The 57,671-nt window shown below is 71.7% G+C and carries 37 protein-coding genes; 30 read left to right on the top strand and 7 right to left on the bottom strand.

The window, feature by feature from the left end; translation table 11 throughout:
• Nucleotides 1-40: 40 nt before the first annotated feature.
• Both typA and EW117_RS30340 read left to right on the top strand, forming a co-directional pair.
• The gene (typA, locus tag EW117_RS24400) at nucleotides 41-1,984 is read left to right on the top strand and encodes a translational GTPase TypA (RefSeq protein WP_422891552.1); all 1,944 of its coding nucleotides are present in this window, start codon (nucleotides 41-43) and stop codon (nucleotides 1,982-1,984) included.
• Nucleotides 1,985-2,029: 45 nt separating this feature from the next.
• Nucleotides 2,030-3,241, top strand: a complete 1,212-nt coding sequence (locus tag EW117_RS30340; RefSeq protein WP_242504514.1) for a PIG-L family deacetylase — start codon at nucleotides 2,030-2,032, stop codon at nucleotides 3,239-3,241.
• Between the two features lie 127 nt (nucleotides 3,242-3,368).
• Here the strand turns inward: EW117_RS30340 and EW117_RS24390 are convergent, their stop codons facing one another.
• Nucleotides 3,369-3,938, bottom strand: a complete 570-nt coding sequence (locus EW117_RS24390) for an LURP-one-related family protein (RefSeq protein ID WP_207212026.1) — start codon at nucleotides 3,936-3,938, stop codon at nucleotides 3,369-3,371.
• 58 nt (nucleotides 3,939-3,996) lie between these two features.
• Here EW117_RS24390 and EW117_RS24385 point away from each other — a divergent pair, with 58 nt between their 5' ends.
• The 5 genes from EW117_RS24385 to EW117_RS24365 all read left to right on the top strand — a co-directional run bounded on the left by EW117_RS24385 (nucleotide 3,997) and on the right by EW117_RS24365 (nucleotide 10,678).
• Nucleotides 3,997-4,395 (top strand): hypothetical protein, encoded by a 399-nt coding sequence (locus EW117_RS24385; RefSeq protein ID WP_129789329.1) that lies wholly within the window; start codon nucleotides 3,997-3,999, stop codon nucleotides 4,393-4,395.
• A gap of 449 nt (nucleotides 4,396-4,844) precedes the next feature.
• On the top strand, nucleotides 4,845-7,745 hold the full coding sequence (locus EW117_RS24380; RefSeq protein ID WP_129789328.1) for a VanW family protein: 2,901 nt from the start codon (nucleotides 4,845-4,847) through the stop codon (nucleotides 7,743-7,745).
• A gap of 34 nt (nucleotides 7,746-7,779) precedes the next feature.
• Nucleotides 7,780-8,619 carry a hypothetical protein gene (locus EW117_RS24375; RefSeq protein WP_165362850.1) on the top strand — a complete coding sequence of 280 codons (840 nt, stop codon included), beginning with the start codon at nucleotides 7,780-7,782 and terminating at the stop codon, nucleotides 8,617-8,619.
• Nucleotides 8,610-9,602 carry a prephenate dehydratase gene (locus EW117_RS24370; protein WP_129789327.1) on the top strand — a complete coding sequence of 331 codons (993 nt, stop codon included), beginning with the start codon at nucleotides 8,610-8,612 and terminating at the stop codon, nucleotides 9,600-9,602. The genes EW117_RS24375 and EW117_RS24370 overlap by 10 nt, the downstream gene beginning before the upstream one ends.
• Nucleotides 9,599-10,678 carry a prephenate dehydrogenase gene (locus tag EW117_RS24365; RefSeq protein WP_129789326.1) on the top strand — a complete coding sequence of 360 codons (1,080 nt, stop codon included), beginning with the start codon at nucleotides 9,599-9,601 and terminating at the stop codon, nucleotides 10,676-10,678. The genes EW117_RS24370 and EW117_RS24365 overlap by 4 nt, the downstream gene beginning before the upstream one ends.
• Before the next feature lie 195 nt (nucleotides 10,679-10,873).
• Here the strand turns inward: EW117_RS24365 and EW117_RS24360 are convergent, their stop codons facing one another.
• Together EW117_RS24360 and glgX are read right to left on the bottom strand one after the other, a co-directional pair.
• Nucleotides 10,874-12,589, bottom strand: coding sequence for an FAD-binding dehydrogenase (locus EW117_RS24360; RefSeq protein WP_129789325.1), 1,716 nt, complete (start codon nucleotides 12,587-12,589; stop codon nucleotides 10,874-10,876).
• Nucleotides 12,590-12,653: 64 nt separating this feature from the next.
• Complete coding sequence (glgX, locus tag EW117_RS24355; protein WP_242504513.1) at nucleotides 12,654-14,966, bottom strand: glycogen debranching protein GlgX; 2,313 nt, start codon at nucleotides 14,964-14,966, stop codon at nucleotides 12,654-12,656.
• A 74-nt stretch (nucleotides 14,967-15,040) separates the two neighbouring features.
• Here glgX and EW117_RS24350 point away from each other — a divergent pair, with 74 nt between their 5' ends.
• From EW117_RS24350 to EW117_RS24320, 7 genes are all read left to right on the top strand, one after another.
• On the top strand, nucleotides 15,041-15,868 hold the full coding sequence (locus EW117_RS24350) for an electron transfer flavoprotein subunit beta/FixA family protein (RefSeq protein ID WP_129789324.1): 828 nt from the start codon (nucleotides 15,041-15,043) through the stop codon (nucleotides 15,866-15,868).
• A gap of 4 nt (nucleotides 15,869-15,872) precedes the next feature.
• Nucleotides 15,873-16,850, top strand: coding sequence for an electron transfer flavoprotein subunit alpha/FixB family protein (locus tag EW117_RS24345; RefSeq protein WP_129789323.1), 978 nt, complete (start codon nucleotides 15,873-15,875; stop codon nucleotides 16,848-16,850).
• A gap of 97 nt (nucleotides 16,851-16,947) precedes the next feature.
• A complete protein-coding gene (locus tag EW117_RS24340) occupies nucleotides 16,948-18,135 on the top strand; it encodes a ThiF family adenylyltransferase (protein ID WP_340641112.1) in 1,188 nt (395 codons plus the stop codon).
• A gap of 121 nt (nucleotides 18,136-18,256) precedes the next feature.
• Nucleotides 18,257-20,422, top strand: coding sequence for a PhoX family protein (locus EW117_RS24335; protein ID WP_129789322.1), 2,166 nt, complete (start codon nucleotides 18,257-18,259; stop codon nucleotides 20,420-20,422).
• 257 nt (nucleotides 20,423-20,679) lie between these two features.
• Complete coding sequence (locus tag EW117_RS24330) at nucleotides 20,680-21,846, top strand: cysteine desulfurase family protein (protein ID WP_242504521.1); 1,167 nt, start codon at nucleotides 20,680-20,682, stop codon at nucleotides 21,844-21,846.
• Nucleotides 21,843-23,195 (top strand): tRNA 2-thiouridine(34) synthase MnmA, encoded by a 1,353-nt coding sequence (mnmA, locus tag EW117_RS24325; RefSeq protein ID WP_129789320.1) that lies wholly within the window; start codon nucleotides 21,843-21,845, stop codon nucleotides 23,193-23,195. Before EW117_RS24330 ends, mnmA begins: the two co-directional genes overlap by 4 nt.
• 246 nt (nucleotides 23,196-23,441) lie before the next feature.
• Nucleotides 23,442-24,479, top strand: a complete 1,038-nt coding sequence (locus EW117_RS24320; RefSeq protein WP_129789319.1) for a uroporphyrinogen decarboxylase/cobalamine-independent methonine synthase family protein — start codon at nucleotides 23,442-23,444, stop codon at nucleotides 24,477-24,479.
• Nucleotides 24,480-24,497: 18 nt separating this feature from the next.
• On the opposite strand, the gene EW117_RS24315 is transcribed toward EW117_RS24320, so the two are convergent.
• Nucleotides 24,498-26,651, bottom strand: coding sequence for a prolyl oligopeptidase family serine peptidase (locus EW117_RS24315; RefSeq protein ID WP_129789318.1), 2,154 nt, complete (start codon nucleotides 26,649-26,651; stop codon nucleotides 24,498-24,500).
• A 358-nt stretch (nucleotides 26,652-27,009) separates the two neighbouring features.
• On the opposite strand from EW117_RS24315, the gene EW117_RS24310 reads away from it, so the two are divergent.
• The 5 genes from EW117_RS24310 to EW117_RS24290 all read left to right on the top strand — a co-directional run bounded on the left by EW117_RS24310 (nucleotide 27,010) and on the right by EW117_RS24290 (nucleotide 31,387).
• The gene (locus EW117_RS24310) at nucleotides 27,010-28,647 is read left to right on the top strand and encodes an ATP-binding protein (RefSeq protein ID WP_129789317.1); all 1,638 of its coding nucleotides are present in this window, start codon (nucleotides 27,010-27,012) and stop codon (nucleotides 28,645-28,647) included.
• Nucleotides 28,644-29,057 carry a roadblock/LC7 domain-containing protein gene (locus tag EW117_RS24305; protein ID WP_207212025.1) on the top strand — a complete coding sequence of 138 codons (414 nt, stop codon included), beginning with the start codon at nucleotides 28,644-28,646 and terminating at the stop codon, nucleotides 29,055-29,057. Before EW117_RS24310 ends, EW117_RS24305 begins: the two co-directional genes overlap by 4 nt.
• Nucleotides 29,058-29,182: 125 nt before the next feature.
• Nucleotides 29,183-29,536, top strand: a complete 354-nt coding sequence (locus EW117_RS24300) for a DUF742 domain-containing protein (protein ID WP_129789316.1) — start codon at nucleotides 29,183-29,185, stop codon at nucleotides 29,534-29,536.
• Nucleotides 29,517-30,128 (top strand): ATP/GTP-binding protein, encoded by a 612-nt coding sequence (locus EW117_RS24295; protein ID WP_129789315.1) that lies wholly within the window; start codon nucleotides 29,517-29,519, stop codon nucleotides 30,126-30,128. Before EW117_RS24300 ends, EW117_RS24295 begins: the two co-directional genes overlap by 20 nt.
• Nucleotides 30,125-31,387: a cytochrome P450 family protein gene (locus EW117_RS24290; RefSeq protein ID WP_129789314.1), complete on the top strand. Its 1,263-nt coding sequence runs from the start codon at nucleotides 30,125-30,127 to the stop codon at nucleotides 31,385-31,387. The genes EW117_RS24295 and EW117_RS24290 overlap by 4 nt, the downstream gene beginning before the upstream one ends.
• Nucleotides 31,388-31,500: 113 nt before the next feature.
• On the opposite strand, the gene EW117_RS24285 is transcribed toward EW117_RS24290, so the two are convergent.
• Nucleotides 31,501-33,021 (bottom strand): flavin-containing monooxygenase, encoded by a 1,521-nt coding sequence (locus tag EW117_RS24285; RefSeq protein ID WP_129789313.1) that lies wholly within the window; start codon nucleotides 33,019-33,021, stop codon nucleotides 31,501-31,503.
• A gap of 158 nt (nucleotides 33,022-33,179) precedes the next feature.
• Here EW117_RS24285 and ligA point away from each other — a divergent pair, with 158 nt between their 5' ends.
• Nucleotides 33,180-35,591 carry an NAD-dependent DNA ligase LigA gene (gene ligA, locus EW117_RS24280; RefSeq protein WP_165362849.1) on the top strand — a complete coding sequence of 804 codons (2,412 nt, stop codon included), beginning with the start codon at nucleotides 33,180-33,182 and terminating at the stop codon, nucleotides 35,589-35,591.
• Between the two features lie 227 nt (nucleotides 35,592-35,818).
• A complete protein-coding gene (locus EW117_RS24275; RefSeq protein WP_129789312.1) occupies nucleotides 35,819-38,860 on the top strand; it encodes a 3-keto-alpha-glucoside-1,2-lyase-like domain-containing protein in 3,042 nt (1,013 codons plus the stop codon).
• A gap of 97 nt (nucleotides 38,861-38,957) precedes the next feature.
• Here the strand turns inward: EW117_RS24275 and EW117_RS24270 are convergent, their stop codons facing one another.
• A complete protein-coding gene (locus tag EW117_RS24270) occupies nucleotides 38,958-40,079 on the bottom strand; it encodes an ROK family protein (RefSeq protein ID WP_129789311.1) in 1,122 nt (373 codons plus the stop codon).
• Between the two features lie 135 nt (nucleotides 40,080-40,214).
• On the opposite strand from EW117_RS24270, the gene EW117_RS24265 reads away from it, so the two are divergent.
• The 9 genes from EW117_RS24265 to EW117_RS24225 all read left to right on the top strand — a co-directional run bounded on the left by EW117_RS24265 (nucleotide 40,215) and on the right by EW117_RS24225 (nucleotide 56,419).
• Nucleotides 40,215-41,753 (top strand): sugar ABC transporter ATP-binding protein, encoded by a 1,539-nt coding sequence (locus EW117_RS24265; RefSeq protein WP_129789310.1) that lies wholly within the window; start codon nucleotides 40,215-40,217, stop codon nucleotides 41,751-41,753.
• Nucleotides 41,754-41,788: 35 nt separating this feature from the next.
• Nucleotides 41,789-42,727, top strand: a complete 939-nt coding sequence (locus tag EW117_RS24260; RefSeq protein WP_129789357.1) for an ABC transporter permease — start codon at nucleotides 41,789-41,791, stop codon at nucleotides 42,725-42,727.
• A gap of 62 nt (nucleotides 42,728-42,789) precedes the next feature.
• Nucleotides 42,790-43,845 carry a substrate-binding domain-containing protein gene (locus EW117_RS24255; RefSeq protein WP_129789309.1) on the top strand — a complete coding sequence of 352 codons (1,056 nt, stop codon included), beginning with the start codon at nucleotides 42,790-42,792 and terminating at the stop codon, nucleotides 43,843-43,845.
• A gap of 73 nt (nucleotides 43,846-43,918) precedes the next feature.
• The gene (locus EW117_RS24250) at nucleotides 43,919-45,097 is read left to right on the top strand and encodes a Gfo/Idh/MocA family protein (protein WP_242504512.1); all 1,179 of its coding nucleotides are present in this window, start codon (nucleotides 43,919-43,921) and stop codon (nucleotides 45,095-45,097) included.
• Between the two features lie 118 nt (nucleotides 45,098-45,215).
• Nucleotides 45,216-50,822, top strand: coding sequence for a ThuA domain-containing protein (locus EW117_RS24245; RefSeq protein ID WP_242504511.1), 5,607 nt, complete (start codon nucleotides 45,216-45,218; stop codon nucleotides 50,820-50,822).
• Between the two features lie 110 nt (nucleotides 50,823-50,932).
• The gene (locus EW117_RS24240) at nucleotides 50,933-51,523 is read left to right on the top strand and encodes a hypothetical protein (RefSeq protein ID WP_129789308.1); all 591 of its coding nucleotides are present in this window, start codon (nucleotides 50,933-50,935) and stop codon (nucleotides 51,521-51,523) included.
• A 58-nt stretch (nucleotides 51,524-51,581) separates the two neighbouring features.
• Entirely contained in the window at nucleotides 51,582-52,583 is a 1,002-nt protein-coding gene (locus tag EW117_RS24235) for a sugar phosphate isomerase/epimerase family protein (protein ID WP_129789307.1), read from the top strand.
• 156 nt (nucleotides 52,584-52,739) lie between these two features.
• Nucleotides 52,740-55,406: a PQQ-dependent sugar dehydrogenase gene (locus EW117_RS24230; protein WP_129789306.1), complete on the top strand. Its 2,667-nt coding sequence runs from the start codon at nucleotides 52,740-52,742 to the stop codon at nucleotides 55,404-55,406.
• A complete protein-coding gene (locus EW117_RS24225; RefSeq protein ID WP_129789305.1) occupies nucleotides 55,406-56,419 on the top strand; it encodes a sugar phosphate isomerase/epimerase family protein in 1,014 nt (337 codons plus the stop codon). Before EW117_RS24230 ends, EW117_RS24225 begins: the two co-directional genes overlap by 1 nt.
• Nucleotides 56,420-56,506: 87 nt before the next feature.
• On the opposite strand, the gene EW117_RS24220 is transcribed toward EW117_RS24225, so the two are convergent.
• Nucleotides 56,507-57,163, bottom strand: coding sequence for a GNAT family N-acetyltransferase (locus EW117_RS24220; RefSeq protein ID WP_242504510.1), 657 nt, complete (start codon nucleotides 57,161-57,163; stop codon nucleotides 56,507-56,509).
• Nucleotides 57,164-57,671: the final 508 nt, after the last annotated feature.

Genomic DNA, 57,671 nt, shown 5'->3' with positions numbered 1-57,671 from the left:
AGTCCGCGCCCCTGACCTCCCTTCTGGAAATGAGTGCTCCGTGACCGTGCCTGCAACCGCGCCGACCTCGGCCCGTGCGACCCGATCCGACCTGCGTAACGTCGCGATCGTGGCCCACGTCGACCATGGCAAGACCACGCTCGTGGACGCCATGCTCCGGCAGTCCGGCTCCTTCGGCGCCCGTCAGCACCTCGAGGACCGCGTGATGGACTCGGGCGACCTGGAGCGTGAGAAGGGCATCACGATCCTCGCCAAGAACACCGCGATCCGGTACGCCGGTCCCGCCGCCTCGGTGAACGGTGAGCCCGAGGGCATCACCATCAACGTGATCGACACCCCTGGCCACGCCGACTTCGGTGGTGAGGTCGAGCGCGGCCTGTCCATGGTCGACGGTGTCGTGCTGCTCGTCGACGCGTCCGAGGGCCCGCTGCCCCAGACGCGCTTCGTGCTGCGCAAGGCCCTGGCCGCGAAGCTGCCGGTCATCGTCGTCGTGAACAAGGTCGACCGGCCCGACGCGCGGATCACCGAGGTGGTCGCCGAGACCACCGACCTGCTGCTCGGCCTGGCCGGTGACCTGTCCGACGAGGTCGACGACCTCGACCTGGACGCCATCCTCGACGTCCCCGTCGTGTACGCGTCGGCCAAGGCCGGCCGCGCCTCCACGGACCAGCCCGCCGACGGCGGCCTGCCCGGCAACGAGGACCTCGAGCCGCTGTTCGCGACCATCCTCGAGAAGATCCCGGCCCCGACCTACGAGGAGGGCGTGCCGCTGCAGGCGCACGTCACCAACCTCGACGCGTCGCCGTTCCTCGGTCGTCTCGCGCTGCTGCGCATCCACAACGGCACCCTGTCCAAGGGGCAGAACGTCGCGTGGGCGCGCCACGACGGCACCCTGCAGAGCGTGAAGATCACCGAGCTGCTGGAGACCAAGGCGCTCGACCGCGTGCCGACCGACAAGGCCGGCCCGGGCGAGATCGTCGCCGTCGCGGGTATCGCGGACATCATGATCGGCGAGACCCTCACCGACATCGACGACCCGCGCCCGCTGCCGCTCATCACTGTGGACGACCCGGCGATCTCGATGACCATCGGTATCAACACCTCCCCGCTCGCGGGCAAGGGCGGCAAGGGCCACAAGGTCACCGCCCGTCAGGTGAAGGACCGCCTCGATGCCGAGCTCATCGGTAACGTGTCGCTCAAGGTCCTCCCGACCGAGCGCCCCGACGCATGGGAGGTGCAGGGCCGTGGCGAGCTGGCCCTGGCGATCCTCGTCGAGCAGATGCGCCGCGAGGGCTTCGAGCTGACGGTCGGTAAGCCGCAGGTCGTCACCAAGGTGATCGACGGCAAGGTCCACGAGCCGATGGAGCGGATGACTATCGACGTGCCCGAGGAGTACCTGGGCTCCGTCACGCAGCTCCTCGCGCAGCGCAAGGGCCGCATGGAGACCATGACGAACCACGGCACCGGCTGGGTCCGCATGGAGTTCATGGTCCCGGCGCGGGGCCTCATCGGCTTCCGCACGCAGTTCCTCACGGACACCCGAGGGACCGGTATCGCCGCGTCGATCTCCGAGGGCTACGAGCCGTGGCACGGCCCGATCGAGTCGCGCATGACCGGCTCGCTGGTCGCCGACCGCTCCGGCAAGGTGACGCCGTTCGCCATGATCAACCTCCAGGAGCGCGGCTCCTTCTTCGTGGACCCCACGCAGGAGGTGTACGAGGGCATGATCGTCGGCGAGAACTCCCGCAACGAGGACATGGACGTCAACATCACCAAGGAGAAGAAGCTGACGAACATGCGGTCCTCCACCGCCGACAACTTCGAGAACCTGATCCCGCCGCGCAAGCTCACGCTCGAGGAGTCTCTGGAGTTCGCGCAGGAGGACGAGTGCGTCGAGGTGACCCCCGAGGTCGTGCGGATCCGCAAGGTGCTCCTGAACGCCACGGACCGCGCCCGTGCGACGGCGCGCGCCAAGCGCTCCTGACACGTCCGTCATTCCACACCCTCCGCTGAGTGCTGCATTTCGCCCATGAACGACCGTTCTGAGGGCGAATATTCAGCACTCAGTGGTTCTGGCGGGCTGGTGGCCGTGCATGCGCATCCCGATGACGAGACGCTTTCTACCGGTGGGCTGATCGCTACGCTGGCGGCGGCCGGATGGCCCGTCTGCATCGTGACGTGCACGCGCGGAGAACGCGGCGAGGTCATCGCACTTCCGGGTACGACGTCGGAGGGCCGGGCCGGTCTCGAAGGTGACGGTCCCGCGCTGGGCGCCTACCGGGAGACGGAACTGACGGCCGCTGTGGCGCGCTTGTCCGACGGCGCGATCGAGCACTCGTTCCTGGACATCCTCCCGTTGTCAGACCCGCAGGTCACCGGCGTGACCCACGGGTCTGACAGGTCGGGCGGGGTGCGGTACGAGGACTCCGGGATGGCGTGGGTCGCGCCCGGCGTCGCCGGACCGGCGCCGGACTCCCCGCCGACGGCGTTCGCGCGGGTGCCGCTCGACGAGTCCGCCGGGCGGCTGGCGGCGTTGATCCGCGCGCGGCGGCCCGCCGTCGTCGCCACGTACGAGCCCGCCGGGGGGTACGGGCATCCCGACCACCGGCGTGCGCACGAGGTGACGGTCCGGGCGCTGGAGCTCGCGGCGGACCCGGCCTGGCGGCCCGGCGGCGCCGGTGCGCCGGTGCGCGAGGGTTCGGGTACGGCGGTGCGCGACGGCGTAGGCGCGGCGATGCACGAGCGGGAGCCCGGCGTCGCCGTCGGGCAGCGGGACGAGCCGTGGGGCGACGCCGAGCTGTGGCAGGCCGTCGCCCCGGCCGCCGAGGTGCGCCAGGCGCGCGCGACGCTCGCGGCCCACCCCGCGGCGCGCGGGCTCGCCGCGGCCCAGGGCCTGACTTTCGCGGACCCGGACGAGGCCCTCCCGCCGCTGGCGAAGGAGGGCCTGCCAGCGTGGTCGGCAGAACACCAGGAGATCGGCCCCTCGGACTACCGATCTCCTGACCAGCTGCCGATCACCCGGGCTGACGGCGTGAGCGGCGCCGACGAGGTCGTGCGGGTCGACGTGCGGCCCGTGCTGGAGCGGGTGGTGCGTGCGATGCGGGCACACGCCACGCAGGTGCAGCATGCGACGGCGCTGGAGAACGCGCAGGGCGCGCTGGCCGGGTGGTACGCCCTGTCCAACGGCGTCCTCGCCCCGATCCTGACGACCGAGACCTACTTCGTCACCCCGCCGAGGTAGAACTGTGGCGAGGTAGAACTGTGGCGAGGTAGAACGGCAGCCTGCGCTGCGGTCCTACCTCGCCAGGCTTCTACCTCGCCAAGGTTCTACCTCGCCACAGTTCTACCTCGGCGGGCCGGAGGGGTGGTCAGCGCTCCTGGAGCGCGTCCAGGCCGATCGCCATCGCGGTCACGAGCCGGCGGTCGAGCCGTGGGTCGTGGATGTTGACGACGTAGCGGTCGCGCAGGCCCCACTTCTTCTCCACGGAGAACCCGGGGCGGCCGTCGATCAGGAAGTCGAAGTGGTAGGGCAGCCACGCGATCTCGATGAGCCGGCGGAGGACGGCAACCGCCGCGTTGCGCTCGGCGCCGGTGGCGGTGCCCAGCCCGGGCTGCTCCACGTGCCAGGTGCTACGCAGCAGCGACCTGGCGAAGTCCTTGCGGAACGACCCGACGGGAGTGCCGCCCGCGTCGACGACGTCGTAGGTGGCGCCGAGGTCGACCATCTGACGGGCCTTGAACCCGAGCACCGCCTCCTGCTTGCTCTCGTCGGCGTACAGCGTCACCTGCTCGCGGAACGCCATGCGCTTCTGCTGCGCGAACGCGTAGAGCTGGCCCTCGGAACCGTCGGGCTGCGCGCCGCGCACCTCGTACTGGTTGACCATCAAGCGGACTCGCTGTCGGACGATGAGCTGCGTCTGTGCCTGAAGCGTATTCACCCGCCGGAGTGTTCCATATCTGCAGGGTCCTCCCAGGTGAATGCTGGACAATGGCTGGGTGAACTCATCCGGACGCCCCCTCGGGCGAACGATCGTGCGCACCTTGCTGGCGGTTCTGCTCGGCGTCGTGATGGGCGCCCTCGGTACGGTGGTGCACCGGTTCGGCGACGAGTCCTGGTATCTCGGGCTGGTCCTCGCGCTGGCGCTGACGGCCGCGGCGGGCGTGCTCTCGCGCGCCTGGGCCGGCTACGGAACCCTCCTGGGATTCGGTGTGGGCTGGGTGGCCATGGTGCAGGCCCTGTCGCTACCGGGCTCGGGCGGCGACGTCGTGGTCCCGGCGGGCGTGCTGGGCATGGTCTGGTCGTACGCGGGGGTCGCCGTCCTGGCCGTCGTGGCGTTCCTGCCGGCGTCGTGGTTCACAGAGGTTCCGGTGGGCCGCGATCGGCCTGCCGCATGAGGTCTGCGGTTCTTCGCAGACTGGTTCAAGATGGTGGGCAGGATTGATACACAACCTCCACCTCGGGGCGCCCAGAACGCGGCCTTCGGCAGGATTCTCGCTGGATAGGATGCCCGGCAGGGCGGTCCCGTCCAGCGGATTCGCCGCAGGTCCGGTGCGCCCTTGGGGGACGCGGAGAGCCCGCGTCTCGGGTAGTTGCACGGAGCGTGCCGATGGGCCAGCCGACCGAGCGTGACGAACCGCTCGAGCCGACGTCAGACGAGAACGCCGGGACAAGACCTGCCCCGGTGTCGCCTCCCCGCCTGTCCAGGACGCGCCCTGGCAGCGTGCCGCAACAGGCGCCGAGACCCCCGGTACGACCGACGGACCCGGGGGCCGCGCAGTCCGCAGTACCGGCCGGTCGACCGACCGCTCAGCCGGTTCCCCGATCCCCAGAGAAGGCCCAGCCCGTGACCCGTCCGGAGCAGTCCGAGGCCCCGAAGGCCCCGCGCCCGCCCGTCGTGCCGCCCGCAAGAGCGGCAGCACCCGAGAGCGCCCCCAGGGCTGGCGGAGCGGACGCCGCGGCGTCCGCCGGCCGCCCGAGCGGGCCCGGGGCCCCGACGCCGCCGGCGAACCCGAGTGCGCCCGTCGTGCCCGTCGTTGACGCTCCGGACCAGGTAGCCGTGCTGCAGACCGTCGTGGAGAAGCTCGCGACGCCGACCACCAAGGCCGCCGCGACACCCCGCAGCGGATACACCCCCCGCGTCTTTGCGTTCGACCGCCCGCCCAAGTGGACGCCCGGGTCGGGCAGCAGCGGGAATCAGGCCGCGCGGCCGCAGGACACCACCACGCCGGGCACGACGCCGGCCCTCTCGACGGCAGGACAGGCCCCACACGTGACAGACCCGAACAAGACGCCCGACGAGACGGCGGACGCGGCTACCGCCGTGTCGGCGTCCGACGGCGCGACCCCCGAGGCGCGCTCGGCCGACGCCGCGGCCGAACCGACCGCACCCAAGACCGCCCCGGAGGCGGCGGCGCCCGCGAAGGCTGCTCCTGAGTCGGCGGCGCCCAGGTCGACCGAGCCCGTGAAGGCTCCTGAGCAGGCTGAGCCCGTCAAGGCGGCTCCCAAGCCGGCCGAGCCTGCGAACGCCGCCAACGAGTCGGCGGCACCTGCCAAGGCCGAGCCGATCCCGACCGCGGCTGGGTCGGCGGCGCCGACAGGTTCCTCAGCACCCACTGGAGCAGGGGCAGCCCCCGCAGCGGGAGCAGCGGCCACAGCCGCCGCGGCAGGCACGGCAGCAGCGGCGAGTTCCGCGGCGGTCCCGGCACCGCCTGTCGCGCCTGCTCCGCCGCCCGTCGCGCCCGCACCGCCGTCCGTCCCGCCGCGCTCGCTCATCCCGCCGTCGGGCGCTGTGCCGCCCCCGGGACCGGGCACGGTGCCCGCACCGAACCCCGGCCAGAACTCGTTCCTCAAGCCGCTGACCGGTGCGATCCAGCGGGTGTCGCGTCCGTTGGCCGGCACGCGCTGGGCGCCCGTGCGCCCGGACGCGACGCCGCTGGCGGCGTCCGAGCAGGGCCCCGCCGGGCCGAACGGCCCCGGCACGCCCGGCGGTCCCGCCGGCCCCCACGGCCCCGCGGGCCCGAACGTCCCCGGCGGCCCGAACCCGGCCGACCAGGGCGGCTTCTTCGGGCTCGCCGGCGACGGCGCCCCGAGCCGCGGTCCGAAGATCGCGCTGTTCGCGGTGCTGGCCGCTGTCCTGCTGTTCGGGATCTACGTCCTGGTGGCGTGGACCCAGAGCGACACGGTGCCGACCGAGACCACGGTGGCCGGAGTCGACGTCGGTGGTATGACGCAGGCCGAGGCGGCGTCCGCGCTGACGGAGCAGCTCGCTCCGCGGGTCAAGGAGCCGATCGCGCTCACCGCGGGTGAGGGCAAGGCGCAGCTGTCGCCGGAGCCGAGCGGCCTGGCGATCGACGCCGACGCGACGGTGGCTGAGCTCACCGGGTTCTCGCTGAGCCCGATGCGCATGTGGGCGCACATGTTCGGCGGCTCCGAGCAGGAGCTGGTCCTGAACATCGACGACAAGAAGTTCGACGCCGCGGTCGCGGGCCTCGAGGACTCGCTCGCAGTGGACCCCGTGGACGGCACCGTCGCGTTCGTCGACGGCCAGGCGGTCAAGACGGACCCGAAGGAGGGCTCGCGGATCGTCGCGAGCGAGACGGCCCGCATCATCAAGGAGCGCTGGGTCAACGAGGAGAGCCCGTTCGAGCTGCCGGTCGAGCCGGTCGCTCCGACGATCTCGCAGCAGGAGACCGACGAGAACTTCGCCGTGGCGCAGAAGGTCGTCTCCGGGCCGGTCACGGTGTCCGTCGGCGATCAGACGCCGGTGCTGCCAACCGAGGTGCTGGCCGGGCTGATCCGGTTCGAGCAGCGCGACGACAAGCTGGCCATCATCGTGGACAAGGACGCGACCGTCCAGGCCATCGTCGACGGCACGACGAACCTGCTGGAGGTCCCGGACGACGCGCACTTCGAGTTCGTCGGCGGCCGGCCGACCGTCGTCGAGGGCAAGACCGGCACGACGCTCGACGCCGCCGAGGCGGCCAAGGCCGTGCGGATCGCCGCGACGAGCGACGACCGCGAGACCTCGGTCGAGCTGGTCGAGCAGGACCCGGAGGAGACCGTCCAGTCGCTGAAGAAGCTGGGCGTCAAGGAGGTCGTCTCGGAGTTCAGCACGCCGCTGACGAACGAGCCCGTGCGCACCCAGAACCTGGTGCGTGGCGCGCAGATGATCACGGGCGACCTCATCAAGCCCGGCGAGACCTTCTCCCTGCTGGAGGCCCTGGCACCGATCACGCTCGAGAACGGGTACTTCGACGCGGGCGTCGTCGAGGACGGCAAGCACGTCGAGGCGGTGGGCGGCGGGCTGTCCCAGATGGCCACGACCTCGTTCAACGCGGGCTTCTTCGCCGGTTTCGAGGACATCGAGCACCACGCGCACTCGTACTGGTTCCCGCGCTACCCACCGGGCCGCGAGGCCACGATCTACGTGGGCGCCAAGGACATGAAGTTCACCAACGACACCCCGTACGGGGCGGTCATGCAGTCCTTCGTGTCCGGCGGCGAGCTCACGGTCCGCATCTGGAGCACCAAGTACTACACCGTGCAGGAGAGCACCAGCCCCAAGCGGAACATCGTGCCGAAGACGACGATCCGCGACTCCTCGGCGGACTGCGAGCCGTACCCCGGCGGCGAGGACGGCTTCTCCGTCACCATCTCCCGCAAGGTCCTCCGCGACGGCCAGGTGGTCAAGGAGAACTCGTTCAACCACTCCTACAACCCGGACAACCCGGTGGTCTGCGAGTAGAGCCGTAAGGCTCCGACGGCGGTAAGTTGCGCACATGTTAGGACGTAGCGAGCGGGAGTCTCCCGCGCACGCGGTGCTTGCCGCGCGGATGGCGGGCTGGAACGACCCGGTCGAGCTGCTCGACCTCGGCACCACGGCGGACACGCTCGCCACGGTGGCGAGCATCGAGGCCCTGGCCGCCGTGGTGCACCTGGGACACCCGGAGCACCCGGCGCCGGGCCTCGAACGCGCCCTCCTGGAGGGCGCGTCGTCGCTCATCGTGACGGCGGCGGTGGCGGTGCCCGGCCAGTGGGTCTGGGTCGGCGCCGGTGCCACGGGCGGCCAGGTGGTGATCGACGAGGCGGGCATGCGGGACTGCGCGAACGTGCTGCGCGGCCTCGGCGCGAGCCCCCGGCTGGTGCCCACGCGGGCGACCGTCGAGGAGCGGATCGCCCTGGCGGGAGAGGGCGGGTCGCTCGTGATCGAGCGGTCCCGCGTCCCGGCGGGCTTCGTGGAGCTCCCCGACAGCGCGGCCCTCGCCGAGGGTGAGCCCGTCTGGTACGGGCTGCTGGAGTCCCGCACCGACTGGCCGGCGTTCAGCCAGCCCGCTCAGGTGTGGCTCGCGTTCGGCCCGGCCGACGACCACCTGGGCTCCCTGCAGCCCACGCTCGCGGTCATCGCGGACGCCGGACTCGACCTGGACCACCTGCGCAGCCAGCCGTCGTCCGACGGGCCGCACGTGTTCTTCACGTCGTTCTCCTGCCCGACGTCGGACACGCTGGGGAACCTGGTCGACGCGCTCACCGTGCGGGGCGTCGAGCACCGCACCCTGGCGGTGCTCCCGGGCGGGTCGTTCGTGCCCGGGCCGGACGCCCTGACGCCGCGATGGGCGTGACGATGCCGGGCGCGGCGCGCGGCATCCGGACCGCTTACCTGGGGCCGGAGGGCACGTTCACGCACCAGGCGGCCCTGGAGTGGGCGCGCCGGCACGTCACCACACGGGACACCGACGGCGAGGTGTCCGCCGAGCCGCTCGACACCGTCAAGGACGTGCACGACGTCGTGGCGGCCGGCGCGGCCGACGTCGGCGTCGTCGCCATCGAGTCGTCCGTCGAGGGTTACGTGGTGCCGTCGCTGGACGCGCTCCTGTCCAGCGCGGACGTCGTGGCCGTCGACGAGGTGGCGATCGACGTGTCGTTCGACGCGTTCGTGCGCCCCGGGCACGGCGAGCTGACCGAGGTGTCCGCGCACCCGCACGGCCTGGCGCAGTGCGCGGGCTTCGTCACGGGCACCGGGCTGGCGACCGCCCCGGCGTCGTCCAACGCGGCCGCGTGCCGCGACGCCGGGCCCGGCACGATTGCGCTGGGCCCCACGATCTGCGGCGAGCTGTACGGGCTGGACACGTATGCGAAGGCCGTGGAGGACTTCCGCGGCGGCCGTACCCGGTTCCTCGTGCTGACCAGGCGGGGCGAGGCCGAGGCGCACCTGGCGCGCTCGCGCGCCGCCGGGGCGACGGCCTGGAAGACGATGGTCGCGATCACCCCGTCCGTGACGGGGCCGGGCGTGCTGGCGCGGATCACCGCGGCGTTCGGCGACCGGGGAGTGAACATGTCCAGCCTGATCACCCGGCCGCTCAAGGCCCAGGAGAGCAAGTACGTGTTCGTGGTGACCTTCGACGAGGCCCCCTGGGACCCGGGCGCGCGCGAGGTGCTGAGCGACCTGCTCGCCGCCGGCGACTCCCTCAAGACGCTCGGCCTGTTCCCGGCCGGAGCGGGGTTCCGGTCGCTCGACGGCGTGCTCGACCCGGACCACGTCCCGGTCGGCTCCGTGTCGGCGAAGGACTCCGGGCCGGCGCGCGACCGAGGGCTGCTCTGGTGAGCGGCTCCGGTTCCCAGAGCGGGCCGGTCGGCATCGTGGGCCTCGGCCTGATCGGCGGCTCCCTGGCGCGTGCCCTGCAGGCGGCGGGCGTGCCCGTGGTGGCCACCGACCCGTCGTCGGCCGAGGAGGCACGGGCGGCGGGCCTCCCGGTGGCGGACGACGTCGCCGGGCTCGCGGTGCAGCGGCCCGAGATCGTGGTGCTCGCCGCGCCGCTGCGCGTCATGCGGGCCGTCGCGGCGGAGCTGGCCGAGGCCCTGGCCGGGGAGCCGGGCTGGGACCCGACGGTGACCGACGTCGGCTCGGTGAAGGCGCCGGTGCGCGAAGCGGTCACCGACGCCGGGCTGGGCGACCGCTACGTGGGCGCGCACCCGATGTCCGGGACGGAGCGGAGCGGGTTCGAGTCGTCGTCGGCGGAGCTCATGCAGGGCATCCCGTGGGCGGTGACCTGCCGCCCCGGCGACCCGGAGTCCGGCGTCGCCGGAACCGACCCGTGGCGGCTGGAGCGCGTGCTCCGCCTGGTCACGGGCCCGCTGGGCGGGACGGCCGCGGTGCTCACCGACAAGCTGCACGACGAGGCCGTCGCCCTCGTCTCGCACGTGCCACACGTGCTGGCCAACCAGCTGCTGGGGGTCGTCGCGAGCGCCCCGGTACGGGACCTGGCGCTGGGGCTCGCCGCCGGATCGTTCCGCGACGGGACCCGGGTGGGCCTGACCGACCCCCGCCGCACCGAGGCGATGGTGACCGAGAACGGCGCCTGGGTGGCGCCCGTGCTGCGGCTCGCGGCCCGGGATCTCGAGCGGCTCGCGGACGCGCTGGACTCCAACGCGCCGACCCACTGGTTCTTCGACCGCCCTGACCCGGTGCGCGAGCGGATCGGTCGCCCGGGCGGTACCCGCGTGACGGGTCTGCACCCGGGTGTCGGGACGGGCGGCTCCGACGTCGGCTCGGGCGGCTCGGGCGGCTCGGACGTCGAGGTGGTGCCGCTGACGGACGGCTGGCCGGCGGAGCTGGTGAGCCGCTGCGCGGTGGGCGCCGTCGTGATTGCCCTGGAGGACGGCAACGCCCTGCTGCGGTAGCGGTCGTCGGAGACTGATTCCGGCCGGACCGCCGAACCGCAACTTGGTCGCGGATCTGGGCGCCGAACCGAAACAACCGAGTCCATCCGTGCCCGGATCGACCCGTAGCTTGCGGTTCGGCGCCGGTGGGGGGCGAGATCGACTTGCAGCTTGCGGTTCGGCGCCCGTACGGCCGATGGGCCGGCTGGCCGGGACTTACAGCGACTCCGCGAGCGCCCGGCCCGTCGTCCGCCCCGTGAAGAGGCAGCCGCCCAGGAACGTGCCCTCCAGCGCGCGGTGGCCGTGCACGCCGCCGCCGCCGAAGCCCGCGGCCTCGCCCACGGCCCACAGTCCCTCCAGGACCTCCCCCGCCGGGGTCAGCGCGCGGCCCTTCTCGTCGCACCACATGCCGCCGAGCGTCTTGCGGGTCAGCACCGACAGGCGGACGGCGAGCAGCGGCCCGTCCTTCGGTTCGCTGAGGGCGCGCGGCGGCGAGACGCGGATCGCCTTGTCCACGATGAAGTGGCGCGCGGCCGACGTCGCGACGACCTGCGGGTCCTTGCCGAGCCCCGTGGCGACCTGCGCGTCGCGGGCCGTCATCAGGGCAGCCAGCGCTTCGCCGTCGATGTGTCCCGAGGACCCGGGCGTGGCGTCGGTGAGAGCGTTCATCTTCGCGGCGAGCTCGGCGGGGGTGTCGGCCCAGAGGAACTCCTCCGACTGCTCCGCGAAGGTCCGGACCGGCACCGACCGGCCGCGCACGCGCTCCAGGAGCAGCGGCACCGACTTGCCGGTCAGGTCGGGGTTCTGCTCAGAGCCTGACAGCGCGAACTCCTTCTCCATGATCGTCTTGTTCAGCACGAACCAGGAGTGGTCGTCGCCGCGGCTGGTCACGTGCTGCAGCGCGCCGAGCGCGTCGAAGCCGGGGAACAGGGGCCCGGGCAGGCGGCCGCCGTCGGCGTCGAGCCACAGCGAGGACGGGCCGGGCAGGATCCGGATGCCGTGCTTCGACCACACGGGGGAGTGGTTGGCGATGCCCTCGGGGTAGTGCCACATGCGGCCCTCGTGCACGAGCGCCGCGCCGGACGCCGCGGCGACGCCGAGCATGAGCCCGTCCGTCGAGTCCGGGACCCCGGACAGCATCCGCTCCGGCAGGCGCCCGGCGTCCGCGGACCAGTGGGCCCGCGCCAGGTCGTGGTTCGCACCGATGCCACCGCTCGCGACGACGACGGCGCGTGCGGACAGCTCGACCTCGCCGGTCACCGTGCGGTTCGAGGGCTCGCCGCGGCCTGCGGCGTCGTCGGCCAGGATCTCCGCGCGCACACCGGTGACGCGGCCGTCCGTGGTGACCAGGGACGTGACCCGGTGCCGGAAGCGCAGGTCGAGGAGCCCGGCCCGGTTCGCCTCGTGCGCGGCGGCTACGAACGGCTCGACGACGGCGGGGCCGGTGCCCCACGTGACGTGGAACCGGGGCACCGAGTTGCCGTGCCCACCCGCCGGGTAGCCGCCCCGCTCCGCCCACTGCACCAGCGGGAACCAGCCCACCCCCTTGGCGCGCATCCACGACCGCATGTCGCCGGCTGCGAACTCGACGAACGCCTTGGCCCACCGGTACCCGAAGCGGTCAGGGCCCTCGCCCCGTTCCGCGCCGGGCGCGAACTGGGCGGAGCCGAGCCAGTCGGCGAAGGCGAGGTCGAACGAGTCCTTGACGTTGAGACGGCGCTGCTCGGGGGAGTCCACCAGGAACAGCCCGCCGAACGACCACCAGGCCTGTCCGCCCAGCGACGCGGCGGGTTCCTGGTCGAGCAGGACCACCCGCTTGCCCGCCGCCGTCAGCTCGGTCGCGGCGACGAGCCCCGACAGCCCCGCGCCGATGACAATGACGTCGGTGTCGTCCGCTGCGGCAACGTCGTTGTTGGAGACGGAGTCAGTCATGTGCGCACTGTAACCAGGACATACCTCGCGCGCCGCAATTCGGCGGGACGGATTCGGGGTGAAGTCATTCGCCGGGCGACAGCAGCACCTGCAGGCTGAGCGCGTCCAGGGTCACCGAGGCCCGGGGCCCCGCCTCGTCCTCGGGCACGACCGGAAAGTCCCAGGAGGAGTCCCAGACCAGCTCCCACGGCGCGTTGCCCGGGCGGGCGCACGACGGAAGCGTCACCTCGGCATCGCACAGGCCGCCGTTGATCACCAGCAGCACGTCCGCGTCCCCCGGAGCGGGCCCCGGCCGCAGCATCTGCAGCACGCGCCGGCCGGGCTCGTTCCAGGTGGCGTGCTCCATCGGAGCGCCGGTCCGGTCGAACCAGAGCAGGTCCGGGTCGGACTCCCGCGGCCTGGGCGAGCCCAGGTAGAACGAGTCGGCGCGCAGCGCCGGGTGCTCCCGGCGCAGGCGCAGCAGGTACCGGGTGGTCTCCAGGAGGTCCGTTGCGGCGTCGTCCATCGCCCAGCGCAGCCAGGAGACCTCGTTGTCCTGGACGTACGCGTTGTTGTTGCCGCCCTGGCTCCGGCCGAACTCGTCGCCCGCGGTGAGCATGGGCGTGCCGGCCGCGAGCAGCAGCGTGCCCAGCAGGTTGCGCTGCGACCTGCGGCGGGGCGGCACGATCGCCTGCCACGGCTCCGTCGTGGCGTCGTCGCCCGACGGGGTGTGGCCCTCGATCCCGTGGTTCCACGACAGGTTGTTGTCGGACCCGTCCCGGTTGTCCTCGTGATTGGCCTCGTTGTGCTTGTAGTTGTAGGCCACCAGGTCGGCGAGGGTGAAGCCGTCGTGCGCCGTCACGTAGTTCACCGACGCCACCGGACCGCGCACCAGCGGCGGGTCGCCCGGGCCGAACAGGTCGGCGCTTCCCGCCAACCGCGTGGCCAGGTCGCGCAGACCGAGCATCTCCTGCCCGCGCGCACCCCGCTTGGGCGCGTCCAGCCAGAAGCCGCGCGCGGCGTCGCGGAACCTGTCGTTCCACTCCGCCATGGGGGGCGGGAACGAGCCGGTCTGCCAGCCGCCCGGCCCCACGTCCCAGGGCTCCGCCACGAGCTTGAGGCCGGACAGCATCGGGTCGGTCTGCAGGGCCACGAGGAACGGGTGGTCCGGGTCGAAGCCCACCGTGCCGCGGCCCAGGGTCACCGCGAGGTCGAAGCGGTACCCGTCCACGCCCACGGTCTCGGCCCAGTACCGCAGCGAGTCCAGGGCCATCTGGATCACACGGGGACGCCGGAAGTCGAGCGAGTTGCCGGTGCCGGTGACATCCGCGAGGGCGGCGGGAGACGCGCCGTCGTGCAGGTAGTAGACCGGGTTGTCGAGGCCGCGCCAGGCCAGGTGCAGCCCGTCGTCGCCGCCTTCGCAGGTGTGGTTGTAGACGACGTCCAGCAGCACCTCGATACCCGCCTCGTGCAGCAGGTGCACCATGCCGCGCACTTCGTCGAGCACCGCCTCCGCGCCCCGCTCCTGGGCGGACCGGGTCGCGTACGCGGCGTTCGGGGCGAAGAACCCCAGCGTGTTGTAGCCCCAGTAGTTCGGCAGGCCGTGAGCGGCCAGCCGCGGCTCGGCGACGCTCTTGTGGATCGGGAGCAGCTCGAGCGTGGTCACGCCCAGGCTCTTCAGGTGCTCGACGATCGCCGGGTGGGCGGCCCCCGCGTACGTGCCGCGCAGCTCGGCAGGGATGTCCTCGCGGAGCATCGTCAGGCCGCGTACGTGGGCCTCGTAGACCACGGTGTCGGCCCACGGCACGCGCGGCCGGGACAGGGGAGCGGGCGGCGGCAGCGGCGCGACGACGACGGAGTGCGGAACGTGCGCCAGCGAGTCACGCCCGTCCGGCGCGCCGTAGGGGTCACCGAGCCACCAGCCCGGCTCCCGCTCCGCGGACACCGAGCCGACCACCTCCGGGCCGTAGTGCAGCCGGCCGGCGAACCCGCGGGCGTACGGGTCGACCAGCAGCTTGGCCGGGTTGTGGCGCATGCCGGCGCGCGGGTCCCACGGCCCGTACACGCGGAACCCGTAGCGCTGGCCCGGAGCGACGTCCGGGACGTGCGTGTGCCAGACGCCGTACACCGGGCCCACCATCTCGACCCGGCGCTCGGTGTACCGGTGCGGGTCGTGCTCGTCCAGGGACGGGTCCGTGACGTCGATGAGGCACAGGTCCACCGCCGTCGCGTGGGTGGCGAGGACCGCGGCGTCGATCCCGCCGCCGGGCGTGACGTACACACCCAACGGTGGGACGTGGCTGCGGCGTGCCGAGGGCCGGATGAGCGGCCGGACGACCGGACGCGGCACCGGGTCGCCCGGCGCTCGCTGCGGTTCTGCTCGTGGAGACTGCACCATGGGCCCAATCGTTGCAGAGACGGCTCTGCGAACGAGATCCGTCCCACGCCACCCGACGTCGTACCGTTGACTTCATGCGCATAGTCGTCGCCGCCAAGTACGTCCCGGACATCGCCACGGAGCGTGGGTTCCAGGACCGCCGGGTAGTGCGCGACCCCGGCGAGGGCACCCTCAACGAGCTGGACGAGAACGCCATCGAGGCCGCGCTGCGGCTCGTCGAGGCCGAGCGCGAGTCCGGCCGCATCGGGCCGGACGACGGCGAAGTCATCGTGGTCACCATGGCCGGGCCCGACGGCGACGTCGCACTCCGCAAGGCGTTCCAGCTCGGCGTCGACCGCGGCATCCGCGTGTCCGACGACGCCCTGGCCGGCTCCGACTACTTCGGCACCGCCGCGGTGCTCGCCGCGGCCGTCCGCAGGATCGGCGAACAGGCCCCGGTAGACCTCGTGGTGACCGGCATGGCCGCCCTCGACGGTCTCGGCTCCGTGGTCCCGACGCTGCTCGGCGCCGAGCTCGGGCTGCCCGTCCTGAACCTCGCCAAGAAGGTCGAGCTGGGCTCCGGCGACGACGCGGAGCGCGTGCTCACCATCACCCGCGAGATCGACGGCGTCACCGAGCGATTGTCCGGCCCGCTGCCCGCCGTCCTGTCCGTCACGGACGCGGCGAACCAGCCCCGCTTCCCCGGTTTCAAGCTCATCATGGCGGCCCGCACCAAGGAGATCGAGGCGTGGTCCCTGGCCGACCTCGGCCTCGACCCCGCCGTCGCGGGTACCGCCGGGGCCCGCACCGAGACGCTGTCGGCGACTCCCCGCCCCGAGCGCGCCGAGCCCGAGATCGTCACCGACAAAGGCGAGGGCGGCGTGGCGCTGGCCGACTTCCTCATCCGCAACGACTTGGTCTGACACGATGACAAACCGCACAGTCCTGGTTCTGCTCGACCCCGCCACCGAGGTCCGCACCAGCGTGCTCGAGCTGCTCACCATCGCGCGCGGCCTCGGCCGGGTCGAGGCCGTCGCCCTGGAAGCGCCCACCGTCGAGGTGCTCGCGCAGCTCGGGGCGTACGGCGTCGAGACCGTGCACCAGGCCGAGCCCGCCCGCGACGGCACCCCCGTGGTCGGCGACGAGCGGCACCTGCCCGCCGTCGTCGGCGCGAGCCTGGCCGCCGCGGTACGCCTCACCGATGCCGACGTGGTGCTGCTGCCCACGTCGTTCGCCGCGAAGGAGGCCGCGGCGCTCGCGGCGCACGCGCTCGGGGCCGGTCTTGTCATCGATGCCGCCTCCCTGCGCGACGAGGACGGCCGGATCGTGGCCGGCAAGCGGGTCTTCGCCGGCTCGTGGGACACCGAGTGCGCCGTGACCACCGACGTCGCGGTGGTGACAGTCCGGGCCAACTCGGCGGTCGCGCAGCCCGCCGAGGCCGCCGTCGAGCCGGTCACCGAGGGCTTCGCCGTCGAGGTGGCGCCGTCCGCGGTGACGCTGCTGTCCCGCGAGGTGAAGGCCGACACGAGCGGCCGGCCGCCGCTCGACCAGGCCGCGATAGTCGTCGCCGGCGGGCGGGGGACCGAGGGCGACTTCGGCCCGGTGGAGGAGCTGGCCGACGCGCTCGGCGCCGCCGTCGGCGCGTCCCGCGACGCCGCGTTCGAGGGCTGGTGGGACTCCTACGTGGGGCAGACCGGCGTCACCGTGGCGCCGCGCGTCTACATCGGCGCGGGCATCTCGGGCGCGCCGCACCACCGCGGCGGCATGCAGGCCTCCCAGGTGATCGTGGCGGTGAACAGCGACCCGGAGGCGCCGATCTTCGAGATCTGCGACTTCGCGGTGGTGGGGCAGCTCGCCGACGTCCTCCCACAGGCCGCGGCGGAGATCCGCAAGCGCAAGGCCTGAGCACCTTGTTGTGGGCGCGATCGTTGCGCCTGAACCGGGCACGTAGTCGCAACGGTCGCGCTCACGACAAGGGCGGGCGACGTGGTGGAATGACGTGATGAAGCAGTTTCCGTTGGAGATGGCGCCTGACGTCTCGGCGGGCTCGGCTCCCGCGGGGAGGCTCGCGCCCGCCGAGCGGCGTCGGGCCGCGCGGCATCTCCTGCTCGACGGGTTCGGGTTGGCTGCCCAGGAGCGCCTGGCCGCCTCCCGGGTGGTGGTCGTGGGCGCCGGCGGGCTGGGCTCGCCCGCGCTGCAGTACCTCGCCGCCGCGGGCGTCGGCACGCTCGGCATCATCGACGACGACGTCGTCGACGCCTCCAACCTGCAGCGCCAGGTGCTGCACTCCGTGGCGGACGTCGGGCGCGCCAAGACCGAGTCGGCCGCCGACGTGCTGCGCGGGCTCGCGCCGTCGGTCGAGGTGGTCGCGCACCCCGAGCGGCTGACCCGCGACAACGCCGCCGCGATCCTCGGCGGCTACCACCTGGTGGTCGACGGCTCCGACACGTTCGAGACGCGCTACGCCGTCTCCGACGCCGCCGCGAGCCTCGGCCTGCCCGTCGTCTGGGGCACGGTGCTCGGCTGGGACGGCCAGGTGAGCGTCTTCTGGTCAGCCGCGCCGCACGGGCGCGCGATCACCTACCCGGACGTGTTCGGCCCGCAGCCGCCCGAGGGCGAGTCCTGCGCGACGGTCGGCGTGCTCAGCCCGGCGTGCGGCGTCGTGGGCTCGACGATGGCGGTCGAGGCCGTCAAGGTCCTCACCGGGACGGGCGACCCGGCGCTGGGGCGGCTGCTGGTCTACGACGCGCGGACCTCCGCGTGGGACACGATCGAGCTGGCGCCGGCGCCGTCGGACCCTGCCGCCGACCTGACTGCCGAGGCCGTGCGGGCCGTGGAAGTCGTGGAGGGAGCGGCGCTCGCGCCGGCCCCGGCTGCCCCGGAGCCCGCAGCCGGGACCGAGGCGCCGCCGGCTCCGGCGTCGGACGAGCCCGGGCCGACGCCGGACGAGCCCGCGCGCCCGGGTGTGCTCCTGCTCGACGTCGGGCTGCGGCCGGGCGCCGTGCCCGGGGCGGTGTTCGCACGGCTGGAGGACCTGGCGGCCGGGAACCTCCCGCCGGAGCTGCTGGACCACCCGCTCGACGAGCCGGTGGTCGTGTTGTGCGAGCGAGGGCTGCGGTCGCGGGGCGCCGAGCAGCTCCTGCGCGCTGAGGGGTGGCGCGACGTCACGAGCCGCGCGATCCTCGGTTGAGCGAACCCACCTGCTGGACACGTCCCGTTCATCTGGACGTACCGGACCTTTCGTGGGCGAGACACCGCCTGCTCCTAGGTTGACGTCGACCTACCCCCCAGCACCGACCGGAGAACCTCCGATGACGATCGCCCCTGAACACCGCACGCTGCTGACGGTGCACACGCACGCGCGTGGCAAGCGCAGCCCCGTCACGTGCCGTCTCAAGTGCAACGACGCGTGCCTTCACCCCGCTCCCAACGAGAGCGCCAACGAGTACTTCAAGGACGTCGTGAGCTCGGTGCTGTCGCGCCGCGCCATGCTCGGCACGCTGGCGGTCGCCGCCGGCGCCGTGGTGATCGGTGCGCAGGGTATGGACGCGCCGTCGGCCGCCGCCGCGCCCCTGCCCGAGGGACGCTTCCCCGGCCACGGCGGCAGCGGCCTGGCCTTCGGTGCGATCGACCCGCAGCCCGTCGACGTCGACGCGCTGGTGGTGCCCGAGGGATACACCTGGGACCCGATCATCCGCTGGGGCGACCCGATCCTGCCGGGTGCCCGCACGTTCGACCCGAACAACCAGTCGCCGGAGCAGCAGGCCAAGCAGTTCGGCTACAACTGCGACTACCTCGACATCCTGCCGTTCGACGTCGGCGACGAGCACCGCGGCACCCGCGGCCTCCTGGTGTCGAACCTCGAGTACACCAACGCGGCGGTCATGTTCCCGCCGTCGGCCAAGTACTGGGAGACGGACGCCGCCGGCAACGTCACCGACAAGAAAAACGCCTACGCCCGCGCCATCGAGCGCGCCGCGCACGGCATGGCGGTCGTCGAGGTCCGGCGTCGGGCCCCCGGCAAGCCCTGGTCGTACCAGCGGATCAGCCCGGTCAACCGCCGCATCCACCTCGACACGGAGTTCGTGATCGACGGGCCGGCGGCCGGCACCGACCTGATGAAGACGGCCGCGGACCCGACCGGTACCCGCGTGCTCGGCACCATGAACAACTGCGCCGGCGGCACCACACCGTGGGGCACCGTCCTGTCGGGCGAGGAGAACTTCAACGGCTACTTCGTGGCCGCCGGGGCCAACCCGACCGCCGACGCCCGGTACGGGATCGGCAGCTCCACGAGCTACGGCTGGGAGGCCGACGAGCCGCGCTTCGCCCAGTCCGAGGGCTACGAGAACGAGGCCAACCGCTTCGGCTGGATCGTCGAGCTCGACCCGCACGACCCGTCCGCGCCGCCCGTGAAGCACACCGCCATGGGCCGGTTCAAGCACGAGGGCGCCAACGTCACCCTGTCCCGCCGCGGCCACGCCGTCGCGTACATGGGCGACGACCAGGCGTTCGACTACGTCTACAAGTTCGTGTCCAAGGACCGGGTGGCCAAGGGTGACTCGCGCTGGGCCCGTCGGCACAACAAGACGCTGCTCTCGGATGGCGACCTGTACGTCGCCAAGTTCACGGGCGACTCCCCGGCCGCCGAGATCGACGGCTCGGGCGCGGTCCCGTCCGACGGCGCCTTCGACGGCACGGGCGAGTGGCTGCCCCTCGTCGTCGGCGGTGTCAGCAAGGTGCCCGGCATGTCCGTCGAGGAGGTGCTGATCTACACCCGCCTCGCCGGGGACAAGGTCGGCGCCACCAAGATGGACCGCCCGGAGGACGTCGAGATCAGCCCGGTCACGGGCCGCATCTACGTGGCGTGCACCAACAACTCGGGCCGTACCCCGACCAACACCGTCGAGGGCCCCACCGAGGCCAACCCGCGCAACCGCAAGGTCGTGAACGGCGCCACCACCAACGGCAACCGGGACGGCCACGTCGTCGAGATCATCCCGTCGGGCGACCAGACCTCCACGCGCTTCACGTGGAACCTGCTGCTCGTCGCGGGCGACCCCGCCGTCGAGGGCACGTACTTCTCGGGCTACCCGAAGGAGCGCGTCTCGCCGATCTCCTGCCCGGACAACCTCGCGTTCGACGCCGAGGGCAACCTCTGGATCTCGACCGACGGCCAGCCGAGCTCCAGCGCCATCGCCAAGTGCGACGGGCTGTTCAAGGTTCCCGTCACCGGCCGGGAGCGCGGGCACGTGCAGCAGTTCCTCTCGGTGCCGGCCGGCGCCGAGACCTGCGGGCCGCTCATCGACTCCCGCGACGGCATGGTCTACGTGAACGTGCAGCACCCGGGCGAGGACGGCACGTACGCCGCGCCGCAGTCCTACTTCCCGGACTACGTCGCCGAGGGCGCCCCCGTGGAGGCCGGCGACTTCCGCGGCCCGCGCCCGACGGTCGTCCAGGTCTACCGCAAGCGCTGACCACCTGGTCCCGGCGAGGTAGGACTGTGGCGAGGTAGGGCCTGGCACGGGCCCTGGTCCTACCTCGCCCTGGTCCTACCTCGGCACAGCGTCACACCTCGGGATGCGATCGGGCCTTCCAGGCGTTCGTAGACTTGATGACCGTGACCACCCCGCCCCCCGATCCCGCACGCGCACCGCTCACGGTGAGCGGTGCGCACGGTGAGCCGTCCCGCGAGCCGGACGGCGCCTACCTCGACCACGCCGCGACCACGCCCATGTCGGCCGCGGCGCTCGCCGCGTTCGTCGCGGAGGCGCAGCGCACCGGCAACCCCTCGTCCTTGCACTCCGCGGGCCGTACGGCGCGGCGGGCCGTCGAGGAGGCGCGGGAGACGCTCGCCAGGTCGCTCGGCGCGCGGCCCAGCGAGGTCATCTTCACCTCGGGCGGCACCGAGGCGGACAACCTGGCCATCAAGGGCATCTTCTGGGGGCGCCGCGCGAAGGACCCGTGCCGCTCCCGGATCCTCGTCTCCGCCGTCGAGCACCACGCCGTGCTCGACCCGGCGTTCTGGCTGGCCGGCCACGCCGGCGCCGACATCGTCCTGCTGCCCGTCGACGGCGACGGCCGGATCGACCTCGACGCCCTCCGCGCCGAGCTGGCCGCCCACGCCGGCGAGACGGCGCTGATCAGCGTCATGTGGGCCAACAACGAGGTGGGCACGGTCCAGCCGATCCGCGACATCGTGCGGGCCGCCCGCCCCTACGGCATTCCCGTACACACCGACGCCGTCCAGGCCGTGGGCCAGGCCGAGGTCGACTTCACCGAGTCCGGCGTCGACGCCATGACCGTCAGCGGCCACAAGTTCGGCGGCCCCGTGGGCGTGGGCGCCCTGCTCGCCAAGCGCGACCTGGCGCTCGACGCGGTGCTGCACGGCGGCGGCCAGGAGCGCGGCGTGCGCTCCGGCACCCTCGACGCCGCCTCGATCGCCGCCTTCGGCGTCGCCGCCCGCCACGCCGTCGAGTGCCTGCCGGACCGCGCGGCCCGCCTGTCCGCCCTGCGCGACGACCTGATCGCCCGGGTACGCGCCGCCGCGCCGGACGCCGTGCTGCGCGGCGCCGACCCGGCGTCGGGCGACCGGCTGCCCGGCAACGCCCACTTCACCTTCCCCGGCGCCGAGGGCGACTCGCTCCTGTACCTCCTGGACTCGGCCGGGGTGCAGGCATCCACCGGCTCCGCGTGCCAGGCGGGCGTCCCGCAGCCGTCCCACGTGCTGCTGGCGATGGGCGTTCCCGAGACCGAGGCCCGCGGCGCGCTGCGGTTCACTCTCGGGGCGACGTCCGCCGACTCCGACGTCGACCGGCTGGTCGCCGCCCTGCCGCAGGTCGTGGCGCGGGCCCAGGCCGCGGGCCTGGTGTCCGGACGCGCGATCGGAGGCATGGCATGAGGGTGCTCGCGGCCATGTCGGGCGGCGTGGACTCCGCCGTCGCAGCGGCGCTCGCCGTCGAGGCGGGGCACGACGTCGTGGGCGTGCACATGGCGCTGTCCCGGAACCGGGACCAGTTCCGCACCGGTTCGCGCGGCTGCTGCTCCATCGAGGACGCCGGCGACGCCCGCCGGGCGGCCGACGTGCTCGGCATCCCGTACTACGTGTGGGACTTGTCCGAGCGGTTCGAGGACACCGTCGTGGCCGACTTCCTGTCGGAGTACGAGGCCGGCCGCACCCCCAACCCCTGCGTGCGCTGCAACGAGCACATCAAGTTCGAGGCCCTGCTGGACAAGGCGACCGCCCTCGGGTTCGACGCCGTCGCCACCGGCCACTACGCGCGGATCGAGACCCGCGAGGTGACGCTGCCCGACGGCGGCCGGCGCACAGTACGCGAGCTGCACCGCTCGCCCAACGACGCCAAGGACCAGTCGTACGTGCTGGCCGTCGCCGGCCCCGAGCGGCTGGCGCGCGCGATGTTCCCCCTGGGCGGCTTCGCCTCCAAGGACGAGGTACGCGCCGAGGCCGCGAAGCGCGGTCTGTCGGTCTCCGCGAAGCCGGACTCCTACGACATCTGCTTCGTCGCGGACGGCGACACCCGTGGCTTCCTGCAGTCCCGTCTGGGCTCGCGCCCGGGCTCCGTGGTCGACGTCGACGGCGAGGTGGTCGGCGAGCACGACGGCGCCTACGCGTTCACGGTGGGCCAGCGGCGCGGGCTCGCGCTCGGGCGTCCCGCGGCCGACGGCAAGGCGCGGTACGTGGTCGACGTGCAGCCCGCGACGAACACAGTGGTGGTAGGGCCCGCCGAGCTGCTGAGCGTGGACCGGATCGCGGGGGAGAAGGCCCTGTGGTTCGACGGCGTGCTCCCGGCCGCGCCTGCCCCGCAGGTCGGGCCGCCTTCGTTGGTCGAGCCGCTTCCGTTGGCCGAGCGTGTCGAGACACCCGCCTCGCCCGCCGCGCCGCGTCCGTTGGTCGAGCCTGTCGAGACCCCAGCCGACGTCGTCCCCGACCCGGACGGCTGGTTCGACGCCGAGGTGCAGGTCCGCGCGCACGGTGTGCCCGTCCCGGCGCGGGTTCGGTCAGTTGCCCACCTCGACGACGCGTATGGTGACGGCGTACCGGAAGATGCGCGATCGGCGTCGTCGGACGCGGACGGGGTGAACCCGTCGGCTTCCGCGATGGAGATCGAGCTGACCGGGACGCCCCTGCGCGGTGTCGCGGCGGGCCAGTCGCTCGTGGTGTACCGCGGCACGCGGGTGCTGGGCCAGGCGACGGTGTCCCGGGCCTGGCGGTCGGCGGCGTCGCAGTAGGACTGCCCTGAGATACCACGGCGGCACGACACCTCCCTGGCGCCGGTGAGCTCCCTGCAGACTTGGTTGCGGCTCCAGGTGCCGACTGCAGACAAAGTTGCGGTGACAGGCGCTCAAACCGCGACCATGCCTGCAGCCGTCGGCCGGAGCTCCGACCAGGTCTGCATTCGACGGAAGCGGCGTCCAGTAGGCGGAGCTCGTGAACGACAAGGTTTGCGGGCACGCTGAGAACCCCTTGGAGAACTGATGACTGCAGTGAGCGGACACGGGCCATGGCCCGGCGGCGAGCGCGACGTGCTCGAGGCGCAGCAGACGGCGCTGGGCGAGCTCGCGGAGCTGCCGGCCGGCGTCGACGCCGTGCCGTTCCTGACGCAGCTGCCCCAGCGCGGTCCGGGTGCGGATGCCCTCGGGCGGACGGCGGTGCGCCTGGCCGAGATGCCCGTCGAGCTGGGCCCGCACGGCTGGAAGCTGACCGAACGCCCGGGCGGCGACGCGCGCCGGGCGGAGGCGTTCTGGCGCGAGGACCTCGGCGCGCTCGCCATCGCGGCGCACGGCCACACGGGACCGCTCACCGTCGAGCTCCTGGGGCCGTGGACACTGGCGGCCCAGCTGTGGTCGGCCCGCGGGGACCGCGTCCTGGCCGACACCGGAGCCCGCGCCGACCTGGCCCTCGCGCTGGCGGAGAGCCTGCGCGTCCTGGTGTCCGACGTCGTGGCCCAGGTGCCCGGCGCGGAAGTGACCGTGCAGCTCGCGGAGCCGCTGCTCGGCCAGGTGCACGCGGGTGTGCTCCCGACGTTCTCCGGCTTCTCCCGGCTGCGGGCTGTGCCGGGGCCGGAGATCGTCGAGGGCCTGGAGCCGGTGCTCACGGCGGTGCGGGAAGTCGGCGCGCGCTCCGTGGTGCACCTCGGGAGCACGTGGGTCGGCGTGCCGCCTGTGGTGCTCGCCGGTGCGGACGCGCTCGGTCTCGACCTGGCCGACGTCGGCCCGGGTGGCTGGAACGAGCGGGCCTGGGAGCTGGTGGCCCGTGCCATGGAGCGCGGTACGGGGCTCTGGGCGGGGCTGCCGCCGGTCCAGGTCTCGCAATGCGCGGGTCCGGCGCTCGGGGAGCTCGCCGACCTCGTCGCGGTCCCGTGGCGGCGGATAGGCCTGCCCGCGGCCAAGCTCGCCGAGGTGACGCTCCTGGCGGCGCCACGCCGATCGCTCGCCTCTACGGATACCCACCGCGCGGAACTGTCCAACCTGGGCCGCGTAGCGGAGACGCTGGCAGAAAAAGCGGAGGCCTAACAAAGGTGGGCGGGGGTGTCAGGTCTGGTCCGACAGGCGGTTCCAGAGGAACGTCCAGTGGGTCGCCGCCATGTACGCCGCCTGTGCATTGTCCGCCGCGCCGCCGTGGCCGCCCTCGATGTTCTCGTAGTACGTCACGTCCTTGCCCGCGGCCAGCATGAGCGCCGCCATCTTGCGGGCGTGGCCGGGGTGCACACGGTCGTCCTTGGTCGACGTCGTGAACAGCACCGGCGGGTAGTCCTGGGCGGCGTCGAACAGGTGGTACGGCGAGAACTTCTGGAGGAACTCCCACTCGTCGGTGTCCGGGTCGCCGTACTCGGCCATCCAGGACGCGCCGGCGAGCAGGTGCGAGTACCGCTTCATGTCCAGCAGCGGGACGCCCACGATGATCGCCCCGAACAGGTCCGGGTACTGCGTGAGCATGTTGCCGGCGAGCAGCCCGCCGTTCGAGCGGCCCTCCATCCCGAGCCGCGCCGGGACGGTGATGCCCTGGGCGACGAGGTCGCGCGCGACGGCGGCGAAGTCCTCGTAGGCCCGGTGCCGGTGCTCCTTGAGCGCCGCCTGGTGCCAGGCCGGTCCGTACTCGCCGCCACCGCGGATGTTCGCGACGGCGTACACCCCGCCCCGGTCCAGCCAGGCGCGCCCGACGGTCCCCGAGTACCCCGGCAGGATCGCGTGCTCGAACCCGCCGTAGCCCCACAGCAGGGTCGGCGCGGGTCCCGCGTCGCCGGAGACGAGCTCCGACCGGCCGACGACGAAGTACGGGACGCGCGTGCCGTCGTCGGACTCGGTGAACTGCTGGCGGACCTCCAGCCCGGCCGCCTCGAAATAGGAGGGCGCGGACTTGAGCACCTCGGGCGCGGCCTCCTGCTCCAGCGGCCCGACGGCGGTGCGTGCCAGCGTCGACGGCGTCAGGTACCCGGTCGTGACCACCCAGACGTCGTCGGAGTCGACGACGTCCACCGCGCCGACGCCGACCGTGAGCAGCTCGCCGCCCACGGGCAGCTCGGACCGAGCCCACGCCCCGTCCCCGGGCGTCAGCACGTGCAGCAGGTTCTTCACGTCGTCGAGCACGTTGACCACCAGGTGGTTCCGCGTCCAGGTGATCCCGGCGAGCGACGTCGTCGGCGTCGGCTCGAAGAGGACCGTCAGGTCGCGCGACCCGGCCAGGTAGTCGTCGAACGGGGTGGCGAGCAGCGAACCGGCCGGATACGTCGTGTCGCCCAGCGTCCAGTCGTCGCGTAGCCGCACGAGCATCCACTCGCGGTGCAGGCCGACGTTCGCCGAGTCCGGCACGTCGATCTTCGTGAGGGTCTGCTCGGGCGTGCCCACGTTCGTGGCCAGGTACGTCTCGTTGGCGTAGAACCGCAGGGCGCGGTGGACCAGGTCGCGCTCGAAGCCCGGGGTGTGTGAGCGTGAGGCGCTGATGTACATGTCCTGCTCGGTGCCCTCGTAGACGAGGGTCGCCTCGGCCAGGGGCGTGCCGCGGCGCCACCGCTTCACCTGCCGCGGGTAGCCCGACGGCGTCATGGTGCCCTCGCCGAAGTCCGTGTACACGTAGACCGTGTCGGCATCGATCCAGGACAGCCCGCCCTTGGCCTGCTCCCGGACGAACCCGCCGTCGCTCTCGGGCACGAACTGCTTGGTGACCAGGTCGAACTCGCGGGTCACGTCGGAGTCGGAGCCGCCGGGCGACAGGTCGATCAGCGCGTGCCGCCGGGGCTTGCCCGCCGCGAGCTGCTCCGGCGTCGGGCGCAGGACGCTCGCGCCGTGCCAGACCCAGCTCTCGTCCTCCTGCGCGGCGAGGGCGTCCAGGTCGAGGACCGTCTCCCACTCGGGCTCGTCGGTCCGGTAGGAGTCGAGGGTGGTGCGGCGCCACAGGCCGCGCTGGTGCTCGGCGTCCTGCCAGAAGTTGTAGTAGTGCTCGCCGACCTTCGAGACGTGCGGGATCTTGTCGTCCGAGTCGAGGACCTCGCGCACCGCGCGCTCGGTCTCGGCGAAGGCGGGACCCTCGAGGACGGCCGCGCTGTGCGCGTTGCGCTCGCGCACCCAGTCCAGGGCCGTGGCGCCCTCGACGTCCTCTAGCCAGATGAACGGGTCGGTCGCGGTGGGGTCCAGCGGTGTGGCCGGGAGAGCGGTTCTGGGGGCGGTCTGGGTGTGCTCGACGCTCATGAGGAGCACCCTACGCGGCCGGTCCAGGCTCACGCCGCCGTGGGCCGCGTGCCACGCCACCGCATCGCGCCCGCCCGGTTTTAGCCGTAATGTGGTGTTATTGCGTCACGAGGCCGCCTCATTCCTCAATGGCACATATTTTCGCTGATCGCACCACGGCCGCGCCCTTCCACGCCAAGGACGCGCTGTGGTAGAAACTGCAGTCCAGGGGGTTGTTCGCCCTCTTCAGCCGAGTTCGAGGAGCAGGTCGCGGTATCTGCCGTGTCCGGTCTTCCCAGACTCTGACGAGACAACTATTAGGGGGATCGGCTCGGTGAGCTCGATGTCTTCTTCTCCTCCGCCGAGCAGGCTGCGCCAGGTGGCACCCTGGGTGTGCGTCGCCGGCGTGCTTGCCTATGTACTCGTAGCGCCTGTCCTGTTCACCGCGACCGGAGCCTCGTCCACGTGGCCCGCGTGGCTCGTCGGCATCGCCGCCGTCGGGCTCGCCGTGGCGGCCGCCCTGATCGCCGCGCGGTCCTCCCGGGACGACCTCGCCGCGCACGAGGACCTGATCCTCGCCTATCGCCGGGCCGAGGAGCGCGCCGAAGCGGCCTCCGCGGCGCTCGACGCCCTGGCGAAGGAACAGCTCCCCGCGTTCCTCGACAGCGAGCCCGCCCCGCCGCTGCCGCACCTTCCGGGCGACGCCGGCGTGCAGGCCCGTCTCGACGAGGCCGCGAGCATGCTCGCCCGCGTGCAGGAAGAGCGGGTCGCACGCCGCGACGCCGTCCAGGTCGCCGTCGTCGCCCTGAGCCGCAAGGTCCAGGCCGCCGCGCACCGCATCCAGGAGGAGGCGGCGCGGATGGTGCAGCGCCACCCCACCGACCCGGACATCCTGCAGACCTCCATGCGCGTCGACCACGCGGCGGCCCAGCAGGCCCGCCAGGCGCAGAGCCTCGCGGCGCTGTGCGGCGAGTGGCCGGGCCAGCAGTGGAGCGAGCCGCTCCCGCTGCCCGACGTCGTCAAGGGCGCCGCCAGCCGCATCACGGCGTTCCACCGGGTCGAGGTCTCGGGTGACCCCGGCGTCGCCGTCTCGGCGCGCATCGTCGAGCCGCTCATCCACCTTGTGGCCGAGCTGCTGTCCAACGCCACGCAGTCCTCGCCGCCCACCACGCAGGTGCTCGTCGCGCTCCGCCAGGTGCAGCGCGGCGCCGTCATCGAGATCGACGACTGCGGTGTGGGTCTCGACCTCAAGCAGCTCGAGCAGGCGCGCGACATCGCCTCCGGCAAGCGCGAGATCAGCATCACCGAGCTGGGCGAGATCCCGCAGACGGGTCTCGCCGTGGTCGGTACGTACGCGCGCCGGCACGGCTTCCGCGTGGACGTCACCGAGTCGGTGTACGGCGGTCTCCGCGCCATCGTCATGATCCCGGCCGAGCTGACCGAGGCCGTGGTGCCCTCGGGCATGCTCACACCCGCAGCGACCCTGCCGAGCGCCGGCACCCCGTCCACCGGGGGCTCGTCACGCGGATCCGGCCGCAGCGCCACCGCCGTCGTCGAGGCGCCGCTCGCTCCCGAGCTGCCCACCGCGAAGCCCGCCGACGACGACGAGTGGCCCGCTCCCGCGGCACCCGACCCTGCGACCGTGGTGCCCGTCGAGCCGCTGAGCGCGCCCGGCGATGCGGTCGACGACGAGGAGGAGACGCCGGTGGCCGGTGCCCACGTGCAGGCCCCTGGCGAGCTGCCCCTGCGTCCCGGGCGAGTCCGCCCCGAGGACGACGAGTTCCCCGAGCCGTCTGCACTTCCGCAGCGGCGATCGCGCCGAGGAGAGGCGGACGTGCCCGACGACAGGACCAAGGCCAAGGAGCCCCGTACCGACGCTCCTGGTCCCGCTCAGACGGCGGAAGAGGCCGGTGAGTGGATGGGTGCCTTCTTCAGCTCGAGCGAGGCGCGGTTCGGGGACTCACCTGACAGCAGCGAACCGCCGGCTGGAGCCGGCGGAACTTCGGAGGACCGATGACTACGCAGGCCGACGGCATGACGAGCACCGACGGCAACAGCTGGATGCTCGAGCTCATCAGCGGGGTACGAGGTGTCAAGCATGTTGTGGTGCTCACCTCGGACGGACTGATGAAGGTTCGGACGGACCAGACCCCGCTGGACGTGGCCGACAAGGTAGCCGCGGCATGTGCCGGACTGGTGGCACTGGGGATGGGAATGAGCAGGGAGTTCGGGAACAGCGAGACGATCCGCCAGGTCATGGTGGAGTTCGACGGCGGATTCCTCTTCGTGCGGGGAGCCGGTGACGGCTCCCGGCTCGCGGTCGTCACGGAGACAGTGATCGACCCGGCACTGATTGCCCAGCAGATGCAGGCCCAGGTCCTCATGATCGGGGAGCGCACGCTGGGCACGGAGCGGATCACGGGCTGATCCCGCCGTGGGGCGTCGGAGAGAGGGCGCCACAGCAGGAAAGCAGTACTCGGGCCCGGCTGGGCCTGAGGTTTCAAGCACCACCGGCTCGACCGATACCTGACCGACCGACAGGGGGCGAGGGGATGGACACCGAGGAGTACCACGACCACCCGGTGCGTTCGTACGTGCTCACCTCGGGGCGGGCGCACCCGTCGCGCAACACACTGCGACCGGAGACGCTCGTGCGTGCCGTCGAGAGCCGGCCCGTGCTCTCGACGGCGGGCAGGCTGGAGCGCGAGCTGGTGCAGCTGTGCCGCGGCACGCTCGCGCTCGCCGAGGTCGCGGCGTACCTGCAGCTGCCGGTGAGCCTCGTGGCGGTCATGGTCTCGGACCTGGTCGACTCGGGGAACCTGACCATCCGTTCCAACCATCAAGCGCACGTCCTGCCCGGCAAGGACATCTTGGAGAAGATTCTCGATGGACTCCGCAAGCTCTGACCGCACGGTACCCGGACAGCACCTGGCGCCGACCGTTGCCCGGTCGGTCAAGGTGCTGGTCGTGGGTGCCTTCGGGGTGGGCAAGACGACGCTGATCGGTGCGGTCAGCGAGATCGATCCGCTGCGCACCGAGGAGCGCATCACCACGGCGAGCGTCGGCATCGACCCGGGGCAGCCGAACAAGGAGACGACGACGGTCGCGATGGACTTCGGTCGCATCACCGTGACCGACGACATCGCCCTGTACCTGTTCGGCACCCCGGGCCAGCGCCGCTTCTGGGACCTGTGGGCAGGCCTGGCCGACGGCGCCGTGGGCGCGCTGGTCATGATCGACACGCGGCACCTCGAGGACAGCTTCGAGGTCCTCGACCAGCTCGAGCTGCGCACGAAGATCCCGTTCGCGGTGGTCGTCAACCAGTTCCCGGACTCGCCGAACTACCCGCTGGAACGGGTCCGTGCGGCGCTGGACCTCCTGCCCGAGACGCCCATCGTGGAGTGCGACGCGCGGGACCGGCAGTCCGCCGTGCTGACCCTCATCACCCTCGTCGAGCACGCGATGACCTTCCCGGTGTTCCAGAAGGTCAACGCGTGACCTTGGCCAACAGACTGCATCTCCGGCTGGAGGACATCTCGGGCCGGATGCAGCTGTCGGACATCACGACTGCCCGCGACCCGCACAAGCTGTACGAGCGGCTTCGCGACGAGTGGGGCCCCGTCGCACCGATGGACCTGGAGCCCGGCGTTCCCGCCTGGCTCGTCCTGGGGTACGACGAGGCGAGCAGCGTGATGCGCAACGAGCTGCTGTTCTCCCGCAACTCCCGCAACTGGCGTTACGTACAGGAGCGCTCGCTGCCGCCCGACTCGGGCGTGTTCCCCGCCCTGGCGCCGCGCGAGAACGCGTACTTCCTCGACGGGATGCAGCAGCGCCGTCTGCGCGCGCCGCTCGACGACGCCCTGGGCGCGGTCGACGAGAAGCGGCTGGCTCGGACGGTTGCCGTGACGTGCGAGGCGATCATCGACCGCCTCATGCCGCGCGGCGAGGCGGACCTCGTGGCGGACTACGCGGTGGCGGTCCCCGTGATGGTCATGACCGAGCTGTTCGGCATGAGCCTGTCCGACGGGAACAAGATGCACGAGCTCACCGAGGCCCTGTACGAAGGTACGGAGAAGGCCCGTGCGGCCGCCGTCGAGCAGGAGGCGCTCCTCGCGGTGCTCGTGGCGACGCACCGGGCCGAGCCGGGCGAGGACCTGACCACCGCCCTGGTGAACCACCCGAACCACGCGAACGACGTCGAGGTGATGGCCTCGATCGGCGTGATGTTCAGCCTGGGGCACGACGCCGAGATCGCGTGGATCGCCAGCACGCTGCACATGATCCTGACCGACCCCGCGTTCGCGGCCCGGGTGCGCCGCGGACGGCTCGACCTGGACGACGCGTTGGACGAGGTGTCCCGGCGCAACCCGCCCGCGCCGCACGTGCTGCCCCGGTTCGCCCGGCAGGACTGCGAGCTGGGCGGGCGGCGGATCGCGTACGGGGACGCCCTCGTCCCCGCCGTCGCCGCCGCGAACGCCGACCGGGCGATCCGCACCGACGACCCGTGGGAGGAGCTGGGCAGCCGGTTCCACCTCACGTGGGGCGCCGGCGCGCACGCGTGCCCCGCCCACCGGATCGGCCCGCTCATCGGCCGCATCGCCGTGGACACCCTGCTGCGCCGCATCCTCGACATGGAGCTGACGGTGCCGGCGAACTCGCTCCGGATGTCGGTCTCGCCGTGGTCGCGCCACCCGCGCCGCCTCCCGGTCCGGTTCACGTCCCCGCTCACGGAGGGTGGCCCGCGCACCGAGCGCTGACCCTGCCGAGGTAGGACTGTGGCGAGGTAGGACTGGGGCCGGAGCGCTGATCAGCGCTCCGGCCACAGTCCTACCTCGCCACAGTCCTACCTCGGCAGAGCGAGCGAACGGCGTCAGGACTCGGTGCTGACCCGCTCCTTGGGTGCGAGCCCGGCGATCCGCTCCTTGAGGCGGGGCACCACGTTCTTGTAGACCGACGGCTCGATCGGCAGGAGCCACTGGATGGTCCGGGCGCGCGAGCTGATGTTCACGCCGGCCTCGTCGAGCGTCTCGTCGATCTGGTGCATCGAGAACGGGATGACGTTGGTGCCACGGGCGTGCTTGCCGCGTGTGCGCTCCTCCATCCACGCCACACGCTCGCCGACGTGCTTGCGACGCTCCTCGATGGGGGGCAGGTCCAGCGCCCCGCCCAGGTATGCGGCGATCCAGATGGCGCCCGCCTCGGCGGACAGCGGTGAGAACAGCGACGAGTTGTAGCCGGAGAACGTCAGGTTCGGCACGTCGTGCGGCAGGATCTGGCGGTAGAGCTCGTAGTTGCCCTGCTCGTCCAGCAGCCGCTCGGCGATGGAGTCGTCGAGGAACGGGACGCGCTGGTGGAAGCCGGTGCCGCAGACGACGAGGTCGGCCGGGATCCGGGCACCATCGCTCAGCACCGCCATCGGCCGGTCACCATCGACCTCGAACCGCTCGATCTCGGTGTCCCGGTGGACCTTGATGGTGCCGTTCTCGATCTGCTCGTAGAGCCCGTCGGTGGACAGGGACACCTGACTGTTGGCGATGTCGGCGAACTCTCCCTTGGGGACCAGCCCGAGCTTCTTGAGCTTGAGCTGCCAGGTGGCGACCGAGCCGATGCTCTCGAGCATCGAGGTGCGCACCTTGTCGCCGGGGCCGTGCAGGAAGCTCTCCATGCCGCCGCCCAGCTCCTGATAGCGGAACAGGGCCTCACCCAGCCGGGACAGCAGCAGATACTTCATGTTGAGGACGTTGGCCACACGCTTGGGCATCTTCCAGAGCAGCTGGCGCGCCACGATGGTGGTGGACCCGGCCACCGGGCCGATCTCAGCGGCGACATCGCACGCCGACTTGCCGTACCCGACCACCACGACGTCCTTGTCGCGGGCGTCGTCGAGCGTGTTGAGCTGGCTGGAGGCGACGAGCTTGCCGCCGGCCCGGACGAGGTCGGCGTACCCCGGGTACTGCGGGAAGACCGGGTCGGAGAAGATCCCGTTGGCGACGACGAGGTGGTCGAACCGCTCGGGCGCGGAGACCGGCGCCCCGATGCGGCGAGCCGTGACCATCCAGCCGTCCTCGGCGTCGGTCAGCTCGGCACGCACCACCTCGGTGGCGAGCCGCAGGTGCGGGCGGAGCTCGAACTTCGCGACGTAGCGCTCGAGGTAGGCCTGGACCTGCTCGCCGGTCGGCCACTCGGGGTAGTCCCGCGGCATCGGCAGGTCCGAGAAGGCATACGAGTCCTTGTTGTTCTGCGTCCGGAGACCGGTGTACCGGCGAGTCGCGCTCCAGACACCTCCGACGTCGGGCGCCTTCTCGAAGACGGTGACGTCGTGCTCGAACTCGCGGAGGATCTTCGCGGTGGCCAGTCCTGCGAAACCGGCACCGACGACGGCGATCTTCAAGGGGAGCCCCTGCTCTCAGTAGATTTCCGGCATTTTTCACGAATGGTAGCGGGACCGGACCGTGCGCGATAGGGGTGGATCGAGGCGAATGCCCAGGTCGGCAGACCTTTCGGTGCAGGATCCGGCGGCTGGCCGCTCGGATGTCAGTGGTTCAGTCCATGATTGTGTCTGTGAGCGAGACGACAGGCATCCCGGGACCCATCGAGACCACGAGCGACGACGCCGCCGCGCAGCGCCGGTGGGCCGAGCTGGTGGCCCAGATCGAGGAGGATCGCCGGGCCTATTTCGAGGCTGACGCGCCCGTGTCCTCGGACGCCGAGTACGACGCGCGGATGCGCGAGCTGCAGGCGCTTGAGGCCGCGCATCCCGCACTGGTGACACCGGAGTCGCCCACGCAGAGCGTCGGTGGCGCGGCGGCCGCCGGTTTCGCGACCGTGGAGCACATCGAGCGCATGCTGTCGCTCGACAACGCCTTCAGCACCGAGGAGCTCGCGGTGTGGGCGGACAAGGTGAACCGCGACCTCGGCACCGACAAGCCGGGTTTCCTGTGCGAGGTCAAGATCGACGGCCTGGCCATCTCCCTGGTGTACGAGAAGGGCAAGCTGGTACGCGGGGTGACCCGTGGCGACGGGCGTGTGGGCGAGGACGTGACGCGGAACGTGCTTCGCATCGCCGGGATCCCCCAGGAGCTGGCCGCCGACGGCCACCCTGACGTGGTCGAGGTGCGCGGCGAGGTGTTCATCCCGGTCGCCACCTTCGAGCGGCTCAACGAGCTCCAGGCCGAGCTGCGCGAGCGGGTCGTCGAGGAGGCGAGGGAACGTTCCGGACGGCATGCCGGCAGCAAGGAGTTCGACGTGGAACGGGCGCGGGTCGCCGCGCTGCGCCGGTTCCCGCAGTTCGCCAACCCGCGTAACGCCGCGGCGGGTGGCCTGCGGCAGCTGCTGGAGAACAAGGACGGGCTCGAGCTGGAGGCGGGTCTCGCCCGCGTGGAGGGCCTGCGCATGTACGCGCACGGCGTGGGCGCCCTGCAGTGGGAGGCGGGCACGCACGCGGAGCTGGAGCGGCAGTCCGACGCGTATGCCCTGTTCGAGCAGTGGGGCATCCCCGTCTCCCCGCACAACCGGGTCGTCGACGGCCTGGACGGTGCGCTGGAGATGATCGAGTACTTCCGCGAGCACCGGCACGACATCGAGCACGAGCTCGACGGGATAGTCCTCAAGGTCGATGCCCTGGCGAGGCAGCGCCGGCTCGGTTCGACCAGCCGCGCACCGCGCTGGGCCATCGCGTTCAAGTACCCGCCGGAGGAGGTCAACACCCGGCTGCTGGCCATCCAGATCGGCGTGGGCCGCACCGGCCGGGCCACCCCGTACGCCGTGATGGAGCCGGTGAAGGTCGCGGGTTCCACGGTGCGCCAGGCCACGCTGCACAACCAGGACGTGGTGCGGGCCAAGGGCGTACGCATCGGCGACGTCGTGGTGCTGCGCAAGGCCGGCGACGTCATCCCCGAGATCCTCGGGCCCGTGGCCGCCCTCGCCGACGACGGGTACCCACGCGAGGACTTCGTCATGCCCGCGAACTGCCCGGAGTGCGGCACGCCCCTGCGTGCGATGAAGGAGGCCGACGTCGACCTCCGCTGCCCCAACGCGAAGTCCTGCCCGGCGCAGGTGCGCGGGCGGGTCGAACACATCGGCTCGCGCGGCGGCCTCGACATCGAGGCCCTCGGCGAGGTGACCGCCGCGGCACTCACCCAGCCCGACGTGCCGGAGACCCCGCCCCTGGTCACCGAGGCCCAGCTGTTCTCGCTGACGCTCGACGAGCTGCTCCCCATCGAGGCGGTGGTCCGCGACGCGGAGACCGGCCTCCCCAAGATGGACGACGACGGGGTGGTGCGCACGCGAACCCCGTTCCGGCGCAAGCTCACCTACGGCAAGGCGCAGCGCATCGCCGCCGAGGAGGCCGGCGAGACCCTGCCGGAGTGGGCGCCGTCGGCCAACGCGACCAAGCTGCTCGACGAGCTGGAGCGCGCCAAGACGAAGGACCTGTGGCGCATGCTCGTCTCGCTGAACATCCGGCACGTCGGGCCCGTGGCGGCGCGGGCGCTCGCGGGCTGGTTCGGCTCCGTGGACGCCATCGAGGCGGCGTCCCAGGAGGAGCTGGCGGCCGTCGAGGGCGTCGGGCCGGTCATCGCCGCGGAGATCAAGGCCTGGCTCGAGGTGGACTGGCACCAGGAGATCCTCGCGGCGTGGCGCGCGGCGGGGGTGCAGCTCGCCACCCCGGGGCATCCCGGCCCGGCGGCGATGGCCGAGGCCGATACGGAGCCCACCGGCCCGCTCGCGGGCCTGACGGTCGTGGTGACGGGCTCGCTGGAGGACTTCACGCGCGACGGCGCCAAGGAGGCCATCATCGCCGCGGGCGGCAAGGCCGCCGGGTCGGTCTCGAAGAAGACCGACTACGTGGTGCTGGGGGAGAACGCCGGGACCAAGGCGGCCAAGGCCGAGGCGCTCGAGATCCCCACCCTCGACGAGGACGGGTTCAAGGCGCTCCTGGAGGGCGGCCCGGAGGCGCTGTGACGCCCTCCGCCTGGTCGAGAACGGGGTTGTGCTCCGGAGCCGCTCCCTCCGGAACGCAACCCCGTTCTCGCGCCCATCGTCGTCCGGTACGAACGGCGAGCCGCTTCGACCGCCCGGCGACAACACCGTTCGCGCATAACGGTGATTAGTTTACAACTTTTGGTTGACGGCCGACAGAAGTCCTCGTAGGTTCTAGCCGCAAGGTCAACGCCGACCGAGGAGGGCTCATGCGTCAACGTGGAACCAAGACCCGCACGAGACAGGCAGTCGCGGGCGCGACTGCGGTAGCACTGACAGCGGTGATGCTGGCAGGGACGGTCCCCGCCGTGGCGGCGGCAGACGATCTGCCGCCACAGGAACCGGGCGTCACCCTGAGGACCTACGACCTGGCGCGCGACCTGAGCGAGCTCTGCACGCTCCGCTCGGGCCAGACGCCCAACGTCGACCGGCTCGCTCCGACCATCGACTACTCGACGGACGCGGACTTCGGGATGAGCGAGCGCTTCATCGCCCACGCCCTGGCCAACCTGACCGTTCCGGCTGACGGCAACTACGAGTTCCGGCTCACCAGCGACGACGGCTCGCGCCTGGTGATCGACGACAGCATCGTCATCGACCACGACGGGCTACACGGGGCCGAGCCCAAGGAGGGCACGGTAGCCCTCACGACCGGCGTCCACGACCTGCGCGTCGAGTACTTCGAGAACGGGGGCGACAACGTGCTGCGGCTCGAGTGGCGTCCGCCGGGCGCCGCCGACTTCGTCGTCGTCCCCGAGAGCGTCCTGAGCACCGAGGCCGGCGTCGTGCGCGTGACGGCCCCGGGCACCAAGTACTGCGAGGGCCAGGACGAATCCGCGGGCGACGGCATGCGCCTCGACTCCGTGTATCCGGGCTACACGCTCACCGACCTGCGCCCCGAGGGCTTCGAGCCCATGGTCGCCGGCCTCGACTGGACCGAGGACGACCGCCTCGCGGTGCTTACGTCCGGCTCGGTGAGCCCCGGCGGCTGGGTCGAGGACCCGGAGCCCGGCGAGGTCTTCCTGCTGGACAACGTGACCGGTGAGACCTCGAAGGACCAGGTGACGGTCGAGAAGGTCGCCACCGACCTGTTCAACCCGCTGGGCATCGCGGTGATCGAGGACTCGATCTACGTGTCCGAGCGCGACAAGCTCACCGAGCTCACCGACCCCGACGGCGACGGCTTCTACGACGACCACCGCACGGTGGCCGAGTGGCCCTTCGGCGGCAACTTCCACGAGTTCGCGTTCGGCCTGCTGCACGACGAGGACTACTTCTACGTCAACCTGTCGGTCGCCATCAACAACGGCGGCGCCACCACCGACCCGCAGCCGGCCGAGAACCGCGGCACATCCATCCGGGTCGACCGCGAGACCGGTGCGGTCGAGTACGTGGCCGGCGGCCTGCGCACCCCGAACGGCATGGTCGAGGGCCCCGACGGCGAGCTGTTCGTGATGGACAACCAGGGCGCCTGGCTGCCCAGCTCCAAGCTGGTGCACGTCGAGGAGGGCAAGTTCTTCAACCACTTCACCAACCCGGCCGGGCCGTACGACGACCAGCCCGTCTCCGCCCCGGCCCTCTGGGTGCCGCAGAACGAGATCGGCAACTCGCCGAGCGCCCCGGTGCAGCTGGAGGAGGGCCCGTACGCGGGCCAGCTGGTGTTCGGCGACGTCACCTACGGCGGCCTGCAGCGCGGCTTCCTCGAGAAGGTCGACGGCGAGTACCAGGGCGCGGTGTTCCGGCACTCGGCCGGCCTGGAGGCCGGCGTCAACCGCACGGTCGTCGGGCCCGACGGCGCCCTGTACGTCGGCGGCATCGGCGAGGGCGGCAACTGGAGCGAGCCGGGCAAGCTGCGTTACGGCCTGCAGAAGCTCGCGCCGAACGGTGACGACGCCTTCGACATGACCGAGATGCGGGTCACCAGCAAGGGCTTCGAGGTCGAGTACACGCAGCCGCTGTCGGAGGAGACGGTGGCGAAGATCGCCGAGGACCCGAACGCCGCGTTCCGGATGGACCACTGGCGCTACGTGCCCACGCGTACCTACGGCGGGCCGAAGGTCGACGAGCGGCCGCTGTTCGTCGCGGGCGCGAAGGTGTCCCGGGACCGCACGAAGGTGACCCTCATGGTGGACGGGTTCGAGCCGGGACGCGTGGTGCACCTGCGCAGCCCGCGCCCGTTCGCGGACGTCGAGGGCCGGGAGCTGTGGAACACCGAGGCCTGGTACACGCTCAACGCGATCCCCGACTACCCGGCTCCGGCCGAGCGCGGGTACCTCGAGGCGGAGGAGGCCACGCTGCGCGGTTCCGCGAACGTCGCCACCGAGCACAGCGGGTACTCCGGCGCAGGGTTCACCGCCGGGTTCACCGAGGTGGGCGCCTCCGCGACGTTCACCGCCACCGTCCGCCGCGGGGGCACCCAGCCGGTGAGCCTGCGCTACTCGAACGGGCCCAACCCTCATGAGGGCACCAAGACGGTGTCGGTGCTCGTCAACGGCCAGGAGGTCGAGCCGTGGGCGCTGGAGTCCACCGGTGACTGGAAGACCTGGGCGACCGCGACGCGGGACCTGCCGCTGCGCAAGGGCACCAACACGATCACGCTGCGCTACGACGAGGAGGACGACGGGAACGTCAACCTCGACGTCCTCAAGGTCGGCACGGGGAGCCCGGACCTCTGCACGCCCCAGCGGTACGAGCGCGGCTACCAGGCCCTGTTCGACGGCACCCTGGCGTCCCTCGACGAGTGGCGCCTGGCGGGCGCCGGATCGTTCGGCCGGCAGGCCGACTGCTCGATCCGCAGCACCGGCGGAATGGGCCTGCTCTGGTACACCGGTCAGGAGCTGGGCGAGTACAGCCTCAAGCTGGACTGGAAGCTCGTGAAGGACGACAACGGCGGCATCTTCGTCGGCTTCCCGGACCCGGGCAACGACCCGTGGGTCGCCGTCAACCAGGGCTACGAGATCCAGGTCGACGGCAGCGACGAGCCGGACCGCACCACGGGTTCGATCTACACCTTCCAGGGCGCTGACCCGGAGGCCGTGGAGCAGGCGCTCAACCCGGTGGGCTCGTGGAACTCCTACGAGATCCGCGTGGTGGGGCAGACCATCAAGGTGCTGCTCAACGGGGTCCTGGTGAACGACTTCGTCAGCACCGATCCCGCGCGTGACCTCGCTCAGGGGTACGTGGGCCTCCAGAACCACGGGGGAGGCGAGACCATCTACTACCGCGACGTCCGGGTCAAGAACCTGGGCTGACCGACCCGCCGAAGTAGAACCCTGGCGAGGTAGAACCGCAGCATTGCTGGGGTTCTACCTCGCCAGGGTTCTACCTCGGCGGAGGGAGCATCGGAGGTTAGCCGACCAGGCGGTCTACCGCTTCCGAGGAGAGGGCCTGGTCCACCGCCATGGCGCTCGCGCCCAGCACGCCGGCCTGCGCGCCCGTCCGGGCAGTGACGATGCGCAGGTGCTGCGTCGCCAGCGGCAGGGAGCGCTGGTAGACCACCTCGCGGATGCCGGCCACGATGTGCTCCCCGGCGTCGGCCAGGATGCCGCCGATCACGATCATCGACGGGTTGAGCAGGCTGACGCTCGTCGCGAGCACGGCGCCGATCTCCCGGCCCGCCTGGCGTACCGCCTGGCTCGCGGCGATGTCGCCGGACCGCACCATGGCCACGACGTCGGCAGGCGTCGTGGCGCCCTCCAGCTTGTTGGCGACCGCCAGGCCGCTCGCTATGGCCTCCAGGCAGCCGATGTTGCCGCAGCGGCACACGACGTCGGTGACACCGGGCACCGCGACGTGCCCGATGTCGCCCGCCGAGCCCTGGGCGCCGCGCCGGAGTGCGCCGTCGGCGATGATGCCCGCGCCGATACCGGTGGCGACCTTGACGAACAGCAGGTCCGCGATCTCGGGCCAGGCGGCGCGGTGCTCACCGAGCGCCATGATGTTGACGTCGTTGTCCACGAGCACCGGCGCGTCGAACCGCGCGCCGAGGATGGCCGGCACGTCGGCGTTGTCCCAGCCGGGCATGATCGGCGGGTTGTTCGGCTTGCCGGTGGCGTGCTCCACGGGCCCGGGCAGGCCGACGCCGACCCCCGCGAGCTCGCCGGAGGACCGGCCGGCCTCGCGCAGCAGTTCGGCGCCCGTCTCGGCGACGCGGTCGAGCACCGAGTCCGGCCCGTCGGTGATCAGCAGTGGCAGCTCGCGCTGCGCCAGCACGGTGGAGGCGAGGTCGGTCAGGGCGAACCTCGCGTGCGTCGCGCCGAGGTCCACGCCCAGCACCACCCGCGCGGACGGCGCGAACGCGAAGGTCGCAGGCGGACGCCCGCCGGTCGACGTCGCCTCGCCCGCCGGGGCGATGAGCCCCGCTGCCATGAGCAGGTCGATGCGCGCCGCGACCGTCGACCGCGCCTGCCCCGTGACGGCCGCCAGGTCGGCACGGGTCCGGGGCCGCCCGTCGCGCAAGAGCTGGAACATGTCCCCCGCTCCAGAGACCTTCGGCGCCTGCTGTACCAGTTCCCTTGCCACTTCCACCATGACTCTAGTCAATCATGGCCAACGAAGTCGCGACTTTTGCTTGACCGTCGCCAGAAGTCCCTCTACGTTCGATACATGGTCGACGTGGACCCCGACAGGGCAGAGCAGCGGGCGGAGCAGCCGCTGCTGCGGATGCGTGGAATTGTGAAGCAATTTCCCGGCGCGCGGGCGCTCGACGGCGTGGACCTCGAGGTCCGGCCCGGCGAGGTGCACTGCCTGCTGGGCCAGAACGGGGCGGGCAAGTCCACCCTGATCAAGATCCTGGCCGGTGCACACCAGCCGACGGCGGGCGAGGTGCTGCTCGACGAGGAACCGGTGACCATCTCGGACCCGGTCGCGGCGCTGAAGCTCGGCATCGCCACGATCTACCAGGAGCTGGACGTCGTGGACGGCCTGACCGTCGCCGAGAACATCTACCTCGGGCACGAGCTCGCGACCGGCGGCGTCACCCGCCGGTCCGACGCCGCCCGGAACACCCGGCAGATCCTCGACCGACTCGGCCACAAGGAGATCTCCCCGCACCGCGAGGTGGGCTCGATGCCGGCCGCGGGCAAGCAGATCGTCTCGCTGGCCCGGGCACTGTCGCGCGATGCGCGCGTCGTCATCATGGACGAGCCGTCCGCCGTGCTGGACTCCGAGGAGGTCGGCAACCTCCACCGCATCGTGCGCGAGCTCACGGCCGACGGCGTCGCCGTCGTCTACATCTCGCATCGGCTCGAGGAGATCCGGCAGCTCGGCGACCGGATCACCGTGCTCAAGGACGGCCGTACGGTGGCGACGGGCCTGCCCGTCGCGGACACACCGACCAGGGAGCTGATCAAGCTCATGACCGGCCGGACCGTCGAGTACGCGTTCCCGGAGCGCTCCGGCGTCCCCGAGGCCGCCGCGCCCGTCCTGGAGGTCGAGGGTCTCGGGCTCGGCGACGTCTTCCAGGACATCTCCCTCACGGTTCGCGCCGGCGAGATCGTCGGCCTGGCCGGCCTGGTGGGCTCGGGCCGCTCCGAGATCCTGGAGACGATCTACGGGGCCCGGCGGTCGACGTCGGGCAGCGTGCGGGTGGGCGGCAAGCGCGTGCGCTCCGGGGTGGACGGCGCCGTGGCCGCAGGCATCGGCCTGGCCCCCGAGGAGCGCAAGAGCCAGGGCCTGCTCCTCGACGAGCCCGTCTACCGCAACATCACCCTGTCCACCTTCGCGCGCATGGCACGCGGCGGACTCCTCGATGAGCGGGCCGAGCGCGCCGCAGCCCGCGAGCAGGTCGAGGCCCTCGACCTGCGGCCTGCCTCGGTGGACCGTGACGCGCGCACGCTCTCCGGCGGCAACCAGCAGAAGGCGCTGCTCGCCCGCTGGCTCGTGCACGGCTGCCGCGTCCTCCTGCTCGACGAGCCCACCCGCGGCGTCGACGTGGGCGCGCGCTCCGAGATCTACGGACTGATCCGCCGCCTGGCCGACAACGGCACCGCCGTGCTCGTGGTCTCCAGCGAGATCCCCGAGGTGCTCGGTATGGCGGACCGGGTGCTGGTCATCTCGGACGGCCGGGCGGTCCACGAGGGCCCGGCCGAAGAAATCGACGAGCACGCCGTGCTCGACCTGGTCATGGAAGGAAGTGTCGCGTGAGCGGACAATCGGCCCTCAGGGGCCCGGCCCTGCGGATGGGTGGCCTCGTGCTCGCCCTCGTCCTGCTCGTGGTCGTCGGCGTGGCGACCGGCGGCGAGCGGTTCTGGAGCACCGGCAACCTCATCACGGTCCTGAGCCTCGCGGCGGTGACCGGTGTGGTGAGCATCGGCATGACGTTCGTCATCACCTCCGGCGGCATCGACCTGTCGGTCGGTGCCGTGGTCGGGCTGGCCTCGGTCTGGGCCTCCACGCGATCGACCCAGTACATGGCCGAGGACTACGGGTGGTGGGTCATCCCGGTGACCGCGCTGATCGTCGGCTTGGTGGCAGGCCTGATCAACGGCCTGCTGGTCGCCTACGGCAAGATGCCAGCGTTCATGGCGACGCTGGCGATGCTGGCGGCGGCCCGAGGGCTCGCGGAGATCATCGCGGGCCGGCGGACCCAGATCGTCTTCGTGGAGCCGTTCTTCGACGTCTTGCAGGCCCGGCCGCTCGGCGTGCCGATGATCGTGTGGATCGTCGTCGTGGTCGCCGCCGCCGGCTGGTTCCTGCTCAACCGCACCACGTTCGGGCGCCGGACGGTCGCCGTCGGCGGAAACGCGGAGGCGTCGCGCCTGGCGGGCATCAAGATCAAGCGGCACACCCTGTACCTGTACGGGCTCACCGGGCTGACCGCGGGGATCGGTGCCGTCATCCTCCTGGCCCGCACCACGGCCGGCTCCTCGACGCACGGGACGCTGCTGGAGCTGGACGTCATCGCGGCGGTCGTGGTCGGCGGCACCTTGCTGGCCGGTGGGCGCGGCACCATCACCGGCACCGTGCTGGGCGTCCTGATCTTCTCGACGCTCACCAACGTCTTCGTCCTCAACAACCTCGACAGCTCGGTCCAGGCGATCGCCAAGGGCGCGATCATCGTCGGCGCCGTGCTGCTGCAGCAGTGGTTCGCCTCGCGCGAGAGGACGACCAGCACATGAGCTCAACAGACGACGTGAACCAGCCAACCCAGAAGAACCACCCCGGATCAAGGGAGATCACGATGACCTCGTCCACAGTGTTTCGCACGCGCCGGGTCTCCGGCGCCTTCATCGCCGCGGCCTGCGCCGCCCTTGTCGTCGCCGGCTGCACCAGCAACGAGCCCCGGGAGACCGAGGAGACTGCCACCGGCCCGGTCACCACGACGGAGAACGACGAGCCCGGCGACGAGGTCGTCATCGGGTTCTCGGCCCCCGCCGCCGACCACGGCTGGATGGGCGCCATCACCAGCGCGGCCCGGGCCGAGGCCGAGAAGTACGAGGACGTCACCCTCCAGGTCGCCGAGGGCACCAACGACGTGAATGTGCAGATCAGCCAGATCGAGGGCTTCATCGACCAGGGCGTCGACGCGATAGTGCTCCTGCCGTTCGACGGCGCAGCGCTCACCGACGTGGCGCTCGAGGCCATGGAGGCCGGTATCCCGGTCATCAACGTCGACCGCGAGTTCAGCAGCCCGTTCGCCGCCCGTTCCACGGTGCTGGGCGACAACTACGGCATGGGCGTGAGCGCCGGCACCTACATCTGCGAGCAGCTCGGCGACAACCCGGACGCCGTCGTCGCCGAGATTGCCGGCATCGACTCCCTGCCGCTGACGCAGGACCGCAGCGAAGGCTTCAAGGACGCCCTCGACGACTGTGGCCTGGACGTCGACGCGCGCGTCGCCGCCGAGTTCACCGTCGAGTCCGGCGAGGAGCAGACGGCGAACCTGCTGTCCGCCGAGCCGCAGATCGACGCCATCTGGAACCACGACGACGACCAGGGCGTCGGCGTGCTGGCCGCGATCGAGAACGCCGGCCGCGACGAGTTCTTCATGGTCGGCGGTGCAGGCTCGATCAACATGATGGAAGAGATCCAGTCCGGCGACAGCGTCGTCCAGGCGACGGTCATCTACCCCTCCACGCAGGCCGCCGACGGCGTCAAGCTTGCCCGCCTGATCGCCCAGAACAAGACGGTGAGCGACCTCGCGTCGATCGGCGTCCCGCGCACCGTGCAGCTCTACGCGCCCGTCGTCACGGCGGACAACGTCGAGGAGTTCCTGCCCATCGGCTTCGAGTCCTGACGCGTGACGTATCGGGACGACGCCCGTGGGGCGTGCAACACGGCGGTGACACGACAGTGGGGGGAGGCGCGGTATGAGCAGCGTTGAGAACGAGCTCGGGGTCGGCATGGTCGGCTACGCGTTCATGGGAGCGGCACACTCGCAGGCCTGGCGCACGGCGCCGCGGTTCTTCGACCTGGCGCTCGCGCCGCGCATGCGCGCGGTGGCTGGCCGGGACGAGGCCGCGGTCCGTGCGGCGGCCGACCGGCTGGGCTGGGACGAGGCCGTGGTCGGCTGGCGGGACCTGCTGGCGCGGGACGACATCGGGCTGGTCGACGTCTGCACGCCGGGCGACACGCACGCCGAGATCGCGGTGGCCGCCCTGGAGGCGGGCAAGCATGTGCTGTGCGAGAAGCCGCTGGCCAACAGCGTGGCGGAGGCGGAGACGATGGTCGCCGCCGCCGACGCCGCGGCGGAGCGGGGCGTGCGCGCGATGGTGGGTTTCACCTACCGTCGCGTGCCCGCGATCGCTCTCGCCCGGCAGCTGGTCGGGGAGGGCCGGATCGGGCAGGTGCGGCACGTGCGCGCGCAGTACCTGCAGGACTGGATCGCCGATCCGGAGGCGCCGATGTCCTGGCGGCTCGACAAGCAGAAGGCCGGCTCGGGCGCGCTGGGCGACATCGGCGCGCACGTCGTGGACCTCGCGCAGTACGTCACGGGCGAGTCGCTCACCGGGGTGAGCGGCCTGCTCGAGACCTTCGTGCACGAGCGGCCGGAGGCGGCGTCGTCGGGGAGTCTTTCGGGTGTGGCCGACACCAGCCGCATGGGCAAGGTCACGGTGGACGACGCCGCGGTGTTCCTGGGGCGGCTGTCCGGCGGCGGGCTGGCGAGCTTCGAGGCGACACGGTTCGCGTGGGGCCGGAAGAACGCGATCCGGCTGGAGGTCAACGGCTCGAAGGGCTCGCTGGCCTTCGACTTCGAGGACATGAACCTCCTGCACTTCTTCGACGCGTCGGACGATGCGACGACGGCGGGCTTCCGCCGGATCGTCGTGACCGAGCCGGACCACCCGTACGGCGGCCACTGGTGGCCGCCGGGGCACGGCCTCGGCTACGAGCACGCGTTCACGCACCAGATCGTCGACCTGGTCGGCGACCTGGCCGCCGGGCGGCAGCCGACGCCGTCCTTCCGCGACGGCCTGGGGGTCCAGCGGGTGCTGGACGCCGTGGAGCGCAGCGCGGCGGCCGGAGGGGGGTGGGTGTCCCTGATCTGAGCCGCAGGCTCAGGTCCGCGGGGGGACTTCCTTGAGTACCGCACGGCACTACTGACGGGAACCGCAGGTTCAGGTCAGCGAAAGGCACTGTCTGACCCGACTCAATGAGGAGCTCCAGGTGAGAAACGTGCAAGGAACCCGCCGCCTGCTGCGGTCGGTGGTCGCGGCAGCAGCCGTGACCGCCATCGGTATCCCGGCCGCCCTGTCGGCGGCCGCCGAACCACTCGCCGCCGCCCAGGGTGCGCCGGCCGAACTGGCCGCCGCGCCCGGTGCGGTGGCGGCCGAACCCTTCGACGCCCTCGTCTTCTCGAAGACGGCCGGCTTCCGGCACGGCTCGATCCCCGTCGGCATCGAGGCGATCACCCAGCTCGGCGCGGCGAACGACTTCACGGTCACGGCCACCGAGGACGCGAGCGTCTTCTCCGACGAGGGCCTCGCCGACTACGAGGTGGTCGTCTTCCTGTCCACGACCGGCGACGTGCTCGACGCCGGCCAGCAGGCGGCGTTCGAGCGGTACATCCAGGGTGGCGGCGGCTACGCGGGCATCCACGCGGCGTCCGACACCGAGTACGACTGGCCCTGGTACGGCGAGCTGGTGGGGGCCTACTTCAACTCCCACCCGCAGAACCAGGACGCCACGATCAAGGTCGAGGACCACGACCACGCCTCGACGGCGCACCTGCCGGACCGCTGGGACCGCCACGACGAGTGGTACAACTTCCGCACGAACCCGCGCGACGAGGTGCATGTCCTCGCGTCCCTGGACGAGTCCAGCTACTCCGCCGGCACGGGCGCGATGGGCGCGGAGCACCCGATCGCCTGGTGCCAGGAGTACGACGGGGGCCGGTCCTGGTACACCGGCGGTGGGCACACCGACGCCTCGTACGCGGAGCCGGAGTTCCTCGACCACCTGCTGGGCGGGCTGCAGACCGCGGCCGGGGTCGTCGGCTCCGACTGCGCCGCGACCCAGAGCGACAGCTACGAGATGGTGCCGCTCGACGAGGACACCGCGAACCCGATGATGCTGGACGTCGCCCCCGACGGGACCGTCTTCTACGTCGAGCGCGACGGCCGCGTCCAGGTGATCGACCCGGAGTCGAACACCACGAGCACCGCGATGACGCTGGAAGTCACCCAGTCCAACGAGGACGGGCTGACCGGCGTCGTGCTCGACCCGGACTTCGCGTCCAACGGATGGATCTACCTGTTCTGGTCCCCGCAGGACGTGGGCGACGACGGCCCGCACAACCGGGTCTCGCGCTTCGACTACGACGCCGCCTCCGGCACGATCGACGCGGCCACGGAGGAGACCGTGCTGATCATCCCGACGCAGCGCCAGACGTGCTGCCACGCGGGCGGTGACATGGTCTTCGATCCCGACGGCAACCTCTACGTGGCGACCGGCGACAACACGAACCCGTTCGACTCCCAGGGCTACGCGCCGCTGGACGAGCGGGCCGGACGGGCCAACTACGACTCGCAGCGCACGTCGGCCAACAGCAACGACCTGCGCGGCAAGGTGCTGCGGATCACGCCGCAGGACGACGGCTCGTACACGATCCCCGAGGGGAACATGTTCGCGCCGGGTGCGGCGGACACCCTGCCCGAGATCTATGCGATGGGCTTCCGCAACCCGTTCCGGATCGGCGTCGATCCCGCGAACGGGAACGTGCTCGTGGCCGACTACGGACCGGACGCCGGATCGGCCAGCGAGACGCGCGGGCCTGCCGGCACGGTCGAGTGGAACGTCGTGAGCGAGCCCGGCTTCTACGGCTGGCCGTACTGCACGGGGGCGAACAACGCCTACCGCGACTACGACTTCGCCACGGGGCAGTCGGGTGCGGCGTTCGACTGCGCCGGAGGTCCGGTGAACGACTCGCCGAACAACACCGGCATCACGCAGCTGCCCGCCGCCGTCGAGGCGGAGGTCTGGTACGGGTACGGCACCAACCCGCTGTTCCCCGAGATCGGCGGCGGCGGCGCACCGATGGGCGGCCCGGTGTACTCCTACGACCCGGAGCTGGAGTCCGACGTCAAGTGGCCGGCCTACTGGGACGGCAAGGCGCTGTTCGGGGAGTGGAACCAGGGGCGGATGTACTCGTTCCAGCTCGCCGGCGAGCAGCGCGACGACCTCGTGGACATCAACCGGGTCCTGCCGCAGATCTTCGACCCGGAGGCCGGGTTCGACCGGCCGATGGACTTCGACTTCGGGCCTGACGGCGCGCTGTACGTCGTCGACTGGGGTTCCGGCTTCGGCGGCAACAACGACAGCTCGGGCGTGTACAAGGTCAACTACGTCGAGGGCGATCCGGCACCCATTACCCGGGCGTCCGCCGACGTTACCGACGGCCTGGCGCCGCTGACCGTGCAGTTCTCCTCGGAGGGCACCCGCCATCCGGCCGGGGAACCACTCACGCTGCAGTGGACCTTCGGCGACGGTTCGGCGCCGAGCACCGAGGCGAACCCGACCCACACGTACACCGAGAACGGTCGCTACACGGCCCAGCTCGTCGCCACCGATGCGGACGGGCTGACCGGCGTGGCGAACGTGACGATCGTCGTCGGCAACATCGCTCCCGAGGTGACGATCACGTTCCCGGACGACGGCGGCTTCTTCGAGTGGGGCGACCAGGTGCGTTACGAGGTCGCTGTCGACGATCCCGACGGCGAGGTGAACTGCGACAACGTCACGCTGTTCACCCGGCTCGGGCACGCGGGGCACTCCCACCCGTTCGGTGAGCTGACCGGCTGTTCGGGCGTCTTCGACACCGCCCGCGACGAGGGCCACGGCATCGACTCGAACATCTTCTGGGTGGTCGAGGCGTTCTACACCGACGACGGCGGCGCGGCAGGCGAACCCCTGACCCGGAACGACCTGCAGGTGCTGCAGCCCAAGCTGATCCAGTCGGAGTTCTTCACCGGCACGGGCCGCGCCGACGGCATCGGTGACGGCACCGGTGACCCGGGCGTCCAGATCGAGCAGACGGGCGACACCGCCGGTGGCGGCCAGAACATCGGGTTCATCGAACCCGGTGACTACTGGGCCCACGAGCCGCTGAGCCTGGACGGCGTCGACGCGATCTCGCTGCGCGCCGCCTCGGGCGCCGGCGGCGGGGAGGTCTCGGTGCGCTGGGACGCCCCGGACGGCCCGGAGATCGGCCGGATCACCGTGCCGAGCACCGCCGGCTGGCAGCAGTACGTCGACGTCGGCACCGCGCTGACCAACGTGCCCTCCGGCTCGGGTTCGCTGCACTTCGTCCTGCTCTCGGGCGGGATCAACGTCAACTGGATGGAGATCGACGGCCGCGGGGTCGCCGACAACGAACGACCGGAGGTCGAGCTGACGGTCGACCCGGTCTCGGGCGACGCCCCGCTGACCGTGACCGCCACCGCTGAGGCCACCGACCCCGACGGAACGGGCGACCTGACCTACGCCTGGGACGCCGGGCTCGGTGACGGGTTCGTCGACGGCACGTCGTCCTTCGAGCACACCTACGACGAGCCGGGCACCTACCGGCTCCAGGTGCGCGTCACCGACGAGCGCGGCGCGTACGCCGTCGAGTACGTCATGGTCGAGGTCACCGGGATCGTCCCGGAGCCACAGCTCTGCCTGTCGGGCCGGTCGGACGACTTCCTCGGTGAGGAGCTCGACCCGGACCGCTGGACGGTGCTCGAACGGAACCAGGACCTGCGGGTCGCCGACGGTCTCCTCACGATCCCGGCGACCGCCACGGACTTCTACGGGACGAACAACACGGCCGTGCCGAACGTCGTCCTGCAGGACCTGCCGGACGGTCCGTTCACCGCGACGGCCAAGGTGACCATCCCGGCCCACGCCCAGTACCAGCAGGCCGGTCTGCTGGTCTACGGCGACGCGGACAACTACGCGAAGATGGTGCTCCAGGGTCGTTCGGCACCCGCCGACCCGGCCACGCGCATCTTCCAGTACATCCGCGAGGAGGCCGGCGCACCGAACGAGGTGGGCGACTCCAACACCGCGGCGCTCGGGGCGGACTACCCGGACACCGTCTACGTACGCCTGGCCAGCAGCGACGGCGAGGACCTGACGGCGTCGTACTCGGCGGACGGCGTCAGCTTCACGGCAATGCCGCAGACCAAGGCGCTCGCCGGCATCGCCGATCCGCAGATCGGGCTCGTGTCGCTCGCCGGCACCGGTTCGGCCGCGGACGTCGTGGACGCTCAGTTCGACTGGTTCCACATCACCCCGGACGACACGGCCGCAGCCCCCGGGCCCGCGGACGAGTTCGACGGGGACGCCCTCGACGCCTGCCGCTGGGACATCGTGCGCGAAGACCCGACGGGCTACCGGGTGACCGGTGGCGCGCTGGAGATCGACACGACGGCCACGGACATCTACACCGGCAACAACACCGGCACGCCGAACCTCGTCGTGCAGGACCTGCCGGACGACGACTGGACCGTCGAGACCCTGGTGGACGGGTCGGCCTTCGACCAGCAGTACCAGCAGGGCGGTCTCATCGCGTACGGGGACGACGACAACTACGTCAAGCTCGACCTCGTGACCGACAACGCTCCGGGCAGCGCCGTCACACAGCGCATCGAGCTGCGTAGCGAGGTCGATGCCGTGGTGCAGAATCCGCAGCCCGGCGCGAACAACCTCACGTCGCGCGTGTGGCACCTGCGACTGTCGAAGGCCGGGTCCACCTTCACCGGTGAGTACAGCGCGGACGGTGAGGAATGGACCGCCCTCGCCGAGCCGGTGACACACGAGGGTCTGCAGGACGCCCGAGTGGGTCTGTTCGCACTCGGCGGCCCTCAGCAGTCGGTCGCCACGGCGTCGTTCGACTACTTCCGGGTGGCGGACGCGGCCGAGCCGCTCGAGGTGACCGGCACGCTGTCGCCCGCTGAACCGGACGGTCCGGACGGGCAGTGGCTCGGGCTGGTGACGGTCACCGTGGAGACCACGGGCGGACCGGACGGTGCCTCGGTGTACCGGGAGGTCAACGTCGACGACGGCGGCTGGACCGAGTACACCGCACCGGTGGAGATCTCGGCGTCCGGCGCTCACACCGTCCAGGTGCGAGCATCGGCGGACGGCGAGACGGTCGTCGGCGAGACTCTCACGTTCACCATCGCGGAGCCTGAGGTCAGCGAGGCGACGCCGGCGGTCGAGATCGTCCAGCCGACCTGCCACTACGACCGGTCGGGAGCCGAGGTCGTCACCGGCGGTGCGCTGGTCACCGCCGAGGTCGAGGGCGTGCGGTCCTACGTCGTGCGGGAGTGGGTCGACGGCGCCGCCGGTGACGTCGTCGACGACCTGGACGACATGGCTCCCGGGAGGTACCGGGTCGCGGCCCGGCCTGCCGAGGGGTACGTCCTCGTCGCCGAGGGGGACTGGCGGGTCCGAGACAACGGCATCGCCGTGCTCTTCGTGACGCTCGGGCAGCCCGAGTGCCCCGACCCGAACACCCCTGACGTCGTGGTGACGGCCGCGACGTGTGACGACGGTGGGTCGATCGTTCCGGTCGTTCTTCCCGGGGTGCGCAGCTATGTCGTGCACAACTGGGTCGACGGCGAGGCGGACGGCAAGCCCCGTCACCTGGCGAACCTCGCCCCAGGTGACTACCGCGTGATCGCCACGCCGGCCAAGGGCGCCGAGCTGACGGCGGCCGGGGACTGGGTGCTCAGCCCGTCCGGCAAGGCATACGTCATCGTGACCGTCGAGGAGAGGTGCGACGACTGAGAGGCCTGGGGCGTACACCGGCCGCCGGTGCACGCCCCGTCGCCCCGTGGCCCGAGGTCAGCGGCAGGACTGGTGACCCCGGGCCCCCTGTGAGTCGGAGAGGAACGGAGATGGAACGGTTCACACGCTTTGGCGCGGCGCTCCTGCTGGCGCTCGGACTCGCTGTCGGGCCTGCCGCCACGGCTCCGGCCGCGGCACACGGCGGCAAGATCGACATCGAGCTCGGCACCGACGGTGCCGGAGGTGTCTCCGCGGCGCTGACCTGGGCGGCTGACGGGCACCCGGTCGAGGAGTCGGCCGTCGTGGTCGTGCGGGGGGTCTCCGACGCCGGCGAGGAAGTCGGCCCCGTCACCCTCGTCTCCGCGTCGGAAGGAGTCGGCTGGTACCGCTCGGAGCCCGCTGTGCTCGACGAGGGGCACTGGACGTTGACCGCGCGGGTGAAGGAGCCTCGGCAGGCAGCAGTCGAGGTCGAGGTCGATGTCGCGCCACCGGCCGCGCCGCCGTCCGAACCCGCGGCGTCCGGGTCGTCCGGTCCCGTGGCCGAGGAGGTCGCCGCGGAGGCGGCCGACGCCGCGGCGTCGGCCGGCGACGGGTCGCCGTCGGCCGGTGGTCTGCCGGGCTGGTTCGGCTGGGCGCTGGGGGCGCTGGTCGCCGCCGGAGGGGTGGCGGTCGTCGTCGTGCTGCGGAGGCGGACGACCTGACCGAAGACCGAGGGGTACGACCGGCGCCGCCGGATCGTCACGCACAGGAGGAAGAAAGATGACACGACCGATCACCCTGTTCACCGGCCAGTGGGCCGATCTGCCGCTGGAGGAGGTGGCGAGCCTCGCCTCGAAGTGGGGCTACGACGGACTCGAGCTGGCCTGCTGGGGTGACCACCTCGACCCGTGGCGCTGGGACGACGACGAGTACGTCGCCGGGCGCCTGGAGCTGCTGGAGCGGCACGGCCTGAAGGTGTGGGCGATCTCGAACCACCTCAAGGGCCAGGCCGTCTGCGACGACCCGATCGACCAGCGGCACCGCGACATCGTCTCGGACCGGGTGTGGGGTGATGGCGACCCCGAGGGCGTACGCCAGCGCGCCGCCGAGGAGATGAAGAACACCGCACGCCTCGCCGCGAAGCTCGGGGTGAAGACGGTCATCGGGTTCACCGGCTCCGCGATCTGGAAGTACGTGGCGATGTTCCCGCCGGTCTCCGACGCCGCGATCGAGGCCGGCTACCAGGACTTCGCCGACCGCTGGAACCCGATCCTCGACGTGTTCGACGAGGTCGGCGTCAAGTTCGCGCATGAGGTGCACCCGAGCGAGATCGCCTACGACTACTGGACTACCGTCCGCACCCTCGAGGCGATCGGCCACCGCGAGGCGTTCGGCCTGAACTGGGACCCGAGCCACATGGTGTGGCAGGACCTGGACCCGGTCAGCTTCCTCTGGGACTTCAAGGACCGGATCTACCACGTGGACTGCAAGGACACGAAGAAGCGCATGACGAACGGCCGCAACGGCCGCATGGGCTCGCACCTGCCCTGGGCGGACCCCCGCCGCGGCTGGGACTTCGTGTCGACCGGGCACGGCGACGTCCCGTGGGAGGACGCGTTCCGGATGCTCAACACGATCGGCTACGACGGTCCGATCTCCGTGGAGTGGGAGGACGCCGGCATGGACCGCCTCGTCGGCGCACCGGAGGCGCTCGAGTTCGTGCGCTCCCACGCGTTCGACGCGCCGGACTCGGCGTTCGACGCCGCCTTCTCGACCCGCTGACCCGCTCGACCCGACAGGGAGGTACGACCCCGCACGAACAGGCACCACCCGGCGTAGCAGCGCGACGCCGGAGCGCATGAGGACCGGGCCCCGAACGAATGGGATGCGGACGAGACCCGGCCGGCGTGACGAACTCGACGAGGAGCTGCATCACGTATGAAGAATATCCATGAGCGCACCCGCGCGCGGCAAAAGAAGACGTTCGCGGCGCTCGCCGCGACCGCGCTGGTCGGTACGGCCCTCCTGGCCACGCCGACGGCGTCCGCCCATCCGGGCCACCCGAGCCACGACACCCAGGACGTCGAGGCCGCGGCCGACACCGACTGGAACAACTACGAGAAGATCCTGCTCACCAAGGACGTCGGTGAGCCCATCGACATGGCGGTCCTGCCCGACCGGCGGGTGCTGCACACGGCGCGCAACGGCGACGTGCGCCTGACCGACCCGGCCACCGGCGTCACCAGGGTGGTCAACACCCTGGACGTGTACGCCAACTCCGAGGACGGCCTGCAGGGCATCGCCCTGGCGCCGGACTTCGAGGAGAGCAACGAGGTCTACCTCGTCTACGCGCCCCGCGACGCGGACGGCGACGGCACCGCGGACACGCCGTCGGGCAACGCGCCCAACTCGCTGCCCGGGGGCGAGGACGAGAGCTACTGGGACCGCTGGGTGGGCGTGAACCGCCTGTCGAAGTTCACCTGGACGGGCGACGCGCTCGACCCCGCCTCCGAGCAGCCGATCCTCGACGTCGAGGTGCAGCGCGGCCAGTGCTGTCACGTCGGCGCGGACATCGACTTCGACGCCGAGGGCAACCTCTACCTGTCGACCGGTGACAACACCCCGGCCAGCACGCCTGGCGCCAACGGATACGCCCCGAACAACGACGCCCCGAACATGAACCCGGGCTTCGACGCACGTCGCGGCGCGGGGAACACCAACGACCTGCGGGGCAAGATCCTGCGGATCGACGTGCGCGACGACATCCCGGCCGGTGCGCCGCCGGGCGAGGGCAGTACCTACGACATCCCCGCCGGCAACCTGTTCGCCCCCGGTACGGAGGGCACGCGGCCCGAGATCTTCGTGATGGGCGTGCGCAACCCGTTCCGCATCGAGGTGGATCCCGAGACCAGCTCGCTGACGTGGGCCGACTACGGGCCCGACGCCTCCGCGGCCAATCCGGACCGCGGGCCGATGGGCTACGTGGAGTGGAACGCCGTGGGGCTCGACGACCCGCACAACTCGGGGTGGCCGTACTGTCACGGTCCGAACGCGGCCTACAACGAGTGGAACTTCGAGACCGCCACGCCGCGCGAGTTCTTCGACTGCGCCGCGCCGCAGAACAACTCCCGCTGGAACACCGGCCTGACCGACCTCCCGCCGGCCCGGGCCGCGACCCTCTACTACGGCGACCAGCCAGGTCAGCAGCCGCGCGACGAGCTCGTGAACTTCGGCTCCGGCACGGGACAGGGGCCGATGGGCGGCCCGGTCTACCACTACGACGCGGCCGGGACCGCACCGGGCAAGTTCCCCGAGGTCTGGGACGGGAAGGCGTTCTTCGGCGAGTTCTCGCAGGACTACTACGCGGCGTTCAGCGTGGACTGGTCCACGTTCGAGGTGGGCGAGATCGAGGACTTCTTCCCGAACACTGCGCTGGAGGCGGCCGGGATGTTCCGCAACGACAACCCGATCGACCTCGAGTTCGGCCCGGACGGCTCGCTGTACGTGCTGGAGTACGGCGACGGCTTCTTCCGGCAGAACCCGGACTCCGGGCTGTACCGCATCGACTACGCCGAGGGGAACAAGGCACCCCAGGCGCGGTTCACGGCTACACCCTCCTCGTCGTCGTCCGCACCGGTGGAGGTCGCGTTCGACGCGTCCTCCTCGAGCGACCCCGACGGCGACGCGCTGACGTACGAGTGGGACTTCGACGGCGACGGCACGTTCGACGCCAGCGGTGTCCAGGCCACCCACACCTACAGCGACCTCGACCTGTACACGGCTCGCCTCCGGGTGACCGACGCGCGCACCAAGTTCTCGCTGACCTCGCAGCAGATCAGCGTCGGTAACGAGGCACCCGAGGTCACGGTCGACCTCCCGGCGGACGGCGGGTTCTTCGACTGGGGCGACGGCGTGCCGTTCCAGGTGAGCACGCAGGACGCCGAGGACGGCACCGAGACGGTCTGCAGCCGGGTCGCGTGGTCCTACGGGCTCGGTCATGACGAGCACGCCCACCCCGAGGTCTCGGGCACGGGCTGCACCGGCGTCCTGCCGACCGACCCGAACTCGCCGGAGCACGGAGCGGACGCGGACCTGTACGGCGCCGTCGTCATCACGTACACCGACAACGGAGCCAACGGACTGCCGCCTGCCGCCGGCGAGGCGACGCTGCGCCTGAACCCGAAGCTGCAGCAGGCGGAGCACGCGACCCTCAAGGGTGTCGAGGTGGTCCAGGACGAGGCGGCGTCGGCCGGCGCCTATGTGGCCGGCCTGGGCAAGAAGGACTCGCTCGCTCTCGAGCGCGTGAGCCTGTCCGGCATCGACAGCGCCACCGCGACCGTGCGCGGCAAGGGCGCGCTCCAGCTCCGCTGGGGCTCGCCGACCACCAAGCCGTTCGCCACGGCCAAGGTGTCCGGCCGCACCTGGCAGGACGTCGACCTGGCGTTCCGCGCCCGGGAGAGCACCGGAACGCTCTACGTCACAGCCACCGGTTCGCTGGACGTCGACGCCGTGACGATGGTCGGCGAAGGCGTCGGAACGTCGCCCGCGGCGACACAGAACTCGACCGGCCCGACCGGGGCCGCTCAGACCGAAGGAGAGCAGTGATGGAATCACGCACTGACGTCAACCGCAGAAACTTCCTGAGGCTGGCCGGCGGCACCGTGGCCGTGGGCGCGGCGTCGCTGGCCGGTGCCGGTCTCGCGGGCAGCGCTGCCGCCGCGACCCTCGCCCCCACGACGGCGACCGGAGCGGCGACCGCCGGCCGGGGCCGGGTGCTCGTGCCCGCCGGCCAGATCGGCATCCAGCTGTACTCGATCAGGGACAAGGTCTCCTCGCTCGGCTTCCGCACCGTGTTCGAGCGGCTCGCCGACATGGGGTACGCAGAGGTCGAGTTCGCCGGGTACACGCAGGGGCAGGTCGGCGCGATCACCCCCGAGGAGATCCGGCAGCTGCTGGACGACAACGGCCTGCGCGCCGTCGGCTCGCACCGCGGCATCGCGGACTTCGCCAACAACATGGAGCGCGAGCTCGACATCGCCGAGATCCTCGGCATGGAGCACATCGGCACCGCGCAGGCGCCCACGAACAACCGCACGGTCGCGGGCTACCTCGCCGCCGCCGAGCAGTTCAACGGCTTCGGGGCGGCGGCGTCCGCCCGCGGCCTGAAGTTCTACCAGCACAACCACGACGGCGAGTTCAGCTTCGCCACCGACAACCCGGACGTCCGGCTCTACGACGTCTTCTACGACAACACCGACCCGAGGAAGGTGTTCCTCGAGATGGACGTCTACTGGGCGTTCGTGGGCCAGCACCGCTACCCGGGCTTCGAGCCGGTGGACTACGTCAAGCGCAACCCGCACCGCTACCCGCTCCTGCACCTCAAGGACGGCGACGCCAACCCGGAGAGCGAGCGAGGCTACGACATCGTGGAGTTCGGGGCCGGCGACCTGCCGTACACCGAGTTCCTGTCGGCGCTCGCGGGTTCGGGCCGACGGCACGGCATCTGGGAGCAGGACAACGCCGCCTCGGTGGCCGCACCGGGCTTCCCGGTCGACTCGTTCGGCAACGCCGAGCGGTCGTACGTCGAGATCCGGTCGCTGCGCGCCGCGCGCTGCTGATCCGGTAGGGGAGAGGGGTGTGGCCGACGCCGTCCGGCGTCGGCCGCACCCCCTCTTCGGTTTCCCAGTGGCGGGACCGGCTGAACGTCAACGGTTGCGCAGCAGCACCACGTCGTCGTGCGCCAGCCCGCCCACGACATAGGTGCGCTTGCCGACCACCTCAAAGCCGCTCTTGCGGTAGAAGGCCTGGGCGCGCAGGTTCTGCTCGTTCGTCGCCAGCCAGAACGGCAGGCCCGCCCCGAGCTCGGCCGCCGTGTCCGACGCGGCCCGCATGAGGTCGCCGGCGACGCCGCCGCCCTGGGCGTCCGGCTGCACGTAGATCTTGGAGAGCTCGACGTACGGAGCGTCGCGCCCGCTCGCGGCACGGACGGCGTCGGCCTCCGCGGCACCCGCGGGCGAACCGAGGACGAGGAGCGCGTAGCCGAGCAGCTGGGTGCCGTCGTCATACACGAGCAACGCGTGCTCGTCGCTCGCGGCCCACGCGCGGAACTGCGCGGGCGTCAGCTTCTCGGCGATGTGCGTGGCCATCTCGGACCGCGAGGCCTGGGGCGGGCACGCGAGGGGAAAGGTGAGGGCCGCGAGCCACGCGGCTTCGGCCGCGTCCTCGACGGTCGCGCGGCGCACGACGCCGGTGGGCGCCGCGGTCGTGTTCGGCGCAGCGGCCGGTGCCGTGCTCTGTGCCGTGTTCTGTGCTGAGGATGTCGCGTTGTCGGCCGGGGATGCCGCCGTGGGCTCGGGTGTCACGGGTCGAACGTAGTACCCGGGCCGCCAAGTGGTGAGCGGGGCGTGGCTGCGGAAAATGTTGGTGCGGGACCGGCTAACGCACGGTCGGCCGAGTGCGCCGGAGGGGTACTTCCGACCCGTTGGGGTGGCCCCCGTCACAAGCACCGCCCGGCGTTGCGTCATGGTCTGTTCAAAACACGTCTTGACCTGCGAAAACACCATGTGCCGCAGACCACTTCCGGCGAAGTGGCGTCCAGGCGGGATCGTGTGTAATGTTCTCCAGGTCAGCCCGCCGGGCAGACGGACACCAGCCGGTAACGGCAGGGTGGCCGCGCCGGGGCTGAAACCCACATCGCAAGGCCGGGTGAGCTTCGTGCCCCCTGAAATGAGATGTGGTTGCCGAATTCGGCAGGCAGGTGCAATTCCTTTCAGTTCTGAGAACGGAAGCGAATTTGATCGGCCGAAAGAATCTGGTAAGTTTGAGGAACTGCCCCGGGCGGTGAAGCGGTCGGAATGGTCGCGGATCTGG

The organism is Promicromonospora panici (assembly GCF_900608595.1).
Taxonomy (GTDB): Bacteria; Actinomycetota; Actinomycetes; order Actinomycetales; family Cellulomonadaceae; genus Promicromonospora; species Promicromonospora panici.
This window is presented reverse-complemented; position numbering and strand designations above follow the sequence as displayed.

Coding starts and splice junctions, on each gene's coding strand:
- EW117_RS30340 (WP_242504514.1), top strand. CDS start 2,030: ATGAACGACCGTTCTGAGGGCGAATATTCAGCACTCAGTGGTTCTGGC.
- EW117_RS24375 (WP_165362850.1), top strand. CDS start 7,780: ATGTTAGGACGTAGCGAGCGGGAGTCTCCCGCGCACGCGGTGCTTGCC.
- EW117_RS24370 (WP_129789327.1), top strand. CDS start 8,610: ATGGGCGTGACGATGCCGGGCGCGGCGCGCGGCATCCGGACCGCTTAC.
- EW117_RS24360 (WP_129789325.1), bottom strand. CDS start 12,589: ATGACTGACTCCGTCTCCAACAACGACGTTGCCGCAGCGGACGACACC.
- glgX (WP_242504513.1), bottom strand. CDS start 14,966: ATGGTGCAGTCTCCACGAGCAGAACCGCAGCGAGCGCCGGGCGACCCG.
- EW117_RS24350 (WP_129789324.1), top strand. CDS start 15,041: ATGCGCATAGTCGTCGCCGCCAAGTACGTCCCGGACATCGCCACGGAG.
- EW117_RS24345 (WP_129789323.1), top strand. CDS start 15,873: ATGACAAACCGCACAGTCCTGGTTCTGCTCGACCCCGCCACCGAGGTC.
- EW117_RS24340 (WP_340641112.1), top strand. CDS start 16,948: ATGAAGCAGTTTCCGTTGGAGATGGCGCCTGACGTCTCGGCGGGCTCG.
- EW117_RS24335 (WP_129789322.1), top strand. CDS start 18,257: ATGACGATCGCCCCTGAACACCGCACGCTGCTGACGGTGCACACGCAC.
- EW117_RS24330 (WP_242504521.1), top strand. CDS start 20,680: ATGTCGGCCGCGGCGCTCGCCGCGTTCGTCGCGGAGGCGCAGCGCACC.
- mnmA (WP_129789320.1), top strand. CDS start 21,843: ATGAGGGTGCTCGCGGCCATGTCGGGCGGCGTGGACTCCGCCGTCGCA.
- EW117_RS24320 (WP_129789319.1), top strand. CDS start 23,442: ATGACTGCAGTGAGCGGACACGGGCCATGGCCCGGCGGCGAGCGCGAC.
- EW117_RS24315 (WP_129789318.1), bottom strand. CDS start 26,651: ATGAGCGTCGAGCACACCCAGACCGCCCCCAGAACCGCTCTCCCGGCC.
- EW117_RS24305 (WP_207212025.1), top strand. CDS start 28,644: ATGACTACGCAGGCCGACGGCATGACGAGCACCGACGGCAACAGCTGG.
- EW117_RS24300 (WP_129789316.1), top strand. CDS start 29,183: ATGGACACCGAGGAGTACCACGACCACCCGGTGCGTTCGTACGTGCTC.
- EW117_RS24295 (WP_129789315.1), top strand. CDS start 29,517: ATGGACTCCGCAAGCTCTGACCGCACGGTACCCGGACAGCACCTGGCG.
- ligA (WP_165362849.1), top strand. CDS start 33,180: ATGATTGTGTCTGTGAGCGAGACGACAGGCATCCCGGGACCCATCGAG.
- EW117_RS24275 (WP_129789312.1), top strand. CDS start 35,819: ATGCGTCAACGTGGAACCAAGACCCGCACGAGACAGGCAGTCGCGGGC.
- EW117_RS24270 (WP_129789311.1), bottom strand. CDS start 40,079: ATGTTCCAGCTCTTGCGCGACGGGCGGCCCCGGACCCGTGCCGACCTG.
- EW117_RS24265 (WP_129789310.1), top strand. CDS start 40,215: ATGGTCGACGTGGACCCCGACAGGGCAGAGCAGCGGGCGGAGCAGCCG.
- EW117_RS24260 (WP_129789357.1), top strand. CDS start 41,789: ATGGGTGGCCTCGTGCTCGCCCTCGTCCTGCTCGTGGTCGTCGGCGTG.
- EW117_RS24255 (WP_129789309.1), top strand. CDS start 42,790: ATGACCTCGTCCACAGTGTTTCGCACGCGCCGGGTCTCCGGCGCCTTC.
- EW117_RS24250 (WP_242504512.1), top strand. CDS start 43,919: ATGAGCAGCGTTGAGAACGAGCTCGGGGTCGGCATGGTCGGCTACGCG.
- EW117_RS24240 (WP_129789308.1), top strand. CDS start 50,933: ATGGAACGGTTCACACGCTTTGGCGCGGCGCTCCTGCTGGCGCTCGGA.
- EW117_RS24235 (WP_129789307.1), top strand. CDS start 51,582: ATGACACGACCGATCACCCTGTTCACCGGCCAGTGGGCCGATCTGCCG.
- EW117_RS24230 (WP_129789306.1), top strand. CDS start 52,740: ATGAAGAATATCCATGAGCGCACCCGCGCGCGGCAAAAGAAGACGTTC.
- EW117_RS24225 (WP_129789305.1), top strand. CDS start 55,406: ATGGAATCACGCACTGACGTCAACCGCAGAAACTTCCTGAGGCTGGCC.